The 57,671-nt window shown below is 56.0% G+C and carries 52 protein-coding genes (2 of these 52 only partly in view); 20 read left to right on the top strand and 32 right to left on the bottom strand.

Annotated elements, in window-relative coordinates; all coding sequences use genetic code 11:
* Positions 1-1,179 carry the 3' portion of a transketolase gene (gene tkt / locus IB226_RS04605; protein ID WP_192233814.1) on the top strand. 813 nt of this gene lie to the left of the window's left edge, so only the last 1,179 of its 1,992 coding nucleotides appear in the window; its start codon lies off the left edge, out of view; its stop codon occupies positions 1,177-1,179.
* A 63-nt stretch (positions 1,180-1,242) separates the two neighbouring features.
* Here the strand turns inward: tkt and IB226_RS04600 are convergent, their stop codons facing one another.
* Both IB226_RS04600 and IB226_RS04595 read right to left on the bottom strand, forming a co-directional pair.
* Positions 1,243-1,848: a TetR/AcrR family transcriptional regulator gene (locus tag IB226_RS04600; protein WP_137385767.1), complete on the bottom strand. Its 606-nt coding sequence runs from the start codon at positions 1,846-1,848 to the stop codon at positions 1,243-1,245.
* A 99-nt stretch (positions 1,849-1,947) separates the two neighbouring features.
* On the bottom strand, positions 1,948-2,628 hold the full coding sequence (locus IB226_RS04595; RefSeq protein WP_192234512.1) for a type 1 glutamine amidotransferase domain-containing protein: 681 nt from the start codon (positions 2,626-2,628) through the stop codon (positions 1,948-1,950).
* 204 nt (positions 2,629-2,832) lie between these two features.
* Here IB226_RS04595 and IB226_RS04590 point away from each other — a divergent pair, with 204 nt between their 5' ends.
* Positions 2,833-3,849: a lipoate--protein ligase A gene (locus IB226_RS04590; RefSeq protein WP_192234511.1), complete on the top strand. Its 1,017-nt coding sequence runs from the start codon at positions 2,833-2,835 to the stop codon at positions 3,847-3,849.
* Positions 3,850-3,883: 34 nt separating this feature from the next.
* Here IB226_RS04590 and IB226_RS04585 read toward each other — a convergent pair whose 3' ends face one another.
* Positions 3,884-5,275 (bottom strand): PTS transporter subunit EIIC, encoded by a 1,392-nt coding sequence (locus IB226_RS04585; protein WP_192233812.1) that lies wholly within the window; start codon positions 5,273-5,275, stop codon positions 3,884-3,886.
* 303 nt (positions 5,276-5,578) lie between these two features.
* Between IB226_RS04585 and IB226_RS04580 the strand changes: the two genes are divergently transcribed.
* A complete protein-coding gene (locus tag IB226_RS04580; RefSeq protein ID WP_192233810.1) occupies positions 5,579-6,778 on the top strand; it encodes an enolase C-terminal domain-like protein in 1,200 nt (399 codons plus the stop codon).
* 1 nt (position 6,779) lies between these two features.
* On the opposite strand, the gene IB226_RS04575 is transcribed toward IB226_RS04580, so the two are convergent.
* Together IB226_RS04575 and IB226_RS04570 are read right to left on the bottom strand one after the other, a co-directional pair.
* Entirely contained in the window at positions 6,780-7,496 is a 717-nt protein-coding gene (locus IB226_RS04575) for a GntR family transcriptional regulator (protein ID WP_192233808.1), read from the bottom strand.
* A gap of 85 nt (positions 7,497-7,581) precedes the next feature.
* The gene (locus IB226_RS04570) at positions 7,582-8,253 is read right to left on the bottom strand and encodes a hypothetical protein (RefSeq protein WP_192233806.1); all 672 of its coding nucleotides are present in this window, start codon (positions 8,251-8,253) and stop codon (positions 7,582-7,584) included.
* A 204-nt stretch (positions 8,254-8,457) separates the two neighbouring features.
* Between IB226_RS04570 and IB226_RS04565 the strand changes: the two genes are divergently transcribed.
* Positions 8,458-9,021: a TetR/AcrR family transcriptional regulator gene (locus tag IB226_RS04565; protein WP_192233804.1), complete on the top strand. Its 564-nt coding sequence runs from the start codon at positions 8,458-8,460 to the stop codon at positions 9,019-9,021.
* 2 nt (positions 9,022-9,023) lie between these two features.
* On the opposite strand, the gene IB226_RS04560 is transcribed toward IB226_RS04565, so the two are convergent.
* From IB226_RS04560 to IB226_RS04535, 6 genes are all read right to left on the bottom strand, one after another.
* On the bottom strand, positions 9,024-9,647 hold the full coding sequence (locus IB226_RS04560) for a TetR/AcrR family transcriptional regulator (RefSeq protein ID WP_225608151.1): 624 nt from the start codon (positions 9,645-9,647) through the stop codon (positions 9,024-9,026).
* 119 nt (positions 9,648-9,766) lie between these two features.
* Entirely contained in the window at positions 9,767-11,200 is a 1,434-nt protein-coding gene (locus IB226_RS04555; RefSeq protein ID WP_192233802.1) for an efflux transporter outer membrane subunit, read from the bottom strand.
* Between the two features lies 1 nt (position 11,201).
* Positions 11,202-14,357 carry an efflux RND transporter permease subunit gene (locus IB226_RS04550; RefSeq protein WP_192233800.1) on the bottom strand — a complete coding sequence of 1,052 codons (3,156 nt, stop codon included), beginning with the start codon at positions 14,355-14,357 and terminating at the stop codon, positions 11,202-11,204.
* A 2-nt stretch (positions 14,358-14,359) separates the two neighbouring features.
* The gene (locus IB226_RS04545) at positions 14,360-15,502 is read right to left on the bottom strand and encodes an efflux RND transporter periplasmic adaptor subunit (protein ID WP_192233798.1); all 1,143 of its coding nucleotides are present in this window, start codon (positions 15,500-15,502) and stop codon (positions 14,360-14,362) included.
* A 259-nt stretch (positions 15,503-15,761) separates the two neighbouring features.
* Entirely contained in the window at positions 15,762-16,403 is a 642-nt protein-coding gene (locus IB226_RS04540) for a glutamate racemase (protein WP_192233796.1), read from the bottom strand.
* Between the two features lie 99 nt (positions 16,404-16,502).
* Entirely contained in the window at positions 16,503-18,863 is a 2,361-nt protein-coding gene (locus tag IB226_RS04535) for a membrane-bound PQQ-dependent dehydrogenase, glucose/quinate/shikimate family (protein ID WP_192233794.1), read from the bottom strand.
* Between the two features lie 367 nt (positions 18,864-19,230).
* On the opposite strand from IB226_RS04535, the gene IB226_RS04530 reads away from it, so the two are divergent.
* From IB226_RS04530 to IB226_RS04520, 3 genes are all read left to right on the top strand, one after another.
* Positions 19,231-20,160, top strand: coding sequence for an ABC transporter substrate-binding protein (locus tag IB226_RS04530; RefSeq protein WP_192233792.1), 930 nt, complete (start codon positions 19,231-19,233; stop codon positions 20,158-20,160).
* A complete protein-coding gene (locus IB226_RS04525; RefSeq protein ID WP_192233790.1) occupies positions 20,157-21,500 on the top strand; it encodes an NtaA/DmoA family FMN-dependent monooxygenase in 1,344 nt (447 codons plus the stop codon). Before IB226_RS04530 ends, IB226_RS04525 begins: the two co-directional genes overlap by 4 nt.
* 236 nt (positions 21,501-21,736) lie before the next feature.
* The gene (locus IB226_RS04520) at positions 21,737-22,702 is read left to right on the top strand and encodes a GT-D fold domain-containing glycosyltransferase (RefSeq protein WP_192234508.1); all 966 of its coding nucleotides are present in this window, start codon (positions 21,737-21,739) and stop codon (positions 22,700-22,702) included.
* A gap of 58 nt (positions 22,703-22,760) precedes the next feature.
* Here IB226_RS04520 and IB226_RS04515 read toward each other — a convergent pair whose 3' ends face one another.
* Both IB226_RS04515 and IB226_RS04510 read right to left on the bottom strand, forming a co-directional pair.
* Complete coding sequence (locus IB226_RS04515; protein WP_192233788.1) at positions 22,761-24,059, bottom strand: Fic family protein; 1,299 nt, start codon at positions 24,057-24,059, stop codon at positions 22,761-22,763.
* Between the two features lie 77 nt (positions 24,060-24,136).
* Entirely contained in the window at positions 24,137-24,769 is a 633-nt protein-coding gene (locus IB226_RS04510) for a DapH/DapD/GlmU-related protein (RefSeq protein WP_192233786.1), read from the bottom strand.
* 132 nt (positions 24,770-24,901) lie between these two features.
* Here IB226_RS04510 and IB226_RS04505 point away from each other — a divergent pair, with 132 nt between their 5' ends.
* Positions 24,902-25,804 (top strand): ParB/Srx family N-terminal domain-containing protein, encoded by a 903-nt coding sequence (locus IB226_RS04505; protein WP_192233784.1) that lies wholly within the window; start codon positions 24,902-24,904, stop codon positions 25,802-25,804.
* 203 nt (positions 25,805-26,007) lie between these two features.
* On the opposite strand, the gene IB226_RS04500 is transcribed toward IB226_RS04505, so the two are convergent.
* A complete protein-coding gene (locus IB226_RS04500; protein WP_192233782.1) occupies positions 26,008-27,102 on the bottom strand; it encodes a tRNA-dihydrouridine synthase in 1,095 nt (364 codons plus the stop codon).
* A gap of 103 nt (positions 27,103-27,205) precedes the next feature.
* Here IB226_RS04500 and IB226_RS04495 point away from each other — a divergent pair, with 103 nt between their 5' ends.
* Complete coding sequence (locus IB226_RS04495) at positions 27,206-28,081, top strand: LysR family transcriptional regulator (protein WP_101764454.1); 876 nt, start codon at positions 27,206-27,208, stop codon at positions 28,079-28,081.
* Between the two features lie 14 nt (positions 28,082-28,095).
* Entirely contained in the window at positions 28,096-28,257 is a 162-nt protein-coding gene (locus IB226_RS04490) for a hypothetical protein (protein ID WP_225608150.1), read from the top strand.
* 83 nt (positions 28,258-28,340) lie between these two features.
* Here IB226_RS04490 and IB226_RS04485 read toward each other — a convergent pair whose 3' ends face one another.
* On the bottom strand, positions 28,341-30,734 hold the full coding sequence (locus tag IB226_RS04485) for a TIM-barrel domain-containing protein (RefSeq protein ID WP_192233780.1): 2,394 nt from the start codon (positions 30,732-30,734) through the stop codon (positions 28,341-28,343).
* 14 nt (positions 30,735-30,748) lie between these two features.
* Entirely contained in the window at positions 30,749-32,050 is a 1,302-nt protein-coding gene (locus IB226_RS04480) for an MFS transporter (protein WP_192233778.1), read from the bottom strand.
* A gap of 230 nt (positions 32,051-32,280) precedes the next feature.
* Here IB226_RS04480 and uxuA point away from each other — a divergent pair, with 230 nt between their 5' ends.
* The 3 genes from uxuA (at position 32,281) to uxuR (ending at position 35,787) form a co-directional block, all read left to right on the top strand.
* Complete coding sequence (gene uxuA, locus IB226_RS04475) at positions 32,281-33,474, top strand: mannonate dehydratase (protein WP_192233776.1); 1,194 nt, start codon at positions 32,281-32,283, stop codon at positions 33,472-33,474.
* Positions 33,471-34,889 carry a glucuronate isomerase gene (gene uxaC / locus IB226_RS04470; RefSeq protein WP_192234506.1) on the top strand — a complete coding sequence of 473 codons (1,419 nt, stop codon included), beginning with the start codon at positions 33,471-33,473 and terminating at the stop codon, positions 34,887-34,889. The genes uxuA and uxaC overlap by 4 nt, the downstream gene beginning before the upstream one ends.
* A 121-nt stretch (positions 34,890-35,010) precedes the next feature.
* Positions 35,011-35,787, top strand: coding sequence for a Uxu operon transcriptional regulator (uxuR, locus tag IB226_RS04465; protein ID WP_192233774.1), 777 nt, complete (start codon positions 35,011-35,013; stop codon positions 35,785-35,787).
* A gap of 158 nt (positions 35,788-35,945) precedes the next feature.
* On the opposite strand, the gene IB226_RS04460 is transcribed toward uxuR, so the two are convergent.
* The 4 genes from IB226_RS04460 to IB226_RS04445 form a co-directional block, all read right to left on the bottom strand.
* Positions 35,946-37,328, bottom strand: a complete 1,383-nt coding sequence (locus tag IB226_RS04460) for a Xaa-Pro peptidase family protein (RefSeq protein ID WP_192233772.1) — start codon at positions 37,326-37,328, stop codon at positions 35,946-35,948.
* 590 nt (positions 37,329-37,918) lie between these two features.
* The gene (locus IB226_RS04455; protein ID WP_101764461.1) at positions 37,919-39,211 is read right to left on the bottom strand and encodes a sorbosone dehydrogenase family protein; all 1,293 of its coding nucleotides are present in this window, start codon (positions 39,209-39,211) and stop codon (positions 37,919-37,921) included.
* A complete protein-coding gene (locus tag IB226_RS04450) occupies positions 39,208-39,630 on the bottom strand; it encodes a DUF2231 domain-containing protein (RefSeq protein ID WP_192233770.1) in 423 nt (140 codons plus the stop codon). Before IB226_RS04450 ends, IB226_RS04455 begins: the two co-directional genes overlap by 4 nt.
* Before the next feature lie 130 nt (positions 39,631-39,760).
* The gene (locus IB226_RS04445) at positions 39,761-40,876 is read right to left on the bottom strand and encodes an ABC transporter substrate-binding protein (RefSeq protein ID WP_192233767.1); all 1,116 of its coding nucleotides are present in this window, start codon (positions 40,874-40,876) and stop codon (positions 39,761-39,763) included.
* Positions 40,877-41,200: 324 nt separating this feature from the next.
* Here IB226_RS04445 and IB226_RS04440 point away from each other — a divergent pair, with 324 nt between their 5' ends.
* From IB226_RS04440 to IB226_RS04415, 6 genes are all read left to right on the top strand, one after another.
* Complete coding sequence (locus tag IB226_RS04440) at positions 41,201-42,355, top strand: mandelate racemase family protein (RefSeq protein ID WP_192233765.1); 1,155 nt, start codon at positions 41,201-41,203, stop codon at positions 42,353-42,355.
* A gap of 61 nt (positions 42,356-42,416) precedes the next feature.
* Positions 42,417-44,048: an ABC transporter substrate-binding protein gene (locus IB226_RS04435; RefSeq protein ID WP_192233763.1), complete on the top strand. Its 1,632-nt coding sequence runs from the start codon at positions 42,417-42,419 to the stop codon at positions 44,046-44,048.
* Positions 44,045-45,070 carry an ABC transporter permease gene (locus IB226_RS04430; protein ID WP_101764466.1) on the top strand — a complete coding sequence of 342 codons (1,026 nt, stop codon included), beginning with the start codon at positions 44,045-44,047 and terminating at the stop codon, positions 45,068-45,070. The genes IB226_RS04435 and IB226_RS04430 overlap by 4 nt, the downstream gene beginning before the upstream one ends.
* Entirely contained in the window at positions 45,067-45,972 is a 906-nt protein-coding gene (locus tag IB226_RS04425; RefSeq protein WP_101764467.1) for an ABC transporter permease, read from the top strand. Before IB226_RS04430 ends, IB226_RS04425 begins: the two co-directional genes overlap by 4 nt.
* Positions 45,944-46,810: an ABC transporter ATP-binding protein gene (locus tag IB226_RS04420; RefSeq protein ID WP_192233761.1), complete on the top strand. Its 867-nt coding sequence runs from the start codon at positions 45,944-45,946 to the stop codon at positions 46,808-46,810. The genes IB226_RS04425 and IB226_RS04420 overlap by 29 nt, the downstream gene beginning before the upstream one ends.
* A gap of 18 nt (positions 46,811-46,828) precedes the next feature.
* Positions 46,829-47,584: an ABC transporter ATP-binding protein gene (locus IB226_RS04415; protein ID WP_192234505.1), complete on the top strand. Its 756-nt coding sequence runs from the start codon at positions 46,829-46,831 to the stop codon at positions 47,582-47,584.
* Positions 47,585-48,189: 605 nt separating this feature from the next.
* On the opposite strand, the gene IB226_RS04410 is transcribed toward IB226_RS04415, so the two are convergent.
* Positions 48,190-48,828, bottom strand: a complete 639-nt coding sequence (locus IB226_RS04410) for an RpiB/LacA/LacB family sugar-phosphate isomerase (RefSeq protein WP_008110061.1) — start codon at positions 48,826-48,828, stop codon at positions 48,190-48,192.
* Positions 48,829-48,956: 128 nt separating this feature from the next.
* Between IB226_RS04410 and IB226_RS04405 the strand changes: the two genes are divergently transcribed.
* Positions 48,957-49,286: a cupin domain-containing protein gene (locus IB226_RS04405; RefSeq protein WP_101764470.1), complete on the top strand. Its 330-nt coding sequence runs from the start codon at positions 48,957-48,959 to the stop codon at positions 49,284-49,286.
* Between the two features lie 16 nt (positions 49,287-49,302).
* Here the strand turns inward: IB226_RS04405 and IB226_RS04400 are convergent, their stop codons facing one another.
* From IB226_RS04400 to IB226_RS04350, 11 genes are all read right to left on the bottom strand, one after another.
* Positions 49,303-49,800 carry a protein disulfide oxidoreductase gene (locus IB226_RS04400; protein ID WP_137385736.1) on the bottom strand — a complete coding sequence of 166 codons (498 nt, stop codon included), beginning with the start codon at positions 49,798-49,800 and terminating at the stop codon, positions 49,303-49,305.
* The gene (locus IB226_RS04395) at positions 49,797-50,519 is read right to left on the bottom strand and encodes a DsbA family protein (RefSeq protein WP_192233759.1); all 723 of its coding nucleotides are present in this window, start codon (positions 50,517-50,519) and stop codon (positions 49,797-49,799) included. Before IB226_RS04395 ends, IB226_RS04400 begins: the two co-directional genes overlap by 4 nt.
* Positions 50,519-52,519 carry a protein-disulfide reductase DsbD gene (locus IB226_RS04390; RefSeq protein ID WP_192233750.1) on the bottom strand — a complete coding sequence of 667 codons (2,001 nt, stop codon included), beginning with the start codon at positions 52,517-52,519 and terminating at the stop codon, positions 50,519-50,521. Before IB226_RS04390 ends, IB226_RS04395 begins: the two co-directional genes overlap by 1 nt.
* Positions 52,520-52,568: 49 nt before the next feature.
* Positions 52,569-52,925, bottom strand: coding sequence for a hypothetical protein (locus IB226_RS04385; RefSeq protein WP_101764474.1), 357 nt, complete (start codon positions 52,923-52,925; stop codon positions 52,569-52,571).
* Between the two features lie 224 nt (positions 52,926-53,149).
* Positions 53,150-53,944, bottom strand: coding sequence for an SDR family NAD(P)-dependent oxidoreductase (locus IB226_RS04380; RefSeq protein ID WP_192233748.1), 795 nt, complete (start codon positions 53,942-53,944; stop codon positions 53,150-53,152).
* Positions 53,945-54,068: 124 nt separating this feature from the next.
* On the bottom strand, positions 54,069-54,653 hold the full coding sequence (locus IB226_RS04375) for an AAA family ATPase (protein ID WP_192233746.1): 585 nt from the start codon (positions 54,651-54,653) through the stop codon (positions 54,069-54,071).
* Positions 54,650-55,087 carry a PTS sugar transporter subunit IIA gene (locus IB226_RS04370; RefSeq protein ID WP_091003163.1) on the bottom strand — a complete coding sequence of 146 codons (438 nt, stop codon included), beginning with the start codon at positions 55,085-55,087 and terminating at the stop codon, positions 54,650-54,652. Before IB226_RS04370 ends, IB226_RS04375 begins: the two co-directional genes overlap by 4 nt.
* Positions 55,088-55,096: 9 nt before the next feature.
* Positions 55,097-55,366, bottom strand: a complete 270-nt coding sequence (locus IB226_RS04365; RefSeq protein WP_137385731.1) for a hypothetical protein — start codon at positions 55,364-55,366, stop codon at positions 55,097-55,099.
* A 62-nt stretch (positions 55,367-55,428) separates the two neighbouring features.
* The gene (locus IB226_RS04360) at positions 55,429-56,271 is read right to left on the bottom strand and encodes a class II fructose-bisphosphate aldolase (RefSeq protein ID WP_101764478.1); all 843 of its coding nucleotides are present in this window, start codon (positions 56,269-56,271) and stop codon (positions 55,429-55,431) included.
* The gene (locus IB226_RS04355; protein ID WP_008110085.1) at positions 56,258-57,631 is read right to left on the bottom strand and encodes a PTS sugar transporter subunit IIC; all 1,374 of its coding nucleotides are present in this window, start codon (positions 57,629-57,631) and stop codon (positions 56,258-56,260) included. The genes IB226_RS04360 and IB226_RS04355 overlap by 14 nt, the downstream gene beginning before the upstream one ends.
* On the bottom strand, positions 57,624-57,671 hold the 3' portion of the coding sequence (locus IB226_RS04350) for a PTS sugar transporter subunit IIB (protein ID WP_192233744.1). The gene runs 267 nt beyond the window's last position; the window shows 48 of its 315 coding nt (coding positions 268-315); the start codon falls outside the window, past its right edge; it ends in the stop codon at positions 57,624-57,626. Before IB226_RS04350 ends, IB226_RS04355 begins: the two co-directional genes overlap by 8 nt.

Raw genomic sequence — 57,671 nt, 5'->3', positions numbered from 1 at the left:
CTGACCCGCAAGCAGCTCGGCTGGAACCACGGTCCGTTTGAAATCCCTTCAGACATCTACGCGCAGTGGGATGCCAAAGAAGCCGGCCAGGCGAAAGAGTCCGCATGGGACCAGAAGTTTGCCGCCTACGCCGCCGCGCATCCGGAGCTGGCTGCCGAGTTCAAACGTCGCGTGAACAATGAGCTGCCGGCGAACTGGGCCAGCGAGTCGCAGAAGTTCATCGAGCAGCTGCAGGCCAGTCCGGCGAAAATCGCCAGCCGTAAAGCCTCGCAGAACGCCATCGAAGCCTTCGGCAAAATCCTGCCGGAATATCTGGGCGGCTCCGCTGACCTGGCGCCGAGCAACCTCACCATGTGGTCCGGCTCGAAGCCGATCAACGAAGACGCGGCGGGCAACTACATCCATTACGGCGTGCGCGAGTTCGGTATGACCGCCATCGCCAACGGTATCGCGCTGCACGGCGGCTTCCTGCCGTACACCGCCACCTTCCTGATGTTCGTCGAGTACGCGCGCAACGCCGCACGTATGGCCGCGCTGATGAAGATTCGTCAGATCATGGTGTACACCCACGACTCAATTGGTCTGGGCGAAGATGGCCCGACGCACCAGCCGGTTGAGCAGATGGCCAGCCTGCGCGTGACGCCAAACATGAGCCTGTGGCGCCCGTGCGACCAGGTTGAGTCAGCGGTAGCGTGGAAGTACGCGATTGAACGCGTGGACGGCCCGTCGGCGCTGATCTTCTCGCGTCAGAACCTGGCGCAGCAGGATCGTAGCGCTGAGCAGCTGGCTAACGTGGCGCGCGGCGGTTACGTGCTGAAGGACAGCGAAGGTACGCCGGAGCTGATCCTGATCGCCACCGGTTCGGAAGTGGAGCTGGCGGTGGCGGCGTTTGATCAGCTGACGGCGGAAGGCCGCAAGGTGCGCGTGGTGTCTATGCCATCCACCGACGCCTTCGACAAGCAGGACGCGGCTTATCGTGAATCCGTGCTGCCGAAAGCGGTTGCCGCACGCGTGGCGATTGAAGCGGGTATCGCGGATTACTGGTTCAAATACACCGGCCTGAACGGCGCGATCGTCGGCATGACCACCTTCGGTGAGTCAGCGCCTGCGGATCAGCTGTTCAAAGAGTTTGGTTTTACCGTTGAGAACGTGGTTAACACGGCGAAATCGGTTTTGTGATTTGAGATCGCTAAATAGCGCCCCAACAAAATAAAAGGCGGCTCTGTTGAGTCGCCCTTTTTACTACGCGGTAATACGAATAATTTTTTGCGTCATGCTCATGGCGGAATCAAACGGGCCGGTATTGCGCACGATTTTCACCATCACGCTGGCGCCCACCCACAGCTGATACAGGCTTTCCGCCACGCGGCTCGGTTTGTCATCGATAGACAGCGAACCTTCCTCAATACCCGCTTCTAACGCATCCGCCAGTCGCGCGATAATGCCGGCCGTACCGGTCTGTAGCGTGCCGCGCATGCTATCCGAGAGATCGGCAACTTCCGCGCCCAGCTTCACCGCCAGACACTTGCCCTGACAATCGGAGAACGATTGCGATTCACGCCACAGCTGCCAGTAATTCATCAGCCGCTGCGCCATCGTCAGGCCCGGCTGGCTCAACGTCGCGTCTAGCTCAGCCAGATAATCATCGAAATAGCGCGCCAGCATATCCACCCCAAAAGCCTCTTTCGAGCTGAAGTAGTGGTAGAACGAGCCTTTTGGCACACCGGCATCGGTGAGGATTTCATTTAATCCGACAGCCGAAAAACCCTTGCCGGCCATAATGCGTTGGCCAGTGGCAAGGATGTGATCGCGGATTTCATTGCTATGCAATTGGGATGTAGTCGTCATAGCGTTAGGTTACCAAATACTAGACCAGTCGTCTAGGCGCTAAGCATGCGTTTACTGCTGCGATAAGGGAGGCGGACAGCGGTTCGCCTCCCGATGCGTTTATCGCGCCAGTTGCTTGATCAACTGTTGCGCCGTCTCTGCTGAAGACGTTGGGTTTTGTCCGGTAATCAGCAAACCATCGCTGACGACATAGGAACTCCAGTCCGCGCCTTTCGAATACAGACCGCCCTTCGCAACCAGCTCGTCTTCCACCAGGAAAGGCACCACCTGAGTCAGGCCGACCGCTTCCTCTTCACTGTTGGTAAAACCGGTGACTTTACGGCCTGCTACCAGCGGTTTTCCTTCCGGCGTTTTGACGTGACGCAGCACGCCCGGCGCATGACACACCAGTGCAACATGCTTGTTGGCGGCCAGGAAGCCTTCAATCAGTGCGATAGAGTGCTGATCTTCTGCTAGATCCCAGAGCGGACCGTGACCGCCTGGGTAAAACACCGCGTCGAAATCGGCTGGCGATACGCTGTCCAGACGCACGGTGGCGGCAAGTTGCGCGGTTGCTGCTGCATCAGCTTCAAAGCGATGCGTGTGCTCCGTCTGGAAATCAGATTCATTGCTTTTAGGATCTAACGGCGGGTTGCCGCCTTTCGGTGACGCCAGCGTGATTTCTGCGCCAGCATCTTTGAAGGCGTAGTAAGGCGCGGCCAGCTCTTCCAGCCAGAAACCGGTTTTGCGGCCGGTGTTACCCAATTGGTCGTGTGAGGTTAGAACCATAAGAATCTTCATCATCAATCTCCTGCTTGCTGGATTAAACGTCTAAACTAGACCAGTCGTCTAGCGCTTGAATTCAAAGTAACAGCTAATAGACCAGTCGTCTAGAGATTAATTCATTTTTATTATTGAAATGGAATGCGCTGCTGTTTCTTACCTTTCGATCCGCTTCAGCGTACTCTGTCCCGGTTTGCCCTTTCTCACGGAACTGGAGGAATGATGTCCACCCTACGTTTGCTAATATCTGATTCACACGATCCCTGGTTTAACCTCGCGGTAGAAGAGTGCATTTTCCGCCAGATGCCGACAACGCAGCGCGTGCTGTTTCTCTGGCAGAACGCCGAAACCGTGGTTATCGGACGCGCCCAGAATCCGTGGAAAGAGTGCAACACGCGACGCATGGCGGAAGACGGCATCAAGCTGGCACGACGCAGCAGCGGCGGCGGCGCGGTGTTTCACGATTTGGGCAACTGCTGCTTCACCTTTATGGCCGGTAAACCGGAATACGATAAGTCAGTCTCCACGGCGATTATCCTGCGCGCGCTGGAACAGCTCGGCATTCCGGCAACAGCCTCCGGTCGCAACGATATCGTGGTGAACGTGGATGGCGAGGTGCGCAAGATTTCCGGATCTGCTTACCGTGAAACGCCGGATCGCGGCTTTCATCACGGTACTTTTTTGATGGATGTCGATCTTTCGCGTCTCGCTGATTACCTCAATCCAGACAGCAAAAAATTACAGGCCAAAGGCATTACCTCGGTGCGATCGCGCGTGGCCAACATTGCCGATTTGGTGCCGGGCATTAGCTTTGAGGCGATCTGCCGTGAGGTGATTACCGCCTATTACGATTACTATCAGGAAGAGTGCGAGCCGGAGCATATCTCCCCCGCCGCACTGCCTGATTTGCCCGGTTTTGAAGAGCAGTTTGCGCGACTAAGCAGTTGGGAATGGAATTTTGGTAACGCACCGGATTTCTCGCATCTGCTGAATGAGCGTTTTGTCTGGGGCGGCGTTGAGATCCACTTTGATGTCGAACGCGGCGTGATTTCTCGCTGCCAGATTTTCACCGACAGCCTGAACCCTTCGCCATTAGAAACGCTGGCGTTGCGTCTGCAGGGCGCGGTGTATCGACCTGAAACCATACTGGCGCAATTAGCGCAGTTGAAAGCAGAATATCCTCAGCAGATGAATGAGCTGAGCGAGCTGGAAAGCTGGCTGGTGGCGAGTGTGAGCTAAGCGTACATTGGTCGCCATGAATGGCGACCAAACATTACTTATTCTCGGGCTGTGCGACTAAATCCGGTTCTTTGCCTACCAACATCAATGTCAGACTAAACGACATAATAAGCGCAATGGCGACGCCGGAAATGGCCCAGATAAAGTACGGGCCAATATAGGCCGGCAAACTGAATATACTGGAAAGAATATAGCCGTATAAACGCACGCCAAAGAAACCGATAAAGGCCGAAGCCAGCGCGCTGGAAACCGTTGCCGCAATAAAGGCTTTTTTGTAGCGCGTTAACACGCCAAACAACGCCGGTTCTGTAATGCCTAATAACGCTGAAATGGCGGCTGAAAGTGTGACCACTTTGTCCTGACGATTTTTAGTTAATTTCCAGATAGCAAATGTAGCTCCGGCAATCGACATATTTGCCATAAACATCATCGGCATCAACATGTCATAACCGCGATCGCTGAAATTCTGCAGCGCAATCGGTGTCATCGCGTGATGCATGCCGGTTAGCACCGCAACGGGGCGAATGGCACCGACAATTAAGCCAGCAAAGCTCGCTGAGATACTGAATAAGCCCTCAATAAACAGCGCCAAACCTTTGCCAAGCCAAATACCCATCGGGCCAATTACCACCAGCGCGGTCAATGCCGCCAGGAACAGCGTTAAGGTTGGGGTAAATACGGTTTTCAATACTTCCGGCATAATACGATCCACCCCGCGATGGATATAGCTGAGAGCCAGAATAGAGAAGATGACCGGGATAACGCTGGAAGCATAATTAAATACCGAAACCGGCAGCACGCCCATCAGCCAAAATGCGCTTACTGCGCCCTCCTGATGCGCCGCCAGCGATTTTGCCGCATCAATTAAAGAGGGATACATTAAACACGCCGCCACGGCTGCAGCTAAATACTCGTTGGTTTTAAATATTTTGGCGGCAGAGACCGCTAAAAAGAACGGCAGGAAATAGAACACGCCGCTGGCGATTAAATCAATCACCATCACCGTATCGCTTTTGGCCGAAACCAGCTGTAACGCCACCAATCCGGCTAGCAAACCTTTGATCATCCCGGCGCCAGCAATGGCGGGAACAATCGGGCCAAATACGCCCGAAACGGTATCCATAAACAGCGATATCAGGCTTTTGCGCGCTTTCTCGTTTTGCGCGGGCTGAACGCCATCGTTATTTAACGCCGGAACGATTTGCTCATACCAGCTATTGACCTTGGGCCCGATAATAATCTGGAATTGTTCACTCTGCATTTGCGCGCCCAATACGCCGGGCAAGGTTTTAATTTCGCTCTGGTTAACTTTATTGTCATCAATAAGGTCAAAGCGCAGACGCGTCACGCAATGCCAGACTTTATTGATATTATTCTTCCCACCCACTAAGTGGATTATATTTTTTATTACTTCCTGCGTTCCCATACGTGCTCCTGAGGGAAGAAAAACAGCCTGATGAAATCTGCACTGGATGGTAATAAATGACACTCAACAAAACAAACCAATAAATTATGACTGCGATCACAAAACCCGTTGCAACAGGGCCATTAAGTTTTAAAATAGCAAATTGGTCTGTTTTATCGCGATAAACACTCTTTTTTACTGACCAATATTTATTGGCTGAAAAAGGGTTTGCGTCTCAATAAAAACCCGGTAATGATACGCCAAAATAGCTTATCAACAGGCCTTGAAATTGAGCGCAGTCACTGCGCCACAGGAGTATTTCACGTGACCCCAACCCTCATTGAAAGTATTGAGTGTTTTATTACCCGCCCCGATCGCCATAACCTTATTACCGTACGTGTTACCACCAATAAAGGGATTACCGGTCACGGCTGCGCCACCTTTCAACAGCGTCCTTTGGCGGTAAAAACCATGGTGGATGAGTATCTGGTGCCGCTATTAGTTGGACGCGATGCCAACAATATTGAAGACCTGTGGCAGATGATGAACGTTAATGCCTATTGGCGTAACGGGCCGGTGACCAACAATGCCATTTCGGGCGTGGATATGGCGCTGTGGGATATTAAATCGCAGTTAGCCGATATGCCTTTGTATCAGCTTTGGGGCGGCAAAGCGCGCGATGCGATTGCAGCTTACACCCATGCCAGCGGTGAAACGCTGGAGGAACTTTATACCTCCGTTGATAACGCCTTAGAGAAAGGCTATCGCCATATCCGCTGTCAGCTGGGCTTTTACGGCGGAACGCCGAAAGAACTCCACGCACCGGAAAATAGCACCTCCGGCGCTTACTACTCGCAGCAAGAGTACATGACGAATACGGTCGAGATGTTCCGCGCGTTGCGGGAGAAATACGGTCACTGTTTTGAAATACTGCATGACGTGCATGAGCGCTTATTCCCGCAGCAGGCCATTCAGCTGGTAAAACAGCTTGAGCCATATATGCCCTACTTCCTTGAGGATGTGCTCCCACCCGCGCAAACTGGCTGGCTAGCGCAGTTGCGTCAGCAAAGCGCGGTGCCGTTAGCGTTAGGCGAATTATTTAATAATCCCGCAGAATGGCACGAGTTAATTGTCAATCGTCGCATCGACTTTATTCGTTGTCACGTCTCGCAGATTGGTGGTATTACGCCGGCATTGAAATTGGCTGCACTGTGTCAGGCATTTGGTGTGCGACTGGCATGGCACGGACCGGGCGATATGACGCCGATTGGCGTGGCGGTTAATACACATCTGAATATTCACCTGCACAATGCTGCGATTCAGGAATTTATTCCACGCTCAACGCTGACGGATGCCATTTTCCCTGGCGCGCCGGAAATAAAAAATGGCTATCTCTATCCGCCGCAAGCATCAGGTATTGGCGTCGGCTTTGATCAGGCATTAGCGGAAAAATATCCGGTGGTTTATCGTCCGCATGAATGGACGCAGAGTCGCCTGCCAGACGGCACCATGCACACGCCATAAGTTAGCGCTGTTGCTGGCGGAAACGCAGATTATCCGGGTTATGCGGAATCAGATAGGTGCAGGTGTAATGAATATCAACGATGTCGCTGATTTCATACACCTGCCCGCCCTGCAAAATACCACGATTAATAATGTGCATCGCCGGACTGCCTTTTTTACAACCCAGTAGCGTCGCCTGTTCGCGGTTAACGCTAATCGCACGATAGCTGGTGAGTAAATGTGAGATTTGGTAGCCTTTGGACAACACATATTGCTGTATCGAGCGCTCAATAATCTCACCGTTGAGATCGGTAAATAAGGTTGCGGGCATACGCGATATTTCAATTTGTACTGCCACATTATCGACATAGCGCAGGCGGGAAAACTCCCAGATAAAGGCGTTGTCGTTAATGGCGAATATCTGTTGCTCATCACTATCGGGGCGTCTTTTACGCAGGCTAAGTGAGCGGTAATGCATCTGATCAAAGCGCTTTTCGGTGATCGAATTATAAACCAGCGGGTTATTACGCACCGTTTCATTAATCCAGATACCTGATCCCTGCACGATACGTACCGCGCCGATACTCACCAGTTTCTCCAGCGCCTGGCGAATAGTGAAACGCGATACGCCATATTCTTCGGCCAGCTGGCGTTCAGGCGGTAATTTGCGTGGCGCGGAGGTATCTTCCTGATAGATCTTGCTCAGCAAATCCTGGGTAACGAACTCTTTCTTTTTCATTGGATTACCCTCCTCCGGTGTTTTATCCGCAGATGATAACACGATGTTATATGGAGGAAGGGTTAGGTGCCCATGAATGGCGGCTCTACAGGCTTTTCTGCACCAGAAACGCAATCAGCGTTGCATCCCGCTCGCCCATCAACCCTGGCAAAGCCTTGTTATCGCTCACGGAATCGCCTTTGTGCAACCGTTCATTATCCATACGCACAATGCCGTCCAGCACGGTAATCCAGCTGGAAAAGCCTGCACGCTGTGGCACATCCACCTGTTTGCCGCGCTCCAGTTTCAGGTCATAAATGTATACCGCCTGATTCAGCGCCAGCGGCGCCTCGCTGCCGTGCGGCCCTGCCAGTAACGTCCATGCGTTTACTGCCGCACCGTCCGCGCGGGTAAAGGTATTGACCTGCGGCTCACCGCCGGTTTGCGCTGGAATGATGGTGGCCTGCAACATCTCGGTTTCGATAAAAGGCGCAGACTGAGCAAAGCGCATGCCGCTACCGGTACTCAGCAGCAGCGCGCGTTTGGCGTTAAGGGAGTGCGTTTCACCCTGCTCGGTGCTGTGCAGCAGCGAACCGCGCCAAACGTAGCTGAAAATCTCGCTATCCTGATGAGAATTCAGCGGGATAGTGGCATCCAGTTGCAGCGTCATTTGGTCGACAATCGCCAGCGGTCCAAACGCTTCACCGGGACGCTGACGGCGAATGGTGAAAGGACCATATTCAAACAGCTGATCGCGTTGGGCGCGCAGGATGTTCATGATGTTATTCCTTAATGATTTTTTCTGTCCACCATCATAGAGGTCTGAAAAATCATGAATAGCAGGCAAAACTGCTCGCTTAAATCAAAAAAACTGAACAACGCTAAAGCGCCGAAATAATCAGGTCGGGTTAATGTTTTTATTCATCGCCAGTACAGCTTTAATTGCGTAAAATAGCCGCTTTATTCTGCGAGTGTAATAATCATGAACCGAAGCGAACAGATCCTGGCCGCCGCCGAGCAATGCATGCGGCTGAAAGGCTTTCACCAGACATCGATTCAGAATATTGCCAACCAGGCCGACGTCAGCATTGGTTTAATTTATAAATACTATAAAAACAAAGAGGCGATCATTGAGGCATTAGTCACCAATGTAGTGCAGCGGATGATCACGCTACTCAATGCAGACTTTGAACGTATCGCGCATATGAAAGGACATTATCACGAAGCGGAAGATATTGTGTCGGCGGCAGTGGAAAACAGTATTATTCTGCTGATGGAAGTGTCATCTGAAGCCACGCGTAATAATCGCATCCAACAAATTATGCTCGATGCCTGGCATGAGCTTAAAAATAATTTTATTGCTCAGGAGCAGGCGCTGCACCCCGAGCAGGATGCCAATGCCATTCACACCCGCTTATATGTGATGTCGCTGATTATTGACGGCATTATTATTCGCCGCTGCATGAAGCAGCGCGATATGGCGCCGGGCTTTATGCCGTTTTTCAATGCGGTGGTGAATGATGTCTATCCGCACGGTGCGATGTAAATTCAGCCGAACAGATGCTGGCTGAGAACGCCGTTAACCCGCTGCATTTCACGTTGGTCCAGGTCGCTATCGCCGAAGGCGCGACAGGCGACGCCATCGACCAGCAGCAATAAAAATTGAATGCGATTGGCGCGCTGTGTTGGATCGATATCAGGTTGTTGCGCGCGAAAAATAGCCGCTAACTCAGCAAGTAATAATTGCTCCTGCTGGGCCAGAATGGTACGCACCGATTCATTACGCGACGCCTCAGAATACATTTCCAGTAATAATTTCCGGTCCTGACTCGGCCAATGATGCCAGAATGGCGAATCCGCGTTGATAATATCCTGGGTCGATTGTTGTGCGGGCAAGTGTTGTATTAAAAACAGGCGCCAGTTCTGCGCGATGCTTTTTATTGTTTCCATCACAATAAGCTCTTTACTGCTAAAGTAACGATATATTTGCCCTGCCCCTAACGCAGATTCACGGCTAATATCCGCCATGCTGGCGCCATGAAATCCGGAGCGACTAAAACAGACTTTCGCCGCAGAAATCACCTGCTGCTGACGCTGTAAGAGAAAATCGTCATGTTCAGAGTGACTCACATTGGCTCCGAAAAAGAATTTAGCGTTTATTCCCGTCATCATACGTGATGCGTTTCCGGTGAGAAACCCAGACAATGTTTCCAATTCTTGCTTCCCCGCACGCAGGCCATGTAGCGACGCAATTTATTGCGCGATAAATCGCGCCGCTACGAAAAGTGCAATTATTGCGCGCTCATTATTTCAGATTCTTTCAACGCCGTGCCGCCACCCATCACTTTATAGAAGGTGATCAAATTCAGGTAATAGGCTTGCTGCGTACTCACCAGATTGGTTCGGGCACTGTACAGCGTGCGCTGCGCGGTTAACGCATTGAGGTAGCTATCAACGCCGTTGCGGTAGCGCAGATCCGCCAGATGATAATAGGTTTGCGATGCCGCTACATTACGCTGCTGACTGCTGAGCTGATCGTTGATGGTGCCACGACGCGCCAGCGCATCCGCCACTTCCTGGAAGACGGTTTGCACCGCTTTCTCATACGCCGCTACGTAATACTCCTTCTGTGCTTTGGTGTATTTCAGGTAAGAGACGTTGTAGCCGCCCTGGAAAATCGGCAGCGAAATGCTCGGCGCAAATGACCAAATGCCCGCCCCGTTTTTAAACAGCGTCGACAGATCGCTACTGCCGACGCCGCCGCTGCCCGTCAGCGTAATGCTCGGGAAGAAGTTGGCACGCGCCGCGCCGATACTGGCGTTGGCCGACTTGAGATTATGCTCGGCTTGCAACACATCAGGGCGATTCAGCAAGGCATCCGATGAGACGCCCGCAGGCACCTCGCGCAGTGCGTTACCTATCGATTCAATGCTGTCAGGCAGCAGGTTATCCGGCACGCTGCGGCCCACCACCAAATCCAGCGCGTTTTTATCCTGCGCCACCAGCGTGCTGTAGCTGGCGACATCGGCCTGCGCGGATTGATAGGTGGTTTCCGCAGACGAGACATCCACCATTGAGGCGATACCATTTTCCATCTGCTTTCGCGTCACCTGCCACGATTGTCGCGCGCTCTCGGCGGTCTCTTTAGCAATCGCCAGATTGCTGCGGTCGGCGGCGAGCTGCAGCCAGTAATCCACGGTGTTGTACAACACCGTCAGGCGCGTGCTGCGTGCGCCCTGCAGCGTGCCGAGATAGGTTTCATACTGCTCGCGCGTCAGGCTCTGGTTTTTGCCAAACAGATCGAGTTCAAACGAACTGACGCTGCCTTCTGCCGAATAGCTGTTGCTGATGGCGGTTTGATTGCCTTCGCCGGTTAACGCGCGCGAACGCGTGCCGCTCACGCCGGCGCTAATAGCCGGGAACAGATTGGCGCGCTCTTCACCGTATTGCGCATGCGCGGATTTAACGCTGGCCACCGCTTCACGCAAGTCGCGGCTGCTATCCAGCGCCATCGCCACCACCTGGCGCAGTTGGGCGTCGAGCACATAATCCTGCCAGCTTAGGTCGCGGTAGTTGCTGGCTGGTGTGCCTTGCAATGAACGATAGGCTTCACCGCTCGGCATCTGGCTGCTGACCGCGCCTTGCGGGCGCTCATAGTGCGGATCGAGCGACACACAACCCGACAGCAGCGCGGGAACCAATACCATTAAGAGTTTTGCCGACATGTTATTCCCCCGCCTTGGGCACAGATGCATGATTATCGTCATGCGGTATCGCCGGGAACACGCGACGCACCAGAACAAAGAACAGCGGTACAAAGAAGATCGCCAGCAAGGTAGCGGTCAGCGTGCCGCCAATAATACCGGTACCAATCGCAATACGGCTGTTGGCGCCCGCGCCGGTGGAAATCGCCAGTGGCAATACGCCAGCGGTAAATGCCAGCGAAGTCATAATGATGGGCCGCAGGCGCATCGATGCCGCGTGCGTCGCCGCCTTCACCAGGCTTTCCCCTTTACGGTAATTGTCTTCGGCGAACTCAACGATCAGAATCGCGTTCTTCGCTGACAAGCCAATGATGGTTAACAGCGCCACCTGGAAGTAGACGTCGTTTTCCAGCCCGCGCAGGCTGATCGCCAGCAGCGAGCCGATCACCCCCAGCGGCACCACCATCATCACCGAGAACGGCACCGACCAGCTTTCATACAACGCCGCCAGGCACAGAAACACCACAATCAGCGAGATGCCATACAGCGACATCGCCTGGTTGCCGGAGAGTTTTTCCTGATAGGACAAGCCGCTCCACGCAAAGGTGGTGCCCGCCGGCAACTTCGCCGCCAGTTTTTCCATCGCGCTGATCGCATCCCCGGAACTCTTGCCGGCCGCCGCCGAACCTTCGATTTCGTAGGACGCGAGGCCGTTATAGCGAGACAGCACATCCGGGCCGTACGCCCACTCTGAGGAGGCAAACGACGCAAACGGCACCATGGTGGTATTGCTGTTGCTATCGCTGCCGCGCACGTACCAGCGATCGATATCTTCCGGCTTGCTGCGGAACTGCTGATCGCCCTGCATGTAAACCTTCTTCACGCGGCCACGATCGGTGAAGTCGTTGATGTAGCTGCCGCCAATCGCCGCACTGAGCGTGTCGTTGATGTCGCTGATGGTGAGACCCAGCGACTGCGCTTTTTCATCGTCGATATTGACTTGCAGCTGCGGCAAATCCGGCAAGGTGTTGGCACGCACCGCGCTGAGCAGCGGATCCTGATTGGCTTCAGCAATCAGCTGATTGCGCATTTGCAGTAGCTGATCGCGCCCGGTGGCACCACGCGCCTGCAGCTCAAAGGTGAATCCGTCTGACTGCCCTAAACCGGACACCGACGGCGGCGACAGCACGAAGATCTGCGCATCACGAATGCTGGCAAGATTGGCCATTGCACGCGCGGCAATGGCATCGGCACTGTTTTCAGCACCTTTACGCTCGCTCCAGTTCTTCAGCGAGATAAAGCCAATCCCGGCGTTCTGGCCGCTGCCGGCAAAACTGAAGCCATTCACCAGCATGCTGACGTTGACGTTGTCTTTTTCTTTGGTGGCGAAGTATTCCTGCACCTGACGACGAACCGCGCTGGTGCGGTTTTCCGTCGCGCCCGGTGCCAGCTGGTATTGCACCATGATATAGCCCTGATCCTCAGTCGGCAGGAAGCCGGTCGGCAAACGCATATACAGCACCGCGCAACCGATCAGCAGCACCGCGTAGAGCAGCAGATAGCGCACCGAACTGTGCAGCACATGACCCACGCCGTTGTGATAACGCGCCTGCACGCGCTCGTAACTGCGATTGAACCAGCCGAAAAAGCCCTTTTGACCGCCTTCTTCGTTGTGCGGTTTGAGCAGCGTGGCGCACAATGCCGGCGTCAACGTTAACGCCACGATCACCGACAGCACCATCGATGACACAATGGTGATGGAGAACTGACGATAGATAACGCCGGTTGAGCCGCTAAAGAAGGTCATCGGCAGAAACACCGCCGACAGCACCAGCGCGATACCAATCAGCGCGCCGGTGATCTCTTTCATCGATTTTTCAGTGGCCTGACGCGGCGGCAAACCCTCTTCGCGCATCACACGCTCGACGTTCTCCACCACCACGATTGCGTCATCCACTAACAGCCCGATGGCGAGCACCATGCCGAACATGGTTAAGGTGTTGATCGAGTACCCGAACAGTGACAGCACGCCAAAGGTTCCCAGCAGCACCACCGGCACGGCAATCGCCGGAATCAGCGTGGTGCGGATATTCTGCAGAAACACGAACATCACGATCACCACCAGAATCACCGCCTCGATCAGGGTTTTCACCACCTCTTCAATCGAGATTTTCACGAAGTCGGTGCTGTCGAGCGGATACGCCACTTCATAGCCCGGCGGCATGCTGCTGCGGAACTCGTCGATAGTGGCTTTCACCTGTTCGGCGGTTGAAAGCGCATTGGCGCCGGACGCCAGCTGCACCGCGATCCCTGAAGCCGGATGACCGTTCGCCAGCACGTTGGCGCTGTAATCCTCATCACCCATTTCTACGCGAGCCACATCACTCAGATGCACCACCGAGCCGTCGCTTTGGCTTTTCAGCACGATATTGCGGAACTGTTCCGGCGTTTGCAGACGTGAACGCGAACGCACGGTCGCCACCAGCTGCTGCTCTTTGCTGGCCGGTTGCGCGCCCAGCTGACCGGAGGAAACCTGGGTATTCTGGCTCTCCAGCGCGCTGGTCACATCGGACGGCATCAGCGAAAAGGAGGCGAGTTTGGCGGGATCGAGCCAGATGCGCATGGCGTATTCGGCACCAAACACCTGCACGCTACCGACGCCCGGCACGCGCGCCAGCGTATCTTCCATGTTGCTGACCATGTAGTCCGCCACATCGGCCGAGGTGCTTTGGTTGGTTTTATCGTACAGCGCCAGAATTAGCAGGAAGTCGCTTTGCGCCTTCTCCACCGTCACGCCTTGCGTGGTAACGGACGTCGGCAAGCGGCTTTCGGCCTGCTGCACCTTGTTCTGCACCTGCACCTGCGCAATATCCGGATCGGTACCCTGCTGGAAGGTGACGTTGATTTTCACTTGGCCGGTTGAAGCGGTGCTGGTGGAATCGAAATAGAGCAAGCCGTCGATGCCGGTGAGCTGCTGCTCGATCACCTGCGTGACGCTGCTTTCCAGCGTTTCCGCCGACGCGCCGGTGTAAGTGGCCTGAATACTGATCTGCGGCGGTGCAACGTCGGGATACTGCGCTATCGGCAGACTTTTGATGCTGAGCACGCCAAACATCATGATGCAGATGGCGATCACCCAGGCGAATACCGGGCGGCGAATAAAGAACTGAGCCAACATAGTTACTGGCCTCCGCTGCTGGCGCTGTTTGGCGTCACTTCAACTGCTTTGACCGTCATCCCGGCCTGCACTTTGGCGGTGCCTTCGACAATCAGCTTGTCGCCGCTGTTTAAACCGCTGGTCACCAGCCAGGCGTTGCCGATAACCCGATCGGTCACCACTTCCCGGCTTTGCACTTTGTTTTCGTTATCCACCACCAGCGCCGTGGCGTTGCCCTTGGCATCACGCGTGATGCCCTGCTGCGGGGCCAGAATCGCATCGTTTTTAACACCGTTGGTGACGCTGGCGCGCACATACATGCCCGGCAACAATTCATGCTGCGGATTGGGGAAGATCGCGCGCAGCGTAACGGTGCCGGTGGCTTCATCAACCGCCACTTCGGTCAGTTCCAGCTTGCCGGGATGATCGTAATTGCTGCCGTCTTCCAGTTTTACCGTTACTGGCACCACATCGCTGCTCTGCTGAAGGGAAGCCTGCTGACGCTTCAGTTTCAGCAGTTGCACGCTGGATTGCGTTAGATCGACATAGATCGGATCGAGCGCGCGAATGGTCGCCAGCGCCGTGGTTTGCGCCGAGGTCACCAGCGCGCCCGGCGTCACCGACGAGATGCCGATGCGGCCAGAAATTGGTGCTTTGATTTGCGTGTAGTTAAGGTTGATACGGGCGCTTTCGACGGCGGCACGATATTGATCAACCGACGCCACGTTCTGTTGATAGGTTGCCAGCGCATCGTCGGCATCCTGACGCGATACGCCGTTCTCTTTCACCAGCGCGCTATAGCGCGCGGATTTTAACTGGCTGCTTTTCACTAACGCCTGCGCATTTTTCAACTGCGCAACGGCCTGATCGTAGCTGGCCTGATAGCTGGCTGCATCGATTTGATACAGTACCTGACCGGCTTTGACTTCGTCGCCTTCGGTAAACAGGCGCTTCTGGATGATACCGTCCACCTGCGGACGCACTTCCGACACCATGCTGCCCACCACGCGTCCGGTGAGTTGGCTATCGAGCGTCACCGACTCAGTTTGCAGCGTTTTCACGCCGACTTCGGTGGTCATGTCACCCGCTGGCGGGGCGCTATTTTGGTCACAGGCGGCGAGCAATAACACCAGCCCGGCGATGGCCGTGCGCTGAAAATTCTTCATGAATAATCCTGTAGTGAACGTTCATTCTCAATATTGAGTCTACCAAATCACGGATGTGGGCGTATGTCAGGAAAATGAAAAGAGCGCTCCTGAAAAGCGACAGCAGAATAGCGTCCCCTTTGATTGAGGATTTTTAGGGGTTAAATCGCGATAGGTTACAAAGTGTTGCTAACGATAATGAGTTATAACCATTAATGCAAATGATTATTATTTACATGAAAGTAAACGTTAACCCGATGCGCGGTCATGCATGCGCACCCTACGAAAAATCACGTACCACCTTTAACGCCAGCTGCGGGCTGGTTAATGGCTGACTACCGGCGCTACACAGCCTGGACGCTGCCGCCATGGAAACCTGGGCCAGCGCCACATGATCTGCGCCCTGCTGTTTCCCGTCTGCCACCGCTTGCGCAATCATTTGCAGATACGCATCCTGATGACCCGCTTTGAACGCCGCCCATGCGCCAGGAATCAGCTGCACAACAGGATGCTGTTCAACCGGCAGCGTCGCTGGGCAAAACAGCGCGCGCGTCGCCGCCAGTGTGGATTCCGCCGCACACAGCACCAGAGATTTTCCCGGCAAACGGTGCACCTCATCGGCCAGCATGCGATCGGTGCGATACACCGGGCAATCATGCCCTTCAACACAAAAACCATCGGCAACCGGACCCAGCGTCGAGCAGGTAATCAGAATCGCGTCGAACCACGGCGTCAGGCTGCGTAACAGCTGTTCCAGCTTTTGCTGCTGCGAAGCGGTCATGCCACCGGTTAGCTCCGCTTCCGCCAGCAAATGCGGCATCACGATATGACTCAGTGCGCCGTTGCTCATACCCAATGAGTGCGCGGCGTCATCGAAAATAGCGATATTACTGGCGGCGGTATGCAGGCAGGCGATAGTCATAGAATTCCTGATCAGTGGCGTCTCTTAGGGAGGTTCAATATAACCTGACAAAAACAAAAAAAGGCGCCACAGCGGGCGCCTTATTCTATTTTACTGCGATTACTTCAAACGGAATGCCACAACGCTGTCACCCGCCTGGGTGCCGAGCGAACCGTGACCGCCTGCGGCAATCACCACATATTGCTTACCGTCTTTACCCATAAAGGTAGACGGCGTGGCTTGCGCACCGGCACTCAGCTCGGTCTGCCACAGCAGCTCGCCGGTGGTGCTGTCGTAGGCGCGGAAGAAGTTATCCGCAGTTGCACCGTGGAACACCAAATCCCCTGCGGTCAGCAATGGACCACCGTGCGCCACCATGCCCATCGGGAAGCCTATGGGGAAGCGGCCCGGCAGGAAGCTGGTCTTCAGGTTTTTGGTGACGCCCACGCGGCGCAGCCATTCGGTTTTACCGGTCTTCAGATCCACGCCCACCATGCGGCCCCAAGGCGGCGCAACACAGGGAATGCCGAGGCCTGACGCCATCTGCTGGATATGGATCGCGTAGTCACCGTGGAAGTTTTCGTTCCAGTATGGCGTGCCATCTTTGGTAAACAGGCGCTCGGTGGCGGTCTGCTCGGTGCGTTTGATCAGGTTGTACTTGTAGGCCAGACGCACTGGCGCGGCAATCAACATTTGACGCTGCGGATCGACAGCAACAGAACCCCAGTTGAACACACCAATGTTGCCAGGGAAGATCAGTGAACCGCCTTCCGTTGCTGGCGTCCACGGATTGCCGTCATAGCGCAGGCTACGGAAATCCATGCGGCATGACATCTGGTCAAACGGCGTAATGCCCCACATTGACTTCTCGGTCAACGGCTGCGGGATGAAGTTCAGGCTGGAAACCGGCTGAGTCGCCGCAAATTTCTCACCCGCTACGCCACCTTCAGTCGAAACCTTCACCTGGTTTACCGGATACACCGGCTGGCCGGTAAGACGGTTCAGCACAAACAGGTTGCCGGTTTTGGTCGGCAGGATCACCACAGGCTGCTTCTGGCCTTGATAATCGATGTCCACCAGCGAAGGCTGTGACGGATTATCGCGGTCCCACAGATCGTGGTTGGAGCTCTGATAGCGCCATTTGAACGCACCGGTTTGCAGATCCAGCGCCACCAGCGCATCACGGAACTTCTCGGTGTTGCTGTTCGGATCGCGTTCAATGCCCACTTCATCCGGTGAAGCGTTACCAAACGGCACATAGACTACGCCATTTTTCAGGTCAGCACTCAACGTGCCCCACGCCACTGGCGTGTCCTGCGGGTAGTTTTGACCGGCAGCAATTGGCGCGGTGTTTTCCGGGTTGGCCGGATCAAAGTTCCACACCAGACGACCGCTTTGCACGTCATAGGCACGAATCACGCCTGACGGGTTGCCGCTGTTGAAGCCGTTATCCATCACGGAACCGCCAACGATCACCAGCTTGCCCGCCACCAGCGGTGCTGCGGTTTGCATCAGCGCATGTGGACGCACTTCACCCATGTTGGCGTGCAGATCAACCACACCGTTCTGACCGAAATCAGCGCACGGTTTACCGGTATCGGCATCCAACGCAATCAGCTGCGCATCAGTGGTGGCGTTAAAGATACGTTTACGGCAGATGGCCGGATTCGCGGCGCTATCCTGCGCGGCAACCGGGGTTTCTTCGTAGTAGCTTACGCCGCGACAGGTCTGATGCTGCTGCAGGTAAGAGCGGTCTTTATTTGGCGTAAATTTCCACTTCACCGCGCCGGTTTCCGGATCAAGCGCATGCACTTCGTTATGCGGCGTACAGAAATACAGCATACCGTTGGCTTTCAGCGGCGTAGCTTCGAAGGTGTATTCGGTGGCATCCGCATCCTGGCGCAGATCGCCGGTGTGGTAGGTCCATGCAACTTCGAGGTTTTTGACGTTCTCTTTGCTGATCTGATTCAGCGCCGAGAAACGCAGGCCGTCAGACGAACCACCGTACGCGGTCCAGTCGTTAGCGGCGCCCTGCTCGCTGTTCTGCTCGCGGGCATTGCTGATGGTGCCTTGCTGCGGAACCGGATCGTAGAAGCATAGACCAATCACCACCACGATCATGATAATCACAGTGCCGCCGAGGAAGCCGTGGAAACGGCGTTCGCCGCGATACAGCGGTTTCACCACCCACGGCATCGCCAGCCACAGGCCGATAACGCCTAACAGGTCACCGCGTGGGATCCACTGCCATTTATCAAAGCCCACTTCCCAGATAATCCAGGCGAGCGTAATCCACATCAGCACCGCATACAGCGCCAGCGCGCTGCGCTGGTTGCGGAACAGTAATATTGCGGTGATAAGTAATCCCACCGCCATCAGCGCATAGAAGGCGCTGCCGCCCAGCATCAACAGCTTGCCGCCCATGTACAGCAAGGCAATCGCCAGAATCGCGAGCACGATACTGGTTAATTTGTTAACCATGCTAATCCCTCAACCATATTCATCGAAAAACCTCAAAAATAACCCCACATAAAATCAACAGAATTTTAACGTACGTTACCGTTTAGTAAAAACCCGTTGCGAGGTATGTCGTTAGCTCCGCTAATGAATGTAGTTTGGCTAATGGCTGCCAGCTACCGCCTGGTTCAATGTGTGACTGAAATCACGTTTCATTTTCGTTGAGAGAATTAATCATTAGTGAGGAAAATTCGCATTTTTTGATAACGAAAAATGGCGAGGATGCGCGATTTGGGGGAATTTGCGCCTGAGACATAACCTTGCGCAGATTTGTTACTACGCCCGCTGTAGTAGAAAACTTACGCTGTTTTCTTTTTACCCGGGAAACGTTATGAAAATCACTTTATTAGCCAGCTCATTGTTGCTCCTCGCGGTGACTTCTCACGCTGCCACCAACCCACTGATCGTCGGCGATCAAAAAGGCAATGCTCGCGCGGTGATGTCCGCCGCTGGCGAGCTCAACAATGTGCCGTATGAAATCAAATGGTATGAGTTCCCCAACGCTGCGCCGCTGCTGGAGTCGCTCAACTCCCAGCATCTGGATGCCGGCTTAGTCGGCGATGGTCCGCTGTCGTTTGCCGTGGCCGCAGGCGCGCAGATCCGCGCCATTCAGGCATCGCAATATCTCGGCAATGCCATCCTGGTGAAAAAGGACAGCGCCCTGCACAGCATCGCCGACCTAAAAGGCAAGAAAGTGGCGACGGTAAAAGGATCGGCCGGGCAAAACATGGTGCTGAATGCGCTGCACGAAGCGGGTTTGCCCGACGACAGCGTCAATTTTGTCTTCACCACGCCGTCGGAAGCGACGCTGGCGCTGGATAATGGCGCGGTGGATGCGGTGGCAACCTGGGAACCTTATGTGTCCTTTGCCGTGGCGCAGTCCGGCGATCGCATCGCCATCGACGGCAAAAATTCGCCAGTTTCAAACTATCTGGTGGCGACCGATAGCGCCATCGCCAGCAAGCGTGAACAGCTCATGGACTTCCGCGAGCGCCTGATTCGCGCACGTGCGTGGGGCGTGGCGCATCCACAAGCCTACGCCAGCGAGATCGCCAAACTGCTGCGTCTGCCAGATGCGGTGGCGCTGAGTAAAGTACAGCGTGAAAACAACGCGCCGGTAGAAGATTACGCATTGGTAGAGAAACGCCAGCAACTGGCGATTGATACCTTCACCCGTGGCGGCCTGATCAAACCCGGCTTAAAAGCCGACAAACTGGTGGATGCCTCCTTCTTTAACGCCAACGGAACCGCCAAACCATGATGAATCTGGCGCTCTACCTCGACTCCGGCATTCATCAGGGCGGCTGGCGTCATCCCGATTCAGCTGCGACCGGCGGCAGTAACTGGCCGCTGTACCGCAAAATCGCCCAGCGCGCCGAAGACGCGAAGCTGGACATGATTTTTGTCGCGGACAAGCTGGCGATTGATGATGTTTACGGCGGGCATCTGGCGCACACCGTGCAGCATCGTCAGGTTGGCTGGTCTGAACCCTTAACATTATTAGCCGCGCTGGCGGCGGTGACTGACCACATCGGCCTCGGCGGCACGGTTTCCTCCTCCTATTCGGTGCCTTACACCACCGCGCGTCAACTGGCAAACATCGACCATATTAGCGGCGGGCGCGCAGCGTGGAACGTGGTTACCTCGCTGAGCCACGCCGAAGCGCGCAACTTTGGTCGCAGCGAGCACTTCAGCCATGAAGCTCGCTATCGCCGCGCGGCCGAATTTATTGATGTCATGAAAGCGCTGTGGGACAGCTTTGAAGAGGACGCGCTGATTCTGGATAAAGCGCAGGCGCACTTTGCCGACCCGGCACGCTTCCATAGGCTTGATCATCAGGGTGAATCTTTCAACGTGCAGGGACCGCTTAATCTGCCGCGTCCGCCGCAAGGTCATCCGGTGGTGATCCAGGCTGGCGTATCGGAAGCCTTTATCGATCTGGCCGCGCAACAGGCGGAAGTGCTGTTTGTGGTGCAACCTAATCGGGAACGCGCGCAGCAGTTTTATCAAACCCTGAAACAGCGTGCGCTGCAGTATCAGCGTCAGCCCGATCAACTGCGCATTCTGCCCGGCATGGTGCCGATTGTCGGCAATACGCAGCGCGATGCCGAGGAGCGTGCGGCGTACCTGAAATCATTGATTACCGTGGAATCGGGCCTCAGCTTTGTTTCGGCCAGCATGAATATCGATCTTTCGCAGTACCCCATTGACGGGCCGGTGCCTGACCTGCGTGAAAAGATCACCGGCAGCAAAGGCCGTTTTCAATATGTGATCGCCAGCGCCATTGAGCAGAACCTGACGCTGGGCGAGATGGCGAAACGCTACGCCGAGAGCTTGTCGTTCCCGGCACCGACCGGCACAGCGGATAGCATTGCGCAGCAGATGATTGACTGGTATCAGCATCAGGCCTGCGACGGTTTTGTCATTCTGCCCACCTACATTGACGAGAACGAAGATTGCTTCCTCGAACAGGTTGTCCCGCGCCTGCAGGCTGCGGGCGTCTTCCGCAGCGACTATCAACCGGGCACGCTGCGCGATCGTTTAGGCTTAGTAAAGCCGGAAAATCGCTTTAACCGTTCATCATCAATTGAAATAACTTAATTAATCATTAATGCGCTGCTGCGATTATTCCTGGCAACAATTATCATAGCAGCGCGAATAAGTGCGGTTTTATTACAGTTTTATTTATCCCCTCTTCATTTAATCTTTTTTAAATTGATTAGCCATTGCGCCGCAATGACTTTTTGAGAGTTTCCTCAGCCTGTTATCCCGGATTAAGCGTGATATAAATCACGTAACTGCTCTGCGGCAAGGCCGCTAATAAAAAGAAGGTTATGATGATTAGCGCAGATTTCTTTTATCGTAAATTACGTTTTCCTTTTAAACTCACACACGCTGCTTTTAAGTTTCCGGTTGCCAATGCGCGAGCCCGGCAATATCAGGTGATGTCGCCTGAACAGACTATTGACCTGCTGCTTAGCAACCACAAGCTCTCCGTAAGCCGCTATGGCGACGGCGAACTGGAAATGACCTTGTTCAAGAATATCGGTTTTCAATCTTTCGATGAACGACTCTCTATTCGCCTTAAAGAGATATTACGGCGCGGAAGTCAGCCGAAGAATCCGTGTTTATTATGTATGCCCGATGCCTTTCGCGGCACCGCGAATATGCGTTTTGGTTCGGCCCTATTCTGGTTTTTTCATAAAGCATTTTATTTTCGCCATTATGAAAGCTTATTAAAGAAAGATTACCGCTACGGCAACACCTCCGTTACACGTCCCTATCACGATTATAAGGACAAGCAGCAGGCGGTTCGCGTGTTTAATAAGTTCAAGCAGCTGTTCAGCGATAAAAAGATATTAATTGTGGAAGGCAGCGGCACGCGTCTCGGCATCGGTAACGATCTGCTTGATGACGCGCGGGAGATTAAACGCATCACCACGCTCAATCGCAACGCCTTCTCGGTCTACAACGATCTCTACAGCTCGGTGCTGGCACACGCGCGCGATTACGATATGGTGCTGATGTCGCTCGGCCCCACCGCCACGGTGCTGGCTTACGATCTCAGCCAGCATGGCATTCGCTGCATTGATACCGGCCACATTGATATCGAGTACGAATGGATGCGCAGTGCCGCGCGTGACAAGGTGCAGGTGGCTGGCAAGAACATCAATGAAGTGGGCGTGTTACTCAGCGACGATGCGCGCGACGCCGATGAGCATTATCGCCAGCAGATTTTGCTGCATGTCGGGTTGCCGCAGGAAGCGGTGCTGTCGGCGATGGTAATGCATCCGCCGATCTAATCCACATCGCAAGTAATCGCAAAAATAGGGCATTTTGAGATTGCTTGCGATAACGCTGTTACCCTTCGCGCTTTTTCAGCCACTCCTGCAGCTTGCGCAATGAAACAGGCGCCTGATACACCGTTCCTTTTCCCTCCTTTAGTGGACGCAACAATCCCTGTTCGGTGAGGTTTTTCAGGCGCGCACGCGCGGTGTTATCCGCGATGCCGAGCCGCGATTTAATCCCGGCAGAGCTGAGTAATGAACCCGGCGCATTCAGCGCGATGGCCATGATATCCAGCTCCCCTTTGGCTAAAGTCATATGCTCTTCCACCCACGTCACTAAACGCTCCCGCTCTTTGTGTAGCGTGGCGATTTGCTCGGTGAAGGCAGTCACCGCGCGCATCACCACTTCGCACTGAAACTGCACGAAATAGGTCAGATCCATCTCATCAGTTTCGCTGTAAAGATAGGAAATGCCGTACTTTACCGCCGCGGCTTTCAACAGCTTGCTGATGGAGATGTAGCGGAACGCGCTGTAACCGTGACGAATCAGATGATGGTAAAACAGGCCGCGCGCGGTGCGCCCGTTGCCATCATTGAACGGGTGAATGTAGCCGATAGCAAAGTGTATCACGCAGGCCACCAGCAAAGGATGCGTGCCCTGCTGCTCCAGCCAGGCAACTTCGGCGCATAACGCGTCCAGCAGGCTATTGAGCCGCTGATAATCCGGCGGCTGATGAATAATATCGCCGTCGCGCCCGGCAACAAACACATCGTTATTGTCGCGCACGGCGCCGGGCCGATATTTTTCATCATTAATACCGGCGCAGGCGATGTGATGAATTTCCAGAATATCGGCGCGCGTCAGCGGCGCGTCACCCAGCGTGGCAATGTGCTGCATCAAGCGCCAGTTGCCCATGATCATGCTTTCATCTTCGTTGCGCGGTGCACGCCCCACCGCCAGCAACTCCATCGCCACGCGCGAGGTGGTCGCCGCGCCTTCCAACTGGCTGGATGAAATCGCCTCTTCCATGATCAGCTGTGACATCAGGTAAGAAGCCGAGTCCTCATCCGTTGGTTCGCCGTTGCGCGCAAAGGTCATACGATCAACCATCGACATCGCCGCCGTGATTTTGGCCGTAAGATTACAGGTCACGGTTTGATCGGCGATCACAAAGTGCTGCGCGCTGCTGCGGCGCTTGAATTTCAGTGCGCTCCACACTTTCTCACGCGTCTGACTATCTCTGACACGACGATATAACTCATCGAAATGCAGATAGCGCTCATCCCACTCGGCATGACTGGCGAGGAGCGAATTAATCTCACTGATACTCAGCGAATCAATAAGTTGAGCGGGTGGGCGGCGCAGCTTCATCTCAAGCAATCTCAAAAACAGGGTATTATGAGTTTACTTGAGATTCGCTGCGACGACAAATGGCGCTTGCAGCGCGGTTAGCTGCCGTGCAGCTGGCAAAATGCGCGGAGATCGGAGGATTGGAAATCGGCCAGATTCGCCATCAGCTTCTCCAGCGGCCAGTTCCACCAGGCAATCGCCTGCAGCTGCGCGGCAATATCCGCCGCGAAACGTGCACGGATCACTTTGGCTGGCACGCCACCGACAATGGTGTATGGCGGCACCTCTTTCGTCACCACCGCACCGGCCCCCAGCACCGCGCCGTCACCCACCGCCACGCCCGGCAGTACGATCACGCCATGCCCAATCCACACATCATTGCCAATGATCACGCGATCGGCGCGACGGTCAGCAAAGAAGCCATTATCGCGTTCCGCCTGCGCATCGTAGTATTCCGGACAGTAGGTGAAACGGTGCTGCGAGGCGCGATCCATCGGATGATTGGGTGCGCCAATCCGTACATGATTGGCAATGGCGGTAAAGCGTCCGATTTGCGCATCGGCGACGCAGCAATGCTCTCCCAGATAGGAGAAGTCGCCCAGTTCGCTGTATTCAATATAGGTTTCGGCCAGCACTTCACATTGCGCGCCAATCTGGGTTTCGCGCATGCGCACGCTGGGATCGATAACAGTGTGTTGCAGTTTTGTCGGTTGCACAGCAGCAAGTGCCATAATCAAAGCTCCGTGTGGTCAGATGTCTGGATGACCGGTTGCGACTGGGCAACCGCGAGCGACAACACTACAGCGGCAAAATGACACTAATGCTATTGTGCGTATCTGTTTCAGGCGATTCGAGGAAAAGGAATGAGAACACCGTGGTCAATACTGGCGCTGTTATGGTCAGCCGGACAGGCATCCGCCGCGCTGCCCGCCGACATCAAAGCCGGTGATATTGTGCAAGTGCAGTTAGCGCAACTCCATCCGACGCAGGCTGCGATTGGCTATCGTCAGCTGGATTACAAACAGCATCGTTATGAAGCCGAACCGAAAAAGCTGTTCGATGATTATTGCGAAAGTATGGGGCAGAAAGGCGTTGATAAATTTGACAATAAATCACGTCTCTCGCAGCCCAGCAGCTTCAGCTGTAAAGCACCGGTCGGCAGCGAACCGGGCCCGATGAAAACGGCGGTGATTGCGCCGGATAACGTGCTTTACCTCACCGATGGTCATCATACTTTCAGCAATTTCGCCGATATCGCCGGTCTTAATACGCCGGTGCAGGTGCGCATCACCGATGACTTCCGTAGCCTGAAAACCATGTCCGCCTTCTGGCAAAAAATGGAAACGGCACATCTGGTGTGGCTGGATACGCCAGCAGGCAAAATTAAACCGGATGCGCTGCCGAAAGAGTTGGGCCGCCAGCATATGCAGAATGATGAATATCGCTCGCTGGTCTATTTCGTGCGCGATATTGGCTTTGAGAAGGAGCAGAATCCGCCGCCGTTCCTCGAGTTCTACTGGGGCAAATGGCTGGAAACGCAGCTGCCGCTGAAGAACTTTGACCTCAACAATCGCAGCGGTTACGCCAAAGCGCTGGAAACCATCGCTGAGAAGATGACCAGCGTGCCGAAAGACACGGTAATTGCGCACAGCGATAGCGGCCCGCTGACGGCGGATCGGTTAGGTGCACGCAAGAAAGTGAACGAGAAGAAGCTGGAGAAGCTGGTCTCTGACAATGGCAAACTGACGTGGGCTTTTGCGCAATAATCGTGTGGTCGCCATTCATGGCGTAATGCTCGTCAGTTGAGACATGAAAACCCTTAATTATCGAGAGCACACATTGTAGCGGCGCAATTTATTGCGCGATAAATCGCGCCGCTACGGAAGGTGCGGTGATTTGATACGGCGCTTAACTGATCGGCATTACGCCATTCATGGCGACCCATTCACCCATCAGCGCCCTTTCAGCGTTAAACCAATTCGCAGTTTTTCACATCCGCCGATGGCGCCAGCAGATTTTTATCAAATGCGCGCAGTTCCACACCATCACGAATACGCATCGGCCAGTCGGGATTCGCCAGCGCACTTTTGCCTATCGACACATAATCCGCGCCCTGCTCCAGCGCCTGCGCCGCCGTGCTGGCATCACTTAACGCGCCATTGGCGATAATCGGCAATTTCGGTGCCGCCTGACGCGCAATTTGCACCAGTGACAGCGGCGAATCGGCAAACGCCGGTTGCAGCGCGTCATATTCAGTCAGATGCAGATAATCCACGCCGGCCTCAGCAATCGCGGCGAATACCAGGCGCGCGCCCGCTTCGCCTTCCCGCCATTTATGATGAAAATCATTCACTTTGCCCTGTGAGAGGCGAATTCCCAGCGTAACATCCTTGCCTACGCGCTGGCGCACCGCGGCAATCACCGCCAGCGTCAGAGACAAACGCGCCACGATATCGCCGCCCCAGCGATCGCTGCGCTGATTAGTGTAATCGGTAAAGAACTGGTCAAGCAGATAGCCGTTAGCGCCATGAATTTCGATGCCATCAAAACCCGCTTCGCCGATTGCCCGCGCCGCAGTGTGCGCAAAGCTGTCGATCAGCTGCTGGATCTGCTCTTCATTCATTTCGCGTGGCAGCGGATAGGCGCCATGACCGTGATAGAAACCGAGTTGTTCCCCGCGCGGCTGCACCGCTGAGGGCGCGAGCGTGTCCGGTCGATAGATATTGCCCTGCGATATCGCCCCGGCATGCATCAACTGCGCAATGATTTTGCCGCCATGCTGATGCACCCGATCGGTGATCGCGCGCCAGCCGGCGCTCTGTTTAGCGTTAATCAGCCCCGCCTGAAACGCATAGGTTTGCGACCAGGCTTCATCGATATAGATGCCTTCGGTGATGATGGCGCTGAAGCCGCCGCGCACGAAGCGCTGATAGTAGTGCTGCATACGTTCGCCTGGTATGCCGTCAACGCTGGCGGAGATGCGCGTCATGGGCGCCACCATAATGCGATTCTTCAGCGCCAGCCGATTCAGTGTGCCGCTCTGAAAAAGATGTTTATCACTCATATTGCTCTCTGGATGCGGATTATCTACAGAGCGCAGTATATTCGGTCGCCACAGGGACAAAAATGGCCGATGATGATACGTCTGTATAACGGAAATCGTTACAATGAACTCAAAAGATGTTGAGGTATTTCTGATGGTCACCCAGACGCGCAGCCTGACGCAGGCTGCGCGGCGACTGAACACCACGCCAATGACGGTCTCACGCCGACTCGCCTCGCTGGAAGAAGATCTCGGCGTGCGCCTGCTGCATCGCACCACCCGCGCCATTGCGTTAACAGATGAAGGTGAAGAGTTTCTGCCCTACGCCAAAACCCTGACGGAAACCGAACAGAGCGCGCGCAATCTGTTCTCGCCGAATAAACAGGGCGCCACCGGCCAGCTGCGCATCACCGCACCTTCTGGTTTTGGCCGCCGCACCATTATTCCGTTGCTGCCCGCGCTGATGGCGGAGAATCCCGAACTGAAGATCGATTTCCAGCTCAGCGATAACGTCACCGATATTGTTGGGCTGGGCTACGATGTCGCCATTCGCATCGCCCCGCTGCGGGATTCGCGCTTAGTCGCGCAGCGGCTGGCGGATAATCCGCGCGTGCTCTGTGCTTCTCCAGACTATCTGGCGCGCTTCGGCACGCCAAAACTGCTGGCCGATTTGCATCAGCATAACTGCCTACGCTTATCCGGCGTGCCGCAATGGAGTTTTATAGTCGACGACCATATTTCCAGTGTCAGCGTTGAGGGCCGTTTTAGCGGCAGCAATGTGGAAGGCGTGCGTACCTTATGCGTAGCGGGCAGCGGCATCGCCCAGCTCTCTGCATGGGATGTGCAGCAAGAGTTGGCGGCAGGTGAACTGACTGAGATTACCTTGCGAGATGCTCAACCGCAGCTGCTCGGCGTCTGGGCGCTGTTTCCCACCGCACGGCATCTGCCAACGCGCGTCACGGTTTTTCTAAACGCCCTAAAACAGGCGATGGCACGTTAATTCAGAAAATGTGAATGGCGAATCAGGGGCAAAATCTGGATGCGGAAGAGGTGGGATTAACCGCGAAGAAAATTAAAATCGATGCGTTTCTTGAACTGATTCTGGCAGGAAAGATCAGCGACGCGACAACGGTTACCGCGTTTCTGTTGGCGCGGGCGAAAGGGTTAATCGACTGATCTCTCTGCTTTATTCCAGGTGCGCATGAATGCGCACCCTACGAATACAACATCGATGTAGTGCCGCCATTCAGGGCGACCGATTACTCCGCAGCAATATCCGCTAACACCGCTTTTGCCTGCGCCTTATCCACCGCTACGCCATCAATAAATAGCTGACGCTGTTCACCCGGCGGCAGCATAATCTTCAGCGTCTGCCAGGCTGGCTGGAAGCTTCCTTTGCGCTGGAAGTTGAGGTGAATCGCCTCAGCATCGCTGCGCATTTTCCAGTTGAGCCACAGCGCATTGCCCTGCTGATAACCCCAGCTTTCGCCATCATCCTCAAACAGCATACCGTGGCTAACCCCTTTGCCTTTCAGCGGGAACAGCTGCAAGGTGCGGCGATCGTCAGTTTTAGTGTCAACATGACGCAGGCGCTCGCTGAGCGGTAAGCACGCTCCGGCACGCACCAGCATCGGCTGGGTTTCCAGCGGAGCCGCCAGCGTGATCCATTGACCGCCGCTGAACCATTGCTGGTTAGCGAAGTCATACCAGCCAGTTTGGTTGTCGGGCAGCCACAGACGACGCTCGCGCTGGCCGGGTTCGACCACGCTGGCCACCAGCAGATCGCGGCCCAGCATAAACTCATCGCACTCGGCGAACGTCTGCGCATCCTGTTCATGATCGAGGAAAGTCGGACGCAGCATCGGTTCATCGTCAGCATGCGCCTGCCACAGTAACGTATAGAGGTAAGGCAGCAGACGATAACGCAGTTCAATCGCGGCGCGGATCGCAGGCGTAGCCGCCGGATACATCCAGGGTTCATTGACGGTGTGATCGTCATTCCACGAGTGAATGGTGAAACGCGGATGCATCACGCCGTTTTGTACCCAGCGCACAAACAGTTCTGCATCTGGTTTATCGCCGGAGAAGCCACCGACGTCGTGTCCCACGTTGTACAAACCGGACAGGCTCATACCCAATCCCATGCGGATGTTGTAACGCAACGTGGTCCAGTTGGTGCGGTTATCGCCGCTCCAGGTTTGCACATAGCGCTGCATCCCGGCGCAACCCGAACGGGAAATCAGGAAAGGACGTTTTTCCGGCGCGAAGCGCTGTTGCGCTTCCATCGAGGCGCGCATCATCAGCAGCGGCATCACCGGGCGAATGTGTTTGATGGCAATTGGCGTGCCGAAACCGTGGCAACGCGCTTCGCCGTCCCACACTTCATATTCGTTATTATCGTTCCAGGTGGAATCGATGCCCTTTTCCAGCAGCTGTTTGGTGACGTTTTCCTGCCACCAGGCGACGGCTTGCGGATGGGTAAAATCGAGATGTGAACCTTCGTCATCCCAAAACACCGAACGTTCAGGCGCATCTTCTTCGGAGTCACGAATAAACAGCCCTTGTTCCGCCACTTCGTTATAACGCGGATGATCCTGTAACAGGCACGGTTTGATATTGGCGGCGAGGCGCAAGCCGGCGTCGTGAAACGCCTGGCTCATCACCTCCGGCTGCGGTACTTTGTCGTAGTTCCAGTTGAACACGTAGCGCTTGTTGTTAATTGAGGTGTAGCCGGACGAGAGCTGGAATGAATCGCACGGAATATCGTGCTCTTCGCAGAGACGAATGAAGTTCATCAGCTGATGTTGTGCATCCGGCGCATCGGTGTAATGCATGGTCGAACCGCTGTAGCCGAGGCTCCATTTCGGGCCGAACAGCGTTTTACCTGTGAGACGCACGAAGGCTTTGGTGACATCCAGCACCTTGTCACCGACAAACAGGTAATAGTCGATATCACCGCTTTCCGCCTGCCAGCGGCGATACGGTTGGTGATAGTTATCGAGTTCATTACCCAGATCAAACCAGCTGCTGCTGAGGTTATCGTAATAGAGACCAAAGCTAACATCGGTACGACGGGTGATGGTAAACGGCACATGCTTGTACAGCGGATCGGTGGAGGCCGCGTTGTAGCCCATCGCATCAAGGTTACGCATCTCATAGCGCTGGCCATTACGCTGCAAATCGCCGGTTTTCTCGCCCAGACCATAATAGCGATCGTCGTTCATGCGGCACTGATAGTGCGCCACGCCATCCCCGTGCGTGTTGATTTGATAAGCGCTGGTTGGACGGTCGCAGGTCAGCAGCTGCCATGCGCCGTGGCTGTCGCAATATTGCCACTCCAGCGCCAGCGGTTGATGGACGATCACCCGCAGCTTATCGGTGGCCACCACCAGCGTGTCGCCCTCTTCTTCCAGCGTGAACGATGGCAAGGTGAATCCGGCCAGGCTGTCACGCTGACGCCCTTCCCACGGCACATCACTTTGTGGCGCGATGCTCCAGGTGCGATCGAGGCTGTATGCGCCATGACGTTTAATCGCCACGCGGAACATGCCCGTTTCCAGCACATACAGACACAGCGTGTGTTTGCCGTCGACGTTTAACGCCACGTGGTGTGCATCGGAACCGGCTAATGACCAATTTTTTAACGTTTTCATCGTTACCTACTTTTTCATGCGCGCTGGGCGCGACGTTCAGCAATAAAAGCAATCAGGAATACGGCGCCAATCAGGTCGAAGAAGCCCATGGCGACAAACAGCGGATTAAAGCCAATGGTGTCGGCGGTAACGCCTATCAGCAGTGAGAACAGGAAGCTGGAGATCCAGGCGAACGAGCCGCGCATGCCGTTGACGGTGGCCATCTGGCCTTTATCAAACTTCTCCACCACCAGCGCGCTCAGCATGCAGGAGATGATCTGATGGCCGAAACCACCAATCGAGATCAGCGCAATCGCTACGTAAGGATCTTTAGTGACCGCGACCAGCGCCAGCGACAGCATCAGTAAAGCGCCCGTCACCGAACTCGCCACCACGGAATTAACCTGAGTAAAACCAAAGATTTTGGTGTAGAGCCGCGTCAGATAGCCGCTGGCCGCGCTGCCTAAATCGGCGGCGAGGAACGGCAGCCAGGCGAACATAGCAATCTGCTTCAGATCCATACCCAGCTCTTTCGCCAGATAGAGCGGCACCCAGAAGCTCAGCACGCCCCAGGCAGGTTCAGCCATAAAGGCGGGAATGGCGATGCCGTAAAAACGTTTGTTTTTCGACACGGTTTTCAGCGCAGTAAAGAACGGCAGTTTCACTGCTGGCGGTTCATTATCCTGACGAATAAATTCCAGTTCCGAGGCCTGCAGATTGGGATGCTGCTCCGGATCGCGATAGAACAACCACCACAGCACCACCCAACCCAACGCCAGGCAGCCGGTGAACAGGAACGCGCCCTGCCAGCCGAAGGAAGCGTGCGCAAAGTAGATAATCGGCGGTGCCAGCATCGCGCCAAGCGAGAAGCCCACGCCCGCCCATCCGGCGGCGATAGGACGCTCTTTTTTCGGGAACCATTCGCCAATCACTTTGGCGTTAGCGGGCGTGGCTGCTGCTTCAGCGCCGCCCATGACAAAACGCAGGATAGCCAGATGCACCCAACTGGCCGCGCCAGCGTGGAACAAACAGGCGACCGCCCAAATGGCGGCGCAGATCAGGAAGCCGACTTTCAGGCCAATAACGTCGATCAGCCAGCCGCAAATGGGTTGAAAGAAGGTATACGCCAGCTGGAAGGCGCCGACGATCCAGGAATATTGTTCGGTGGTGATGTTGAGGCTGGTTTTGAGCTCCGGTGCCAGCAAGCCCAACGAGTTACGGGTGATGTAGTTGACCGTGACGCCTGCTAAGAACAGCACCAATACCCACCAGCGCAGATTGCGCAAGGTGCGTTTGGTGCCTGCGGCGGTTATCCCTGGGTTTAAACTGCGGTTCATCTGATTCTCCGTTAGTGAGTCATTTCTAACCATCCGCCGGGAGTGAACCACAGTTGCGAAAAGTGGTCGCCAGATTGATGTCGCAAATGTGATCTGGTTAACCAAAATCACTTACCAGGTTGACTTAACCCCGTAAAGAGCAGAGTTTTAATCCGGGATCGCGTAGTTATTATCTGATGTAGCGCGCTAATAAAGAATATTGGTCAACCAATAGTGAGTGAGGTAACAACATGAAGCAGACCTGGCGCTGGTACGGCCCCAACGATCCTGTCTCTCTGTCCGATGCGCGCCAGGCGGGCGCAACCGGCATCGTCACCGCACTGCACCACATCCCTAATGGCGAAGTGTGGTCAGTCGACGAAATCATGCAGCGCAAGGCGCTGGTGGAAGCCGCCGGTTTGGTGTGGTCGGTGGTGGAGAGCGTGCCGATTCATGAAGAGATTAAAACCGGCAGCGGCCGCTGTCAGCACTGGATCAGCAATTATCAGCAGTCGCTGCGCAACCTGGCGCAGTGCGGCATTAAAACCGTGTGCTACAACTTCATGCCGATCCTCGACTGGACGCGCACCGATCTCGAATATCTGCTGCCGGATGGCGCGAAAGCCCTGCGTTTTGATCAGATTGAGTTCGCGGTGTTTGAACTGCACATTCTGCAGCGTCCCGGCGCGGAGCAGGATTACAGTGCGCAAGAGATCGCCGAGGCTGCTGAACGCTTTGCAACGATGAGTGAAGAGCACCGTAACCGCCTGATGCGCAACATCATCGCCGGTTTGCCGGGTGCGGAGGAAGGCTACACGCTGGATCAATTTCGCGCCCAGCTGGCGCGTTATCAAGGTATCGGTAAGGCCGAGCTGCGAGAGAATTTTGCCACCTTCCTGCGCGCCATTGTCGCGGTTGCGGAAGAAGTGGGCGTACGCATGGCGGTACATCCGGACGATCCGCCACGCCCAATTCTCGGCTTACCGCGCATCGTTTCCAACGCCGACGATCTGCAATGGATGATCGATACCGTCAGCAGCCCCGCCAACGGTTTCACCATGTGTACCGGCTCGTACGGCGTGCTGGCAGAGAATGATTTAGCCGGCATGGTCAAGCGCTTCGGCCCACGCATCTACTTCGCGCATCTGCGCTCCACCAAACGGGAAGCGAACCCCAACAGCTTCCACGAAGCCGCGCATTTGGCTGGCGATGTCGATATGTTTGCGGTGATCAAGGCGATTGCCGAAGAGGAGCAGCGCCGCAAAGCCGCGGGGGAGGAAGATTTGATTCCAATGCGTCCCGACCACGGCCACCAGATGCTGGATGACCTGAAGAAGAAAACCAATCCCGGCTACTCGGCGATTGGTCGCCTGAAAGGATTGGCGGAAATTCGCGGCGTCGAACTGGCGATCCACCGCGCCTATTTTGCTCAGGAAGCCCAATAATGCGCTTTATGGATGAAGATTTTCTGCTGCAGAGCGACATCGCGCGGCGCTTGTACCACGACTTCGCTGCGGATATGCCAATCTACGATTATCACTGTCACCTCAATCCTCAGGAGATTGCTGAAGATCGTCGCTTCGCCAACCTCGGCCAAATCTGGCTGGAAGGCGATCACTACAAATGGCGCGCGCTGCGCGCCGCGGGCGTCGATGAGTCGTTGATTACCGGCAAGAGCACCAGCGACTACGACAAGTATCTCGCCTGGGCGCAAACGGTGCCAAAAACCCTCGGTAACCCGCTCTATCACTGGACGCACCTTGAACTGCGGCGCCCGTTTGGCATAACCGATACGCTGTTTGGCCCGGACACCGCCCCTGCGATCTGGCAGCGCTGTGCGGAACAGCTGGCGACGCCGGAATTTTCCGCGCGCGGCATCATGCGCCAGATGAAGGTGCGCATGGTCGGCACCACCGACGATCCGGTTGATTCACTGCACTATCACCGCCAAATCGCCGATGACCGCAGCTTTGATATTGATGTTGCGCCGAGCTGGCGTCCGGACAAGGTCTTCAAAATCGAGCTGGAGGGTTTTGTCGACTATCTTGCTCGTCTGGAAGCCGCCGCCGATGTCGCCATCGACAGCTTCGAGGCGCTACGCCGCGCGCTGTTACGACGCCTTGACCACTTCTCCGCCCACGGTTGTCGCGCCTCAGACCACGGTATTGAAACCCTGCGCTTTGCGCCGGTGCCGGACGACCGCGTGCTCGATACGATTTTGGCGAAACGTCGCCGTGGCGATGCGCTGGATGAATTGGAAATCGCCCAGTTCAGCAGCGCGGTGTTGGTGTGGCTCGGCAGCGAATATGCGCGGCGCGGCTGGGTAATGCAACTACACATCGGCGCGATCCGTAACAACAGCACGCGCATGTTCCGCAAGCTCGGGCCAGACAGCGGGTTTGATTCGATTGGCGATAACAATATTGCCTGGCCGCTGGCGCGCCTGCTGGATGCGATGGACCTCAACGATCAGCTGCCGAAAACCATTCTCTATTGCCTCAATCCGCGCGATAACGAAGTGCTGGCTACTATGGCGGGCAACTTCCAGGGCGCGGGCGTTGCCGGCAAGGTGCAGTTCGGTTCCGGTTGGTGGTTCAACGATCAGCGCGACGGCATGCTGCGTCAACTGGAGCAACTGTCGCAAATCGGCTTGCTCAGCCAGTTTGTCGGTATGCTGACCGATTCACGCAGCTTCCTCTCCTACACGCGCCACGAATACTTCCGCCGTATTCTGTGCAATCTGCTGGCGCAGTGGGTAAAAGACGGCATTGTGCCGCACGATCAGCCGATGCTCGGCAACATGCTGCGCGACATCTGCTTTAACAATGCCGAACGCTATTTCGCGCTGAAAGCCCAGTGATGGTGGCCTGGTCACTGCGCGCCGTGACCAGGCCGATTCTTATTCGCTATGCTATAGTGCGCGTCTCTGAGTGAGGCTGTATCAGAGATTGTGAATCCTTTAACACACAGAAAAGAGCACGATGAAAACTCAAACTTCAGCACAGCGCCCTTATCAGGAAGTCGGGGAAATGCTCCGCCAGATGATCACGCAGAAGCAGTATGCGGTGGGCGAACGGCTGCCGCCGGAGCGCGAACTCGCCGCGCTATTGAATGTGACGCGTACGCTGGTGCGTGAAGCGCTGATTATGCTGGAGCTGGAAGGATTAATTGAGGTGCGGCGTGGTGCGGGCATCTATGTGATTCACGATTCGCCGCAGCAACCTGTTTCGCTTCATAAAGCCAGCAACGATGCCGGACCGTTCGAGATGTTGCAGGCGCGTCAGCTGCTGGAGAGCAATATTGCCGAGTTCGCCGCGCTGCAGGCGACGCGTGAAGACATCATGAAGATGCGCCAGGCGCTGGAGCTGGAAGAGAAAGAGCTGGCGTCGGGAGCGGTCAACCAAAGTGAAAACGGCGATCGCAATTTCCATCTGGCGATTGCCGAAGCCACCCATAACAGCATGCTGGTTGAGCTGTTTAAGCAATCCTGGCAGTGGCGCGAAGATAACGTGATGTGGAGCCAACTGCATCGCCATCTGGTCAACAACGATTACCGCAAACAGTGGCTCGACGATCACAAAAAAATCCTCGCGACGCTGATCAAAAAAGACGCGCGCGCCGCCAAGCTGGCGATGTGGCAACACCTTGAAAATGTGAAACAGCGGCTGCTGGAGTTCTCAGACGTTGATGATATTGATTTCGATGGTTATCTGTTTGAATCCTGGCCGCTGTACGCCACCCATAATCCGCCAAAATAATGTGCGTTAACGACTTACCTTGTAAGGCTAATTACCGAGAGCACACATTGAAGCGGCGCAATTCATTGCGTGCTAAATCGCGCCGCTACGGAAGGTGCGCTGATTCGGTACGGCGCTTGACTGATCGGCATTACGCCATTCAGGGCGACCTCACGACATCAACTCACCACGCTTAACGCCTGATCCTTTGCTAAAAAGAACGGCCTTAAATACGCCACGCTATTCGACAGCGGCAAAATTTCATCGCTGAGCTGAATGCCGATGGTTTCCCGCAGATAACGGCGGCGGGTTTCGATGCGCTGCCACAGCGCCGGATAATCAGTACGGATGTCGCTTTGCAGCGCCGCATCGGCCAGCACCACGCACTCTTCGGCGCTGGCACCGCTGTAGCCCGGCACTGACGGGATGATGTCAATTTGCAGCATCATGCCGCTCTCGAGCAATTCGGTGGACTGATGATAAATCGGCGACGACATCCACTCTTCGTCCGCCACCAGATGTCCCGGATTGAGGTGCCAGCCAAAACGGGCCTTCGGCAAAACCTGCTCGATAAGCTGGTACAGCGCACCACCGCTCATGCCGCAGCGAATGTTTTCCAGCCAGGCCACCACGGCTGAGAAATAGGGTTTGGCGATGCGCTCCAGATAATCTTGCTGGCCTGGCGGCAGCTCGCTTTGATCGGCAATGACGAAGCCGCTGCGGCTGGAGAGTCCGCCTTTGAAGGCGGTGGTTAGCGAGAGCGGATCGCCGCGCTGCACTTTTTTGTCGGTGGGATAGAGGTTCGCTTTGTCGAAACGGTTGCCGGTGGCGGCGATAGTCACCACCGTGTTGCATTGCCCTTCGGCGTGCAGTAACGCGCCCAATTCTGTTTCACGCACGCCCACCTCGATGGCATTCAGCGCCTCCAGCATGCACTTTGACGCGAGGTTTGCGCCATATTCGTAATGGGCGATTTCATTGGCATTGCAGGTGGTGCGCGCGCCGTTATCGCCAATAAACAAGTGGATGGCATTTTCTAGCATGGCGTCATCGTTGAGCGTGCGCTGAATGGCATCGACAATAAAGTACGGCAGATCAAACATCGCACGCCCATTGCCGGCGGCGGGCGTAAACATCTTCCAGCCCACCAGCCCGACTTTATGGCCGTTCGTTAAGCCAGCATCTTTGAAGAGGCTTTCCAGCGGCACTTCATTGTCCATGGGCTGATTGGGAAGCGAGAAGTACGGCGTGTGCAGCAGCGCGGCCGCTGTGCGTGAAAAGCGCGCCATTTTCAGGTTTTCGTTGCCCAGCACCAGCGTGCAAGCTCCGGAGTGATTCAGCAGCAGCAATCCCTCTTCGAAACGCGGGATAAATCCGCTCAAATATTCGAAATTGCCGCCGTGTTCCTTGTCGGCATAGATCACCAGCCAGTCAAAACCCTCGCGCTGCATGCCCGCCAGCAGCGCGTTCTTGCGCTGCACAAGCGTATCATCGGTGAGAAAAACCGGTTCAACGTCGCTGAACGTCATCGGCGCGGTAATCGGCCCGAACGTGATTGCCATGATGCACTTCCTCGAATTACAGAATGAGATGAGGATAGTCGCGTTTTTAGCGCAGCGGATTTTGATCCACGCGAAAAAAGGCGGAGGGGTGAGCTCCGCCTTGTCTCAAGTTCCAGTCAGTGTGCCTGACCGGTCAGTTGCAAAAGGGCAACGATGATTTGAAGAATGATGCGGACGATGTCCAGCAGCAATCGAACAATTTCCATCACTTTCCTTCTCCTCTGAGAGGAGCGCGCCTTTCAGCTGCCGGGGCTTTGACTCCACCCGCCGACCGCCTAAGCATAATTGTGAGGAGTGCTGAGCGGCTCTCATTGTAAAAGCCACAGGCCAGCACCACCTGAAACCTGCCGGGATTTAACTATCCGCGCCCCTGGAGTCATCAGAAAAACAATGAGGCTTCGCTCGTCACTCAACACCTGTATAACCATACAGTATTATGGCAAAACTTGAAATATCTGGCCGCACATTTTATTATCGCTGTTGTGAGGAGTGCTGAGCACCCCGTTCGCGGCGCGGTTACCAGCCGTTTAGCGAACATAAAAAAAAGGATTTGGTTTAATGCCAAATCCTTTTTTATTACCTGCGATTAATTATCTGGCGGAACTGATACGCCAAATGGTATTTCCCGCATCATCGGCAATCAATACGCCGCCCTGCCGATCGGTGGCTAAACCAACCGGCAAGCCGCGCACCTGCTTCTGATCGTCGGTGAGGAAACCAGTCACCACCGGCTGTGGTTGTCCCACCGGTTTCCCATTCTCGAATTTCACCCACACCACCTGATAGCCGTTGAGCGGCGTACGGTTCCAGCTGCCGTGTTCGCTGATAAACGCCCCGCCGCGATACTGCGGCATATTATCCGCGCCGTAGAACAACAGACCGAGTGGTGCGACGTGCGAACTCAGGGCGTAATCCGGTTTAATCGCCTTCTCTACCAGATCCGGCCTCTGCGGCTGCGCGCGCTCATCCACGTGCTGGCCATAATAGCTGTACGGCCAGCCGTAAAAGCCTTTGTCCTGCACCGACGTCATGTAATCCGGCACTAAATCAGAACCGATCTCGTCGCGTTCATTCACAATCGCCCACAGCTTGCCGCTCTGCGGCTCCCACTGCAATCCGGTGGGATTGCGCAGGCCGCTGGCATAAATCCGGCTGGCACCGCTGGCCGCATCCACTTCCAGCACCGCCGCACGGCGATACTCCTCGCCAATGCCGTTTTCCGTCACGTTACTGTTCGAACCTACGCCAACGTACAGCTTGCTGCCGTCGGGGCTGGCGAGCAGCGATTTGGTCCAGTGATGATTAATTGGCCCGCCCGGCAGCTCGGTCACTTCCACCGGCGGGGTGCGGATCTCGGTTTGCCCGGTTTCATACGGGAATTTCACCAGGCTATCGGCGTTCGCCACATACAGCGTGTTGCCCACCAGCTGCATACCAAACGGCGCCGTCAGGTTGTCGATAAAGCGATGTTGCTCCCATTTGCCATTAACATTACGCAGCAAGGTAATGCGATTACCGCCCTCGCCGCCCTTGCCAGACGCTTTCTGCACAATGCCCATAATCAGCTGCTTCGGTGCGGTGGTCGGTTTCGGTGTGCCATTGGATTCCGCCACCAGCACATCATTGTTCGGCAGCACCAGCACCTGACGCGGATGCTGCAGATTGTCGGCGATCTTTTCGATCTTTAACCCATCCGCCACTTTCGGCATTTCACCGGCTTTCCACGGCGTGCCTTCCGGCACCTGCATCGGCGGCATAAAGAAGTTCTGCGCCTGCGGCAGTTCAGGATTCGCACCGATTTGCTTTTGAGGATCGATCAGCGCCCCGTCGTCACAGGCGCTGAGCAGCATCGCGATGGCTACCGCACTGAGTAAGTGTTTCATACGCGACCTCCTTGCGTGCGACGTTCGCGCAACACCAGCTGCACGTTAGCGATCAGCAGCAGCGCCACCACCAGCGTCGACAGCGTGATGCCCAGTGGCACCACCGCGTAAGCATCGCGACTGTGAATAAAGGCGTTCACCACCGCCAGCACGATCGCCAGCAGCGACAGCCAGAAATGGGTTTTCTCGGTCGGCCGCGCGCCACGGAATAAATAAACCAAACTGATTAAACGTGGCAGGATGGCCAGCACCAGACCGATAGCGATCAGCCAACTGGCGGATTTGGTCCACATGATGACGAAGGTTTGCAAATAGAGGATATCGAAAAACCAGGCGGCGACAAAAAAGCCCAGCGGCAACGGTTCCAGCAGCGTATACAACGTCACACCGAACACCGATCTTCCTGAGGTATGAAACATTACTCTCTCCCTTACCGTATTATTGTCAGATGGTGCACGCGTTGCGCTTTTATAAAACAACGTGCAGCCACCTGTGAAATATTAGTAAAGATAAACAGTAACGTTTAACACTTATCTAACACACTCTAACTTAAGACTTATCTGCCGGCAGGCTTACCCAATAACCCGGTTGATACGGCAAAGGCAGAAACTTTTCGTGGAACTCACGGAACGTGGCGTCCGGATCGAGATCGGCAAACAGTTCAGGATGTAGCCACTTCGCCAGCGCCTGAATCGCGACAAACTGATACGGGCTGTCGTAGAACTGATGCCAGATGGCATGCGCGTTACCGTTGTGCGCCACCGGCAGTGTTTTGAAGGCATCACGCATCATTAGCAGGCGTAAACGCGCCGTCGCTTCTTTCACATCCGCACCGGGCCCCACGCCAACCCATTTACCCACGGTGTTGTAGTTTTTCCAGTTCGCGCCTGTCACCACCACCACATCGGGACGGCTGGCGATGATCTGCTCGGGATTGAGTGTGCCGAACGTGCCTGGAATCAACGCTTTGGCGATATTGCTGCCGCCCGCCAGTTCTACCATCTGACCAAAGTTCTCGTTACCAAACGACATGCAGCACTCGTCGCTGTAGCCGCCAGCACGATCAATCATCACTTTCGGGCGCGTGCCGTTAAAGTTTTTCAGCCGATCGGTCACCTTTTCGATTTGCGCACGGCGGAACGCCACGATCTCTTCGGCGCGCTGCGGATTGTTAACCAGCTCGCCCATGATGCGGATGCTTTGCTCAGCATGTTCCATCGGCTTCTCGCGGAAGTCGATAAACACCACCGGCACGCCCACCGCTTGTAGCTTCTCTATCAGCTTGCCTTCGTCGGTCGCGGCTTTGGATTCGAGGTTCATCAGCACCAAATCGGGCTTCAGCGTCAGCGCCTGTTCGACGTTAAAGGTGCCATCTTTCGCGCCACCAAAGGTCGGCAGCTTTTTGATCTGCGGATATTTCTTTTCATACGCCATATAGCCGTCGTAGTCGGCTTTATGGAAATCGTCACGCCAGCCCACCACGCGCTGGAACGGCGCAGCGGTGTCAAACGCCGCCAGCAAGTACATCTGACGCCCTTCGCCGAGAATGATGCGTTTAGACTCCTCCTTGACCTCGACCTGTCGTCCAGCCACATCGGTAATGGTTTTCGCCGCAGCGTGCCCCGCCACCGCCAGTAATCCCAGTGCTATCAGCCATGATTTCATTTATTACACCTAGAATGATAATGATTATTATTTAAATTTCGCGGCGTCACTATTACCTGGCTGACAGGAAATGAAAAGCCCTGGATACACATTTTTTTACATTCCCTGCGCTTTTTCCCGCTGTGCATTCGCTCACAAAACGCCCGTCATTCGTGAAAAACCTCACAGCGCACCGGGCAAATGCCCAATTAATCGCCACGCTATCCCGCGCTTTGGCTAATGCGTAAACAAAATGTGAACGCTAAATTACAAAATGAAACGATGTTTTATTTTTTATGTTAATGCCTGGTTTGGGCAAGCCACTGAGTTGAAGGAGGAGTTACCGTGAAGATCAGTGCCATTGATGTCACCCTGTTTAGCTACCCCACGCGACGCGTCTCTGACAGCGCCGGACATTCGCATCCCGGCGCAGAGACCGATGCGCAAATGGCGCTGCTAACCATCGCCAGCGAAGATGGCGATTGCGGCTACGCGTTTGCCCCCGCCGAAGTGATTCGTCCGCACGTGGTTAATGCCTTCTTCCGCAAAGTGCTGATTGGGCAAAATGCCTTTGATCGCGAGCGTCTGTGGCAGGATCTGGTGCACTGGCAGCGCGGTAGCGCCCATCAGCTCACCGAACGTGCGTTATCGGCGGTGGAACAGGCGCTGTGGGATTTGATTGGTCGCAAGCTCAAACAACCGGTCCACAAACTGCTTGGCGGTTATCGCGAGAAAATTCCCGCTTACGGCAGCACCATGTGCGGCGATGAGCTGGAAGGCGGTTTATCCACGCCCGATGAATACGCGCAGTTTGCCGAAAAACTGGTCGCGCGCGGTTATCAGGCCATCAAACTGCACACCTGGATGCCGCCGGTGTCGTTCGCGCCCAGCACCCAAATGGACATCAAAGCCTGCGCCGCGGTGCGCGAAGCGGTCGGACCGGACATCGCCCTGATGCTCGACGGCTATCACTGGTACAGCCGCAGCGAGGCGCTCACCATCGGTAAAGCACTGGAAAAACTCAATTTCGCCTGGTTCGAAGAGCCGATGGAAGAGGAAAGCATGGCGTCGTACGCGTGGCTGGCGGAAAACCTCAGCATTGACGTGCTCGGCCCGGAAAGTCTCGGCGGCAAACACCACAGCCGCGCCGATTGGGTGCGCGCTGGTGCCTGCGACATTCTACGCGCTGGCGCTAACGGCGTCGGCGGCATCTCCGCCACCATGAAGGTCGCCAGCCTGGCCGAAGCCTTTGGTATGGATTGCGAAGTACACGGCAACGGTGCCGCCAGCATCGCGGTGGTCGGCGCTATCCGCAACTGCCGCTGGTACGAACGCGGTCTGCTGCATCCGTACCTTGATTACGAACAGCCGCCGGCCTATCTCAACGCGCTGGTCGATCCCATGGACGCAGAGGGTTTTGTCCATCTGCCAACGCGTCCCGGACTTGGGGAGGACATCAATTTCGCGTGGATTGAGACACACACGCTAAATCGCTGGTAAGCGCCCAACACAAGCAGTACGGCATAAAAACGATAAACCTCTGACCTGCTGGACTTTGCTTATGAACCTAATGAACCCCTGCAGAGCGTGGTGCGCCGCGCTGCTGCTGCTCATCTGTAGCCCATCGTTGCTGGCGGCCACGCCAGACGACCAGCTGATTGTGGGCATGAACATGAATAACCTGCTCACGCTCGATCCCGCCGCCATGACCGGCAACGAAGTGGTCGGCATTGTCGTCAATCTCTATGACGGTTTGGTCGAGTTAGATCCGCAACAGCTCACCAACGTGCGCCCAGCGCTGGCGGAGCGCTGGGAGATCAGCCCCGACAATCGTCAACTCACCTTTCATCTGCGTGACAATGTCACCTTCCACTCCGGCAATCCGCTGAGCAGCGCCGATGTGATCTGGTCGATGCGCCGCGTGCTGCACCTGAATCTGGCGCAGGCCTCGGTATGGAAATCTTACGGCTTCAGCAAAGAGAACGTGGATCAGATGATCAGCGCGCCGGATGCGCGCACGGTAGTGATTCGCCTGCCCAAGCCTAACGATCCCAAGCTGGTGCTCTATTCGCTGGCGGCGCTCGGCAGCATGGTGGTACTCGACAGCAAAACCGTGCAGGCGCAGGCGGTGAATAACGACTGGGGCAATCGCTGGCTCACCACCCACGAAGCGGGTTCCGGACCGTTCCGCCTGGATGTGTGGCAGGCCAAAGATGTGCTGCGCATCAGCCGCGATGCCCACTACTGGCGCGGTGCGCCGAAGCTGACGCGTGTGGTGTTCCGTCATCTGCAGGAGTCGCAAACCTTGCGTCTGATGATGGAGAAAGGCGATCTCGATGTTGCCAGCAACATGGCGATCCCCGATGTAAAAGCGCTGCGCCACGATCCCGATCTCACCATCGACGCGGTACAAAAAGGCACGATTTATTACCTGGCGATGAGCATGAAGGACGATCACTTCGCCCATCCGCAGGTACGCGAAGCGCTGCGTTATCTGGTGGATTATCAGGGGATTAACAAAACGCTGATGGCCGGTTACGGCACGCTGCATCAGCGGCCAATTCAAGCCGGCATGCCGGCAACGCTGCCTGATCCAGGCTACAAGCTGGATGTGCCGCGCGCTAAAGCCTTGCTGGCCGCCGCCGGTTATCCCAACGGGTTTGATACCACGCTGCGCGTGCTGGCCGATCAGCCGTTCCTCAATGTCGCGATTGCGATTCAGTCCACGCTGATGCAGGGCGGCATTCGCGCCAAAATCATCACCGGCACCGGTAACCAGATCTACGGTGCGATGCGCGATCGTCAGTTCAATCTGCTGGTCGGGCGCGGCGGCAGCGGCGTGGAGCCGCATCCGCACTCCAGCCTGCGCGCGCTGGTGTACAACCCCAATAACGCCGACAGCGCGCGCCTCACCAATTTTCAGGGCTGGCGCACCGGTTTTTATGACGCGCAGCTGAACAGCATGATCGATAAAGCGCTGCTGGAGCGCGATGTAAAACAGCAGCAGCAGGATTACTTCGCTATCCAGCAGCGCTACGACCAGCTGATTCCAGCGCTAATGCCGATCTCGCAAATGACCGATTCGGTGGTGGTGAATAATCGGGTGCAGGATTACGTGCCGCATCCATCGGCCACCACTTTCCTGCGTGACGTATGGAAAACGCCAGACAGCCTGGCGGGAGGTGCGCAATGAAGCTGACAAAAAGCCACTGGCGGCGCCTGCGTAGCCGCACCGTTCAGGTGGCGATCACGCTGTTTGGCCTGCTGTTGCTGACCTTCTTTATTGGTCGCGTGATGCCGCTCGATCCGGTGCTGGCGATTGTCGGGCCGGATGCCGATCACAACACCTATCAGCAGGTTTATCACCAACTCGGCTTCGATAAACCGCTGTGGGTGCAGTTTGGTATCTATCTGCAAGGCCTGCTGCACGGCAACCTGGGGCTGGCGCTACTGACCGGGCAGCCGGTGATCAACGATATCCTGCGCGTCTTCCCGGCCACGGTAGAACTGGCGACGCTGGCGATTGTGATTGGTACCGGCCTCGGCGTCCCGCTGGGCGTGTGGGCCGCCGCACGCCGCAACAGCGTGATTGACTATCTGGTGCGCATCATCAGCCTGGCGGGTTACTCCACGCCGATCTTCTGGGTGGGCATGGTGGGTCTGCTGCTGTTTTATGCCCATCTCGGCTGGGTCGGCGGCGCGGGCCGTGTTGATTTCAGTCTCGATGGCATTGTGCCGCGTCGCACCGGTTTTCTGCTGATCGATGCCTTGCTGGTGGGCGACTTCACGGTGTTCAGCAATGCGCTCAATCACCTGATTCTGCCTGCGTCCCTGCTCGGCTTTCACTCGCTGGCTTACATCAGCCGCATGACGCGCAGCTTTATGCTGGCGCAACTGTCGCAGGAGTTCATTTTGACGGCGCGGGTGAAAGGACTCAGCGAATGGCAGGTGATTTGGCAGCACGCGTTCCGCAATATTCTGGTGCAGCTGCTCACGGTGGTGGCGCTGGCGTACGGCTCGCTGCTGGAAGGCGCGGTGCTGATTGAAACCGTGTTCTCATGGCCCGGTTTTGGGTCCTATCTCACCGGCAGTTTGATGCTCGGCGATATGAATGCGGTGATGGGCTGCGTGCTGGTGGTCGGCCTGATATTCGTGCTGCTCAATCTTCTCTCTGACTTGCTCTATCAGGTGTTCGATCCGAGGACCAAAGTATGACGATTTCTCTCGATACGCCGTTAGCCAGCCAGACGCGCGAACGGCTGGCGCGCTGTCGCCGCACCGGCGCGCGCATCGGCCATTTTCTCGGGCAAATGGCGCGCAACCCGCTAACCGCGATTGGCGGCGGCATCATTTTGCTGCTGCTGGTGGTGGCGCTGTTCGCACCCTGGATCGCGCCCTACCATCCGCTGATTCAGGATCTCAACAACGCGCTGACGCCGCCCAACGCGCAGCACTGGTTTGGCACCGATGAATTTGGCCGCGACATTTTCAGCCGTCTGGTGTGGGGCGCGCGCATCACGCTGTATATCGTGCTGCTGGTGTCGATCACCGTGGGTCCGCTGGGCTTGCTGCTCGGCGTCACCGCCGGTTACTTCGGCGGCAAAGTGGATAGCGTGTTGATGCGCGTCACCGACATCTTCATCTCCTTCCCTAGCCTGGTGCTGGCGCTGGCGTTTGTCGCCGCGCTCGGTCCGGGGCTGGAGCATGTGGTGATCGCCATTACGCTCACCGCCTGGCCGCCGATTGCCCGCCTGGCGCGCGCTGAAGCACTGTCGCTGCGTCAGGCCGACTTTGTCTCCGCGGTGCGCTTACAGGGCGCCTCGTCACTGCGCATTTTGTGGAAACACATTGTGCCGCTGTGCCTGCCTTCGGTGATTATCCGCATCACCATGAATATGGCGGGCATCATTCTCACCGCTGCCGGACTCGGTTTTCTCGGTTTGGGCGCGCAGCCGCCGGATCCGGAATGGGGCGCGATGATCGCCAGCGGCCGCACATACATGCTGGAGTGTTGGTGGGTGGTGACGGTGCCAGGTCTGGCGATTCTGATCAACAGCTTAGCGTTCAACTTCTTAGGAGATGGCTTACGTGACATCCTCGATCCCCGCAGCGAATAGCGCTGCACCGTTGCTCGACGTGCAGGATTTACAGGTCAATTTCGTCAATGGCCGGCTGGTGACGCCCGCCGTGCGCGGCATCTCCTTCCAGTTGGGCAAGGAGAAACTGGCGATTGTGGGTGAATCCGGTTCCGGCAAATCCACCGTTGGCCGCGCGCTGTTACAGCTGCATCCACGCAGCGCGCAGGTCACGGCACAGCGCATGCAGTTTGGTGAGATGGACCTGCTGCGTGCCACGCCGGCGCAGATGCGCGCCATTCGCGGCAAGCGCATCTCCATGATTATGCAGGATCCGAAATATTCGCTGAATCCGGTGGTACGCGTGGGTGAGCAGATTGCTGAAGCCTGGCGCAGTCATCATCCCGGCCAGCGCGAGGTTGCGCGGCAGCGGGCGATGGAGATGCTCGACGTGGTGCAGGTGCGCGATCCGGGCCGCATCTATCAATGTTATCCGCACGAAATTTCCGGTGGTCAGGGCCAGCGCGTGATGATCGCCATGATGCTGATTACCGAGCCTGAGCTGCTGATTGCCGATGAACCCACTTCGGCGCTGGATGTTTCGGTGCGTTTGCAGGTGCTGGCGCTGCTGGATGATTTAGTGAAACAGCGCGGTCTGGGGCTGATTTTTATCAGTCACGACATCAATCTGGTGCGGCGTTTCTGTGACCGCGTGCTGGTGATGTATGCCGGGCGCGTGGTGGAGTCGCTGGCGGCCAGCGAACTCGCTCAGGCGCAGCATCCCTATACGCAAGGCCTACTCGCCGCGCTGCCCGATATGGGCCAGCGTCGCGCCCGTCTGCCGGTGCTGCAACGTCAGGCCAGCTGGCTGCAACCCTAAGGAGCAATGATGAACGAGATGATCCGCGTAAGTAATCTCAACCTCAGTTTTGGTGAGGAGGAGCGACGTAATCAGGTGCTGTTCGACGTCAATTTGTCGATTCGCCAAGGTGAAATCTTTGGCCTGGTTGGCGAATCCGGATCGGGCAAAACCACGGTGCTGAAGTGCCTCGCCGGGCTGTTCACCCACTGGCACGGCGAGCTGGCGATTGATGGCGTGCCGCTGGCGCATCGCATCGCGCGCGAGCGCTGCCGCAGCGTGCAGATGGTGTTTCAGGATCCGTACGGATCGCTGCATCCACGCCACACCATCGGCGATATTCTCGAGGAGCCGCTGCAGATTCACGGCATCGGCCAGCGTCAGCAGCGCGTTATCGCCATGCTGGAGAAAGTTGGCCTCAATCGCGCGTGGCAAACCCGCTATCCGCACCAACTTTCTGGCGGTCAGCGCCAGCGCGTTGCCATCGCCCGCGCGCTGATTCTCGAACCGCGCGTGTTGCTACTGGATGAACCGACCTCGGCGCTGGATGTCTCGGTGCAAGCGGAGATCCTCAATCTGCTTAGTGATCTGCAGCAGCAGGAGAAGCTGACCTACTTGTTGGTGACGCACGATCTCGGCGTGGTGGCGCATCTGTGCCATCGCGTGGCGGTGATGCAACACGGCAAAGTGCTTGAGACGCTGGATGTCGATGCGCTGGTGCACAACCGCGCGCAGGTGGCGTATACGCAGATGCTGGTGGATGCGAGCCGGCAGGATAACGGGGTTTTAGCGTAGGGTCGCCATTTATGGCGTAATCCTTACTGATAAGAAAGCATTTTGCTTTAAACCTGTTGCGGGCTCTGACACATCTGCTGCGTCAGCGCCTCTAACCTATGAGCCCTTTTCAACAACACGCACTGAAGTTTAAGCAGGCCGGGGCCGCTTTTGGGCCAGCAATCCGCAGCGCTGAACGAAGCGAGGAAGCCAGGAGAGCCCGCAGGACGCGGGCGAAAGGCGGAGTCGGGACAAGGATGTCCCGTCTACGCCGGTCCGTCAGGCAGACGAGCGAAGTGAAGGTACCGCGATAGCGGCGCGAGGACCGCAGGACCAAAAGTGGCACCGGCCTGCGTACTCGTCACTGGCTTAACTGACATGCATTACGTCGTCTGTGGTAACTTGAATGAACAATTGAGACGTCTGCAACGGTTGGTCGGTAGGATAAATACGCGTGACTGTTGAATCGAAGGGATAACAAAGTCGAGTGCTTCACTGACTCTGAAGCTGCCTAACTCTTAGCGTTTTCTCCGACACTTGCTCCGGCACTTTGATGCCATAGTGCAAATGGAGAAGGACATAAACAGCAAAGCCAGGTTTCCCTGGCTTTGCTTAACCGATATTGATTACTGCGTCAGTTCACGCACAAAACCCACGATCTCCTGATTCTGCCCATGTTCAAACAGGCAATGCTGCAGGCGCGGGCCGCTCACTGCGGTCTTAACCAGCTCGGGATCGATGGCGCGCAGTGAATCGAGGTAATTCTCTTTCAGCAGCGCCGCTTTCACTTCGTTCAGAATGCCCGCATTACGCACCTGCGGCTCTTTGCGCTCTGGCGGGTAGCCGTGCCCTTTTTCACCGGTAAAGGCTTTTTCGAAGATAAAGCGCAGGTTTAGTTCCGCGCCCCAGCCGAAACCTTTGGCGAACGGCAGCGACAGCGCATTGCCGTTGTTGATTTGCGCAAACAGGTAAGCATCCGCCGGATCGATGCAGTAGCCGCACACCACGCCGGGATGCAGGTTCAGCGACATTAACGCACCCTGGCCGGTGCCGCAACCAGCCACCACGAAGTCCACCGCTTTGCTGTTAAGCAGTACGTTGGCCATGATGCCGAGGTGAATATAGGTAAGATGGTGATCCTGTTCGTCGCTCATACCGACGTTAAACACCTGATGCCCGAGCGGTTGCGCCACAGACTGAAGCTCTTTCAACACCGTTGCGTTCTTCGCAGCCTGGCTGTTTTCCATCATCAAAGCGATTTTCATGATCCATCCTCAGATTAAATTGAAACACCGTTTCATTTTAATCAAAGAACGTTAAAATGCAGCCTTTAAATGCCTTTTTGACTGTGAGTTAAGTCACATATTGACGATGCAACCTGCAAGGAGAAATCATGTTTATCTTTAAAAGCGCAACCCGACTGGACGATTTAGGTAACGGCGTAACGCGCCGAATACTGGCGCACGGCGGCACCCTGATGGCGGTGGAAGTCACCTTTAAGCAGGGTGCTGTCGGTCCGCTGCATCACCATCCGCATGAGCAGCTCACCTATGTGCTGTCCGGACGTTTTGCCTTCACCATTGATGGCGTTACCAAAGAAGTGAGCGCCGGCGATACGCTGTATAAAGCGCCGAACATTGTGCACGGTTGTGTGTGTCTGGAAGCGGGCGTATTGCTGGATACCTTTACGCCGCAACGCGAGGATTTTCTGGCGGCACCTTAACGTGCCGCCAGAACGATTAGCGGGAAGCCCACCAAAGTCGCAGTTTCAGCCCCCAACCGCTGGTCCAGCCGCTGCTGGTGCTGATGACTTTGCCCTGATGCAGCACGATAAAGGTCGGCGTGGCGTTGATATCCCAGCGCTGGCCGATCGCCCCGCTCTCATCATTGATCGCCACGCCTTGCAGCCCTTTCTTCTCCAGCCAGGTTGCCACGCGCGCGTCACTGCCGGAACGCAGCGCCACGCTCACCACCTTGTCACCTTCCTGACTCATCGCCGCCACGGTTGGCGTGGTGAGTTTGCACACGCCACACCAGGTTGCCCAGACGTACACCAGCAGTGGCCGATGCTGACTGAGTTCCGCCAGATTCACCTCGCCTTGCAGCGAGGTCAGCGGTTGTTGCGCCAGGTCGGCAGGCAGCTGCGGTGCCCGCAGCCAATCCATGCCCCACAGCGCAGCCGCGACAATCAGCACCAGCAGCAGCGCCTCACGCAGCCAGCGCTTTAATCGACTCATTGCTTCGCCTGCAGCGCGCCTTTCACTGCCGCTTCCAGCTGCTCATATGGCACCGCGCCGCTGATCATCTGGTCGCCCACCAGCGTGGCTGGCGTGCCCTGAACGCCGAGCTGCTGCGCCAGCGTCAGGTTGCTGTTGATGGTATCGAGGCTCACTTTGCTTGGCTCTTTCAGCTTGATGCCGGTCTTCTCCAGCGCCGCGTCGATGCTGGCGGTATCGTGATTGCCCTTTTTCGCCATCAAACGCTCATGCAGCTTCAGGAAGTTTTTCGGCTGCTGCTCCCACACGGTGAGCGCCAGACGCGCCGAGGTGAGAGAGGTTTCAGCACGGTACGGCAGCGGTTTGATCACCACCGCTACCTGCGGATAAGCCTTAATCAGTTTTTCGATATCGGCTTCAAACTTCTTGCAGAACACGCAGTTGTAATCGGTGAAATAGACCAGCGTCAGCACCGGTTTTTCAGCGCCAATGCGCGGTGAACCGGCGTCGTTGAACAGCGCATCGTGGTTTTTCTTCACCATCTGCGCCACTACGTTTTGCTGCTGTTGCGCTGCTTCTTTATCAAAGGCATCAGCGGCTTCCGCCAGAATCGACGGATTCTGCACCAGGGTTTCACGGATCAGTTCTTTGATGCGCGCTTCCTGCTCAGGCGTAAAAGGCGCGGCCGCCAGTGCAGGCATGGCAAGGAACATCAGTGGCAGTAACAGGGATTTCTTCATTATTTTTTCGCCTCAGAGAGAGTGGAGATCACCGCTTCACGACTCAGCAGCGGTGACAAAATCTGGCCTTGCGGCAGTGCCGGGCCATAAATTTGGTTAAAAGGGATCGCCACGCGGTCGCGGCGGCGCAGGAATTCACCAATGGCGGGATCGGGCTGCGTCCAGTCGCCGCGCAGCAGTACCACATCATCGGCTTTGAGCGCAGCACGCACATCGGGCTGATTCAGGACGCGAGATTTATTCACTTTACAGGTGATGCACCAGTCGGCGGTGACATCGACAAACACCCGTTTATCCTGCTCAAGTGCCTGATGGATCGCCGCTTCGGTCAATGGCTGCCAGTGCAGCTTCTCCTCTTCCGGCGAGATACGCGTCATCAGGAACAGCGCTCCGGCCAGCGTCAGGGTGATAAACACCACGCCCGCCTGCTGCAGCGCGCGACGTTTCACCAGCCAGCCACACAACACCACGAGTAACACGCCCGCCAGCACCAGCGCGAAGGTGCTGCCCCAATGCGGCACCAGCAACGTCACCAGCCAGAAGGTGGCGAGCAGCATCAACAGGCCGAGCACGCTGCGCAGATGCAGCATCCAGCGCCCCGGACGCGGCAGGCAGCGCGCCATGCCCGGTAACGCCGCCACCAGCAACCATGGCAAACTCATGCCGACGCCGAGCGCGACAAACAGCAGCCATAGCTGCGGCAGCGGTGCCGTCAGCGCATAAGCCACCGCCGTACCGAGAAAAGGCGCGCTGCACGGCGTGGCCAGCAAGGTGGCAAACGCGCCCTGGCCGAAGTGGCCGAGCAAGCCGTCGCCGCCCTGCGTCGCCAGTTTGGTATTCAAACCCGACGGCAAGCGGAAATGCAGCAGATCAAACAGGCTGGCGCTAAACAGGAACATCACCAGCACCATCACCAGCAGGAAGCCGCTGCTCTGGAACTGAATGCCCCAGCCCAGCGCCTGACCGCTGAGTCGCAGTCCCGTCATCAGCAGCGCCAATAGCAGGAAGGAGAAAATGATCCCGGCGCTGGAGGCGAGAAACTGCTGGCGCGTCTGACGCTGCGTTTGTCCTTGCTGCTGCACCAGGCTGCTGAGCTTGATCGCCAGCACCGGCAACACACACGGCATCAGGTTGAGGATCAAGCCGCCGAGCAGCGCCAGCAGCAACACCGACCATAAGGTTTGCGCCGCATCGCCGGACACCAGCGTTTCCGTGCCGATATTTATCGCGCTTTGCTGCGCAATGCCAGCATCCGCAACCACCAGCGACAGCGTTTTGCCGCGCAGATCCGGTGCCGCTTCGCCCCATTCATCGGTGACCGCTACGCGCGCGCTGAGCGTGTCGCCATTCACACGGATCGTCGGTGCCGCCAGCATGCTGCCCGGCGGATAATCGAAGAACAGTTCAGGCTGTTGCCAGCCGCCCTGACGCTGTGCGCGGATCTGCAATTCGCCATTTACAAAGCTGGCGTGGAGTTGATCGGTTAAGCCGCTAGCCGCCGGGATGCGCCCCATCGCCTCGGCGAAATCGCGGGCAAAATCGGCGTCTGCGGGCTGGGTCAGATCGAGGCTGAACGGGAAGTCGGTGAGGATGCAAACATCGCTACAGGTTGAGAGCGTCAGCGTTCCCACAAGTTGCTGGCTCGACAGTTTCGCCAGCTCGATCGGCAGCGTGATATCGCCTTTATAGCCTTGCGTGGTCAAGCCGCTGACGTCAAAACGCTCGGGCGCGGGCCAGAACCATTGCGCCTTGACCGCCGGGGTTTGCCAGCGGATTTCCGGCGCAACGCCGCCTTCGCCAGGCGTGCGCCAGTAGGTTTTCCAGCCGGGTTGCAGGCGAATATCCAGCAGCAGTTGCTGATTATCGTTGTGGCTGGCGCTGCGCAAGCGCACTTCGGCGTGGCTGTTTTGCGCATTGCGCAGCCAGCCGGTGTCTGCCGCCTGCGCAGTGATTGCGCAGCTCGCCAGCAGGAGCAGCAGGCTCCTGATCAATACAGTCATGTGAATTCTCCAGTGAATAACAGGGTTTACGCGATGTAACGCGCAGGTGTTATTCCCGGAAGACGCAAAAGGTCAGATGCCGCCGTCGCAGAGGCGGAAACAGCGGTGCGCGGCGATAGCCGACGCAAGTGGTAGTTTGTGTGAAAGTGGCGATCAGTGCCAGCAGCAACAGCAGGAAAGGCAATGCGGTATCAAGGATTGGCGCGGCGGCACTCAGCGATTTGGCGCTTAGCGCACAGGGTTTTTCGCTGCCGCTGGCATCATCACTGCTGTTGGTGTGCGCGGACGCGCTGACCTGCGCTAAAGGTGCGGAAGGCAAATTGAAGCTGCGCTGGACGAGACAAAACGCCAGCACCAGACAAACCAGTGCCAGAATCCATTTTGCGCGTGATAGCGATATCGTCATGCCGCAGCCTCAGAGAAAAGTGCGGACATTTTAAGCATCTGCAGCAGAAACACCAAGCTTTGCTGTGTAAACTTTTGTCTTTGTGGTGTTCAACCCAGATCCAGGATCGTAGCGGCGCGATTTATCGCGCATCTCAACGAAGGCATATTACCCACCTAAACACGACGCAATAAATGGCGCCGCTACGATGATTGCGGCCATCAAAATTTGATCGTTACACGGCGTTAAACAATATCATCCACCACGCCACCATCGACGCGCAGCGCGGCACCGGACGTCGCCGACGCCTGTTTCGAGCAAACATACACCACCATATTAGCCACCTCTTCGACCGTGGCGGCGCGCTGGATCACCGAACTTGGCCGCTGCGCCATCACAAACTCTTTCGCCAGCTCTTCCAGCGCCTTACCGGTGCGCTTCACCTCATCTTCCATCATCGCGGCAAAGCCATCAGAGAGCGTTGGGCCCGGCAACACGCTGTTTACCGTCACGCCGCTGCCCGCCACCACTTTTGCCAGACCGCGCGCCAGCGATAGCTGCGCCGTTTTACTCACGCCGTAATGCAGCATATCGGCGGGAATGTTCAAGGCTGATTCCGAGGAGATAAACACCACGCGGCCCCAACCACGCTGCACCATCTCCGGCAATAAAGCCCGCGACAGGCGCACGCCGGACATCACGTTGGTTTGCCAATAGGCGTCCCAGGTGTCGTCATCCACTTCATAAAAATCCTGCGGACCGTAAATCCCGGCGTTATTCACCAGAATATCAATTGGCGGCAAGCCATTAAGTAGTTGCTTAACCCCTTGGGCACTGCCGAGATCGGCGATCAAGGTGTGAATTTGGGCGCCCGCCACTACGCCGTTGAGCTTCTCGCGCGCACGACTCACCGAGGCTTCACTGCGCCCGTTCAGCACCACTTCCGCCCCGCTGGCTGCCAGACCTTGTGCAATGGCAAAACCGATACCGCCAGTTGATGCGGTAACTAAGGCTGTTTTTCCGTGTAAATCGATATTCATCGTGCTTTCCTCTGTGAGCGTAATCACAAAGCCTGGTTCAGGCAGGAGAAGATGCATTGACGAATCATGCGATGGTGCTGTCGGCCACAGGGCTGATGTGCGTTCAGCCTGCTGCCGACATTATTTAGCCCGAGGCCGATAAAGCCGGTTGAGCGCTGATCGGCAGCCGCAGTTGACGCTGTAACCAGGCGCAGGCTGCCGCCTGATCCGGATTGCGTGCGTTAAGCTGCAACACCGGACCCAGCGCCATCGGTTGGGCGGTTTCTGCTAACTTGCGCAGTTCTGGCAGATACTCCGCGCCCGGATGTCCCGGCATGCGATCGGTTAAACGAGCCTGATAACGCGCTACCGCCTCATCCGGCGTGATCGCCAGCCACAGCTCCAGCACCCGCGTCACGCCCGCCTGCTGCAATCCCTGCTGCAGCACCTCTTTCGGCTGGAAGCCAAACCAGGCATCGATGACATAGATACAACGCGTCGGCGCTTGCGCCACCACTTGCCAGATCGCCTGATACGCCGCACAACCTAACTGGCGATTGCGCAGGCGATCCACCGGCGCAAAGCTGGCCATAAACGGCTCTTTCAGGCTATCCAGCGTCAGCACCGGAAAACCGAACTGCTCGGCCAGCGCGCGCGTTAGCGTGCTTTTGCCGGAAGCCGGAATGCCATTCACCAGCACGACAATTTTCTCTTCGGTGTCGGTTGTCATAGGATTTCAATCACCTCCGCGGCACTGCTGGCGTTGCGCAAGCGCACCAGCGTCTCCTCATCCTCCAGCAGCGTAACAATCGCGCGGATGCCCTCTTCAATGTGGGCGTTGCTGTCACGTGCACCGAACATAATCACGATGTCGGCTTTGTCACTGCCGTCGAATGAGATTGGCTCATCCAGCACAATCATGCTGAAACAATCTTTCAGCACGCCGGTCTCCGGCCGCGCATGGGGAATGGCGATGCCCTCCTCAAACACGTAATAGGCACCATGCTCCAGCGTGTTAGCGATCACTGCTTCCGGGTAACTGGCTTTGATGTAACCGCCGTTCACCAGCGGCAGCGCCGCCAGCGCGATCACTTCGCGCCAATCCCTGGCGCTGATCCCCACCTGAATCGCACTTGCCTCCTGCAGCAGCTGTTTAATACTCATACTGCCTCCTTAAAACGATTTGCGAATGGTGTTACGCAGTTCATCAATTTTGACAAACAACGGATCAATTTCCTGACGATAGTGTCGACTTTTGGCAAAGATATTTAATGCACGATTATATTCCAGCATTAATTGTTTTTGCGTGTCTGTCGCCTGCGGGTTATTGGCCAACTGTTGTTCCAGTTCGCTTATTTTCCCGCTGATGGTTTCAGCCTGAAGATCTATTTCCTGTGAATCCTGGCTCTTATTATCAGAGCCCTTTTTCAAGAATCCAAACATAGCATCTCCTGCCCCGAATGGCGCCGGGCACCTCAGGTTATTACGTCATGAGTAAGTCGGAATTAGCGGAACAGTTGAATCTTTTCTACCAGCACATTGGTCACGGCATCGTTGGCCGGCACAAGGAAATTACGCACGCTGTCGTTGACCTTGCCCTTTTCAAACGTCTGCTTGCAGTTTGCAACCCACTGCACATTCATCTCGGTGCCAACGTTGACTTTCTCAATCCCGCTGCGCACCGCAAGACGCATATCCTCATCGCTGACGCCGGTACCACCGTGCAGCACCAGCGGCGTTTTCGTAGCATCGGTAATTTCCGCGAGGCGCTGATGTTGAATATGGGCTTTACCGGTGTACAAGCCGTGCACCGTGCCGATGGAGATCGCCAGCATATCGACGCCGGTTTCATCGACAAAGCGTTTGGCTTCATCGACGGTGGTAAACGCCGCATCGTTCATTTCCACCTCTTTGCCATCTTCCGAACCGCCAATCGCGCCCAATTCCGCCTCAACCGAAACCGCCAGCGGGCGCGCCATATCAATAACACGGCGCGTATTGGCGATGTTCTCTTCAATCGGTAAATGTGAACCGTCATACATAATTGAACTGAAGCCCGCATCCAGCGCGGTTTGGATAGCGTCCAAATCCGAACAGTGATCGAGGTGCAAACAGGTCGGCACATTACGGCTTTCCGACAATGAGCGAATCGCATCTACCAATAATTTATGTCCGAGATATTTGGCGGTTCCGGTTGAGATCTGAATCATTAATGGGCTATTCGTTTTCTCCGCTGCTTTAAAAAAGGCGGGCAACATTTCCAGGCAGTGCAAATTAAAGGAACCGAGCGCTTTAAATTCACGTTCTTTAGCCACCTGTAACAGATCGGTAAAGTTATAAAGTTTCATGGAGCTTTTCCTCATGGGATTTAGACTTGGTGGATTTTCCGTTAACAAACCAGGCGATGAGAGTAATAAAGGCGATAAACAGCGCGACGAACAGCCAGTTATTCTGGAATGCATGGCCGAGCACCAGGCCGGTACTGATGACATCCGAATCACTGAAGGTGACGCCGGTAAAACCGTAGCTTTCCAGCATCGGCACCAGAATCGCCGGCAGGAAGGTAATGAACAGACCGTGCACGAAACCGCCGATCATTGCGCCGCGACGCCCACCGAGCGCATTACCGAACACGCCTGCGGTGCCACCGGCAAAGAAGTTAGTCAGCAATCCTGGCAGAATCATCGCCAGACCAAACATCGGGAACACCAGCATGCCAACCACCGAACCCAGCGTGGTGGCGAGGAAGCCGACGATCACCGCGTTCGGGGCGTACGGGAACATCACCGGGCAGTCGAGCGCCGGTTTTGCATCCGGCACCAGACGCATGGCGATACCACGGAAAGCCGGCACCAGTTCGTTCAGCAACAGACGCACGCCGCTATACAGCACGAACACACCGCACACGAACTGAATCGACTGCATAAAGGCGTACATCAGGTAGTTCATGCCGTTGCTGTACTGGCCGATAAATTCCGGACCGGCGGCGACCGCAGGGATCAGGTACATCGGCACCATCACCACCGCCATCGACAGATAGGTGTCCTGCAGGAATTTAAAGTTATCGGGCAGTTTGAGATCTTCGGTGGAGCGCGACCCTTTGCCCACCACCTTTGCCACCGCCGCCGTCAGCAGATAGCCAATGGTGCAGAAGTGCCCGAGCGCCACGTCGTCAGAATCGGTGATGCGGCGCACCACCGGTTGGGCCAGTGCAGGCATCACCACCGCCATAATGCCGCCAAAAATGCCGCCGGTAAGGATCAGAGGTAAACCTGTCAGCCCCGCTTTATAGCCAATCACCGCACCGATGGTCGCCATCCACAGCAGTGCCTGTCCGGTAAGGAAGATGTATTTGAAAGGTGTCAGACGCGCAATGATGATGTTGACGATAAAGATCACCAACAGCGTCAGCGCCACTTCTGAACCCAGCTCGCGGTTTGCTAACCCGGCAATGGCGGCAACGTCGGTGATATAACCCTGCATGCCAAAGCCGTGGGTGAAAATGGTGTTCAGGAAGGTCAGCGTACCGACAATAATGTTGATACCGGCCATCATAATTAAGAAACCGAGCAGGGTTTTAAAGGTGCCTTCCACCACTTTGCCCGCCGATTTTTTTTGCAGTAGCAGACCAATCAGGGCAATAAAGGCGATCAGTATCGATGCCTGCCCCAATAAGTCTTTTACCAGGAAGTCGATGACACTATTCATGATTAGCAACCTTTAAGTTACGTTCTTTCATAAACGCCAC

Origin of the sequence: Pantoea sp. PNT03, assembly GCF_014852515.1 — a bacterium.
Classification (GTDB): Bacteria; Pseudomonadota; Gammaproteobacteria; order Enterobacterales; family Enterobacteriaceae; genus Pantoea; species Pantoea leporis.
The sequence above is the reverse complement of the archived record's forward strand: the minus strand, read 5'-3'. Positions and strand labels throughout refer to the sequence as shown.

Bases quoted from the DNA above. Each gene is read 5' to 3' on its own strand.
- IB226_RS04545 (WP_192233798.1), bottom strand. From the start codon at position 15,502: ATGAAGAATTTTCAGCGCACGGCCATCGCCGGGCTGGTGTTATTGCTC.
- IB226_RS04560 (WP_225608151.1), bottom strand. From the start codon at position 9,647: ATGATGACGGGAATAAACGCTAAATTCTTTTTCGGAGCCAATGTGAGT.
- IB226_RS04590 (WP_192234511.1), top strand. From the start codon at position 2,833: ATGTCCACCCTACGTTTGCTAATATCTGATTCACACGATCCCTGGTTT.
- IB226_RS04570 (WP_192233806.1), bottom strand. From the start codon at position 8,253: ATGAACATCCTGCGCGCCCAACGCGATCAGCTGTTTGAATATGGTCCT.
- IB226_RS04400 (WP_137385736.1), bottom strand. From the start codon at position 49,800: ATGAGTCGATTAAAGCGCTGGCTGCGTGAGGCGCTGCTGCTGGTGCTG.
- IB226_RS04530 (WP_192233792.1), top strand. From the start codon at position 19,231: ATGAAAATCACTTTATTAGCCAGCTCATTGTTGCTCCTCGCGGTGACT.
- IB226_RS04405 (WP_101764470.1), top strand. From the start codon at position 48,957: ATGTTTATCTTTAAAAGCGCAACCCGACTGGACGATTTAGGTAACGGC.
- IB226_RS04365 (WP_137385731.1), bottom strand. From the start codon at position 55,366: ATGTTTGGATTCTTGAAAAAGGGCTCTGATAATAAGAGCCAGGATTCA.
- IB226_RS04505 (WP_192233784.1), top strand. From the start codon at position 24,902: ATGAGAACACCGTGGTCAATACTGGCGCTGTTATGGTCAGCCGGACAG.
- IB226_RS04360 (WP_101764478.1), bottom strand. From the start codon at position 56,271: ATGAAACTTTATAACTTTACCGATCTGTTACAGGTGGCTAAAGAACGT.
- IB226_RS04385 (WP_101764474.1), bottom strand. From the start codon at position 52,925: ATGACGATATCGCTATCACGCGCAAAATGGATTCTGGCACTGGTTTGT.
- IB226_RS04515 (WP_192233788.1), bottom strand. From the start codon at position 24,059: ATGAAGCTGCGCCGCCCACCCGCTCAACTTATTGATTCGCTGAGTATC.
- IB226_RS04415 (WP_192234505.1), top strand. From the start codon at position 46,829: ATGATCCGCGTAAGTAATCTCAACCTCAGTTTTGGTGAGGAGGAGCGA.
- IB226_RS04455 (WP_101764461.1), bottom strand. From the start codon at position 39,211: ATGAAACACTTACTCAGTGCGGTAGCCATCGCGATGCTGCTCAGCGCC.
- IB226_RS04430 (WP_101764466.1), top strand. From the start codon at position 44,045: ATGAAGCTGACAAAAAGCCACTGGCGGCGCCTGCGTAGCCGCACCGTT.
- IB226_RS04600 (WP_137385767.1), bottom strand. From the start codon at position 1,848: ATGACGACTACATCCCAATTGCATAGCAATGAAATCCGCGATCACATC.
- IB226_RS04370 (WP_091003163.1), bottom strand. From the start codon at position 55,087: ATGAGTATTAAACAGCTGCTGCAGGAGGCAAGTGCGATTCAGGTGGGG.
- IB226_RS04510 (WP_192233786.1), bottom strand. From the start codon at position 24,769: ATGGCACTTGCTGCTGTGCAACCGACAAAACTGCAACACACTGTTATC.
- IB226_RS04410 (WP_008110061.1), bottom strand. From the start codon at position 48,828: ATGAAAATCGCTTTGATGATGGAAAACAGCCAGGCTGCGAAGAACGCA.
- IB226_RS04535 (WP_192233794.1), bottom strand. From the start codon at position 18,863: ATGGTTAACAAATTAACCAGTATCGTGCTCGCGATTCTGGCGATTGCC.
- IB226_RS04380 (WP_192233748.1), bottom strand. From the start codon at position 53,944: ATGAATATCGATTTACACGGAAAAACAGCCTTAGTTACCGCATCAACT.
- uxuA (WP_192233776.1), top strand. From the start codon at position 32,281: ATGAAGCAGACCTGGCGCTGGTACGGCCCCAACGATCCTGTCTCTCTG.
- IB226_RS04585 (WP_192233812.1), bottom strand. From the start codon at position 5,275: ATGGGAACGCAGGAAGTAATAAAAAATATAATCCACTTAGTGGGTGGG.
- IB226_RS04425 (WP_101764467.1), top strand. From the start codon at position 45,067: ATGACGATTTCTCTCGATACGCCGTTAGCCAGCCAGACGCGCGAACGG.
- IB226_RS04550 (WP_192233800.1), bottom strand. From the start codon at position 14,357: ATGTTGGCTCAGTTCTTTATTCGCCGCCCGGTATTCGCCTGGGTGATC.
- uxuR (WP_192233774.1), top strand. From the start codon at position 35,011: ATGAAAACTCAAACTTCAGCACAGCGCCCTTATCAGGAAGTCGGGGAA.
- IB226_RS04450 (WP_192233770.1), bottom strand. From the start codon at position 39,630: ATGTTTCATACCTCAGGAAGATCGGTGTTCGGTGTGACGTTGTATACG.
- IB226_RS04555 (WP_192233802.1), bottom strand. From the start codon at position 11,200: ATGTCGGCAAAACTCTTAATGGTATTGGTTCCCGCGCTGCTGTCGGGT.
- IB226_RS04595 (WP_192234512.1), bottom strand. From the start codon at position 2,628: ATGAAGATTCTTATGGTTCTAACCTCACACGACCAATTGGGTAACACC.
- IB226_RS04490 (WP_225608150.1), top strand. From the start codon at position 28,096: ATGGCGAATCAGGGGCAAAATCTGGATGCGGAAGAGGTGGGATTAACC.
- IB226_RS04495 (WP_101764454.1), top strand. From the start codon at position 27,206: ATGAACTCAAAAGATGTTGAGGTATTTCTGATGGTCACCCAGACGCGC.
- IB226_RS04520 (WP_192234508.1), top strand. From the start codon at position 21,737: ATGATTAGCGCAGATTTCTTTTATCGTAAATTACGTTTTCCTTTTAAA.
- IB226_RS04355 (WP_008110085.1), bottom strand. From the start codon at position 57,631: ATGAATAGTGTCATCGACTTCCTGGTAAAAGACTTATTGGGGCAGGCA.
- IB226_RS04575 (WP_192233808.1), bottom strand. From the start codon at position 7,496: ATGAAAAAGAAAGAGTTCGTTACCCAGGATTTGCTGAGCAAGATCTAT.
- IB226_RS04445 (WP_192233767.1), bottom strand. From the start codon at position 40,876: ATGAAATCATGGCTGATAGCACTGGGATTACTGGCGGTGGCGGGGCAC.
- IB226_RS04565 (WP_192233804.1), top strand. From the start codon at position 8,458: ATGAACCGAAGCGAACAGATCCTGGCCGCCGCCGAGCAATGCATGCGG.
- IB226_RS04395 (WP_192233759.1), bottom strand. From the start codon at position 50,519: ATGAAGAAATCCCTGTTACTGCCACTGATGTTCCTTGCCATGCCTGCA.
- IB226_RS04375 (WP_192233746.1), bottom strand. From the start codon at position 54,653: ATGACAACCGACACCGAAGAGAAAATTGTCGTGCTGGTGAATGGCATT.
- IB226_RS04500 (WP_192233782.1), bottom strand. From the start codon at position 27,102: ATGAGTGATAAACATCTTTTTCAGAGCGGCACACTGAATCGGCTGGCG.
- IB226_RS04480 (WP_192233778.1), bottom strand. From the start codon at position 32,050: ATGAACCGCAGTTTAAACCCAGGGATAACCGCCGCAGGCACCAAACGC.
- IB226_RS04540 (WP_192233796.1), bottom strand. From the start codon at position 16,403: ATGACTATCGCCTGCCTGCATACCGCCGCCAGTAATATCGCTATTTTC.
- IB226_RS04525 (WP_192233790.1), top strand. From the start codon at position 20,157: ATGATGAATCTGGCGCTCTACCTCGACTCCGGCATTCATCAGGGCGGC.
- IB226_RS04390 (WP_192233750.1), bottom strand. From the start codon at position 52,519: ATGACTGTATTGATCAGGAGCCTGCTGCTCCTGCTGGCGAGCTGCGCA.
- IB226_RS04435 (WP_192233763.1), top strand. From the start codon at position 42,417: ATGAACCTAATGAACCCCTGCAGAGCGTGGTGCGCCGCGCTGCTGCTG.
- IB226_RS04460 (WP_192233772.1), bottom strand. From the start codon at position 37,328: ATGGCAATCACGTTCGGGCCGATTACCGCGCCGATGACGTTCAGCGAC.
- IB226_RS04485 (WP_192233780.1), bottom strand. From the start codon at position 30,734: ATGAAAACGTTAAAAAATTGGTCATTAGCCGGTTCCGATGCACACCAC.